Consider the following 57,671-nt stretch of genomic DNA (forward strand, 5'->3'; position numbering starts at 1 on the left):
GATTACAATCAAGGATAAAGATAAGTAATGCATTTTTTGCCCTTTTAGAGGTGGGAGTGCAAGTTTACAGTGACACCTATTTGTACTTAGCTAATCTAAATTTTATATTTAGGTCGAGTAGCTCTAGATGCTCACTACGTAAATAGTTTTCATCAATATTTGCAGTTCCTGCAGGAGGCATTGGGATTGAATAATAAGGTATGTCAGCTGTATATTTACAATTAACTACATCGTGCCTGATGGACGTGGCATCCTCCAAAAAGATAAAAATAAATCAAAGCCAGCAAAGGTGTAATAAACTTAAAACAACACTTATAGCCAAGGCAAAAAAATACCTTACTCAAAATTGAGAAAGGTATATAAAAGTATCAAAGGGACTTTAATTAGGTTTATAAGCAGTTAGTTTTGCGCAATATGTAACTGTCCAAACGTAAATACCTTAAACAAATAAAAAGTATTGATCAGCACCAAGCTCATATTTGAAATAACACTTGAAGACATCAAATCCAAACTAAAAGATAAAAACAGCAGCATACAGGCACTAATCGCCGCGACTCTTAATACAGTCTGCTGGTTTATAAAAAAGGCACCCAATCCTAGGGCCAATAGAGAAATGTTTAAAAGCCAATCTAGCTCGTTCAGCATGGTTTTGTCAGTATTCTAGTGTTGAAAAAAGGAGCGCCATTATGGTGAACTTTTGCACACCTTTCAAGCAAGTAATTTTATCTGCTTCGGATTAGTTTTATTAATCAGTTTTTTAGTTTTCAGTGTGGTAAAAAAAACATATTGATGGCTGGTATTGCATTTTTTAAAGCTATTTGGTGTTGATAGTTTATGGCATAAGTAAAGCGTTTCGTATCTCAAACTGGCCAATAGTTTTAAAGTACTTATTATCTAAAGCCTTTGTGTAAGCAAGAAGTCGAGTCAATATATGCTACCGATCACTATGTCTAATTTCATAGGTTGTTGGTGTGGTTTTTTTGTTTGATAATACATTAATATAATTAGTGCAGGCCTTTGCTACTTGCTGGATTTTTATTTTCTTAGGCCTAAAGCAAATCTGGTCTTTTAAGCATAGCTCTTTATAATGGCTTATAAATTTAATTAAATAAGTTCTTATAATAAACACAGTGGCTCAGGCTGTCATATAATAACTTAAACCTAGTTCATAGCCTATGGGGATCATGCATGAATACACAGCTTTCAATTTTAATAGTGGATGATGTAGGCACCGTGCGCAGCTTTTTAAATCAAACTTTGATGCATTTAGGAATTGAAAATGTAAAAGAGGCGTCAACAGCGGCGCAATGTATCAGCGCATGTCAAACAAGTGACTACAATATAATATTTCTTGATATTGAGTTACCCGACGGTGACGGCAAAGAGTTAATAGCTCAGCTTAGCGAAATTAACCCACAGGCAAATGTGGTCATGGTGTCTGCTCACTCGGGTGTTGAGAATGTTAGGGATGCGATTGATAAAGGCGCAAAAGGGTTTGTGGTAAAGCCTTTCTCACCAAAGAAAATAGCGGCTATTTTGAAGAAGTTTTACCCCGAATTAGATATAGCTTAATTAATAGCATGTTCTTAAAAGTATGATCATGATAGAGGATTAAATTACTCACTAACTGCGATAAAAGTATTTATATAAAACAACGATACTTCAAAGTTTCTTCCTTATAACCAAGAGCTATTTACTTATCGCGATAACAGATCAGTAATTCAAGGCAATTGGTATAACGAAGGCTTTAAATTTTAAGTAAAAAAAACCGGCCTAAGCCGGTTTTTTATATGCATTCAAAAACAAATTATAGTGCTTTAATTTTAGCAGCTAAACGGCTCTTATGACGAGCAGCTTTGTTTTTGTGAATTAGACCCTTAGTTGCATAACGGTCTAAAATAGGTGTTGCAGCAGCAAATGCTTGCTGTGCAGTTTCTTTGTCGCCAGCTTCAATAGCAGAAACTACTTTTTTAAAGTATGTACGCATCATTGAACGACGGCTTGCGTTGTGCTGACGGCTTTTTTCGCTAGTGATAGCGCGTTTTTTTGCAGACTTGATGTTAGCCAAGGTTTGCTCCTAACAATCTTAAAATAAGCTTAATTTAAAGGCCGTGGAATATGCCTTTTTTTATCATGAATGTCAATAAAATTTTGACATTTCAAGAAAAACTGCTCCTTATAACGAACATCAATTTGCCGCTTTAGCAGTTAATATCAGGATTATAACAAAGCATAGCCACCCAGCCTAGTGCTTTAAAGCGATTTATAAAAAAGACTGTGGCATAATTGTGACTCTTAGTTGTTTTTAAAGCAGGTTTAGTGTGGCAAAAGGGTTATTTCGTTCGGGTATGATTGTCAGTGCAATGACGATGATATCGCGGATTTTAGGGTTGGTACGTGATGCTGTTGTGGCTAATTTGTTGGGGGCAAGTGCTGCTGCCGATGTGTTTTTATTTGCCAATCGGATCCCTAATTTCTTACGCCGTTTATTTGCAGAAGGTGCATTTGCACAGGCTTTTGTGCCGGTTTTATCTGATATAAAAGAGCAGCAAGGCGATGATAAAGTGCGTTTTTTTGTAGCGCAAGCTGCGGGCACGCTTGGCACTATTTTACTTCTAGTGACAATTTTTGGTGTAGTCGCTTCGCCCGTTATTGCCGCCTTATTTGGTACTGGGTGGTTTATTGATTGGTGGCAAGGGGGGCCTGATGCTGACAAGTTTGAACTGGCAAGCTCCTTACTAAAATTCACTTTCCCCTATTTGTTTTTTGTAAGTCTAGTGGCGCTAAGTGGTGCTGTTATGAATGTTTATAATCGCTTTGCCGTGGCAGCATTTACGCCAGTTCTTTTAAATATTTCTATTATTCTCTGCGCTATTTTTTTACATGATAAGTTTTCGGTTGGTGCTTACTCACTTGCTATCGGGGTGTTTGTCGGTGGGGTAGTGCAGTTATTATTTCAACTACCCTTTCTATATCGCGCGAAAATGCTCGCTCCACCGCGCTGGGGTTGGCAAGACGAGAATGTGAAAAAAGTACGTAAATTAATGTTGCCGGCGCTATTTGGGGTCTCTATTAGTCAAATTAATTTATTGCTTGATACGGTTATTGCTTCGTTATTGATGACAGGTTCTATTGCTTGGCTCTATTACTCTGACCGACTTATTGAATTTCCACTGGGACTATTTGGTATTGGTATTGCCACGGTTATTTTACCGTCGCTATCTAAATTACATAGCAGTAAAAAAGGTAGTGATTTTCAAGACACACTCGATTGGGGGGTGCGCTTTGTGATATTTTTAGGCATTCCCGCTATGGTGGGATTAATGGTTATTAGCCCACTTATCATTACTGTTTTATTTGACCATGGTGCATTTAGTAGTGATGAAATTGATCATGTTAAAGCGGTAAGTTTTGGTGTGATGGCGTATTCGGTAGGGTTAGTAAGTTTTATGCTAATTAAAGTATTAGCCCCCGGTTTTTACTCACGCCAAGATACAAAAACGCCTGTAAAAATAGGTGTTATTACTTTAGTGCTGAATATGGTTTTTAATATTATACTAGCGCCGTTTATTGGTTATTTAGGGCTTGCGCTTGCTACCTCTATGTCGGCTAGTTGCAATGCATTCTTATTATATCGACAGCTTAAAAAAGAGCAGGTGTATCAATTTTCTAGCATGAGTGGCTGGTTTACGCTTAAGTGCATTGCAGCAAGTATTGTTATGGGGGCTAGTGTACTTTACCTGAACAGCTATTATGCATGGCAAACATGGCATTTTACACAGCAGCTATTACTGCTAGGTGCATTGCTATTAATTGCTGGATTTATGTACTTCTTAACCTTGTTTATATTGGGCGTGCGATTAAATACCATAAAAAACGTTGCAACTACTGAACTAAACTAAAAAAGGGACACTAAAACCACGGCAACGACACTCGCATCTTGGGGTGGTTTGGGTATATAATCGGCGGTTCTGTAACCTCGGTTTTATTATCGAGCTAATGATGGGTTACTTTCAGCATACTTGCTGGCAAAGGCAAAAGGTCATATGGAGTTAATTAGGGGTATTCATAACATTCGGGCTCAGCATTATGGCTGCGTGTTAACTATTGGTAATTTTGATGGCGTACACTTAGGGCATGAAGCAGTGCTAAAGGGGCTGCTTCATGATGCGAAAAAATATAATTTGCCCAGTACGGTAATGTTATTTGAACCTCAACCGCAAGAGTTTTTTGCTAAAGGTAACGCACCTGCGCGCTTAACACGATTGCGCGATAAGTTGGTATTACTTGCCAGGCTTGGTATCGAACGGGTTATTTGTATTAGTTTTAATCAACAATTTGCTAATATGCAAGCTGAGCAGTTTGTTGAGCAAGTGTTGAACTCTAAACTAGGAGTTAAAGCCCTGACAGTTGGTGACGACTTTCGTTTTGGTAAACGTCGTCAAGGGGATTTTTCTCTGCTCAGTGAAATGGGCCAACAAGTGAATATGGATGTAAAAAGCACTGCCAGTTTTCGCCAATTAAATGATAGAGTAAGCAGTACGTTTATTCGTGAGGCTTTGGCAAAAGGTCAACTAGCTCAGGCAAAAGCGATGCTTGGTCATGACTACGCTATTTCTGGGCGAGTCATCCATGGATGGGAGCGAGGCAGAGAGCTAGGGTTTAGAACCGCAAATATCGCTTTAAAACGTCAGGTCTGCCCTGTGAATGGGGTGTTTGCAGTTCGTGCTACGATTTCAGGACAACAGGTTTATGGGGTTGCCAATATTGGTAACAAGCCCACATTTAATGGGACACGCGCTCTATTAGAAGTACACTTATTTAATTTTGCGCAAGATATTTACGGACAATTTATGCACGTGGAGTTGATTGAAAAACTTCGCGATGAGAAAAAATTCGAGACATTAACACAATTGACGGCACAAATTGCAATTGACGTTGCAGCCGCAAAACAGTGTTTTGGTTTAAATTAGGTAGCCGATACGGAAACTAGGATTAATGAGCGACTACAAACATACTTTGAATTTACCGGAAACCATGTTTCCAATGCGCGGCAATTTGGCACAACGTGAACCTAAAATGCTAAAAGCATGGTATGAAGACGACCTGTATGGTCAAATCCGCAGCGCTAAAAAGGGTAAAAAAACCTTCATTTTGCATGACGGCCCTCCGTATGCAAATGGTGATATCCACTTAGGTCACTCAGTTAATAAAATTCTTAAAGATATTATTGTTAAATCAAAAACCTTATCTGATTTTGATGCACCTTACATTCCTGGTTGGGATTGTCACGGTTTGCCAATTGAATTAATGGTTGAGAAAAAAGTGGGTAAACCAGGCGTTAAAGTCACGGCCAGCGAGTTTCGTGAAAAGTGCCGTGCTTTCGCAAAAAAGCAAGTTGAAGGTCAAAAAGTTGATTTTAAACGCCTAGGTGTTTTTGCTGATTGGGAAAAGCCTTATCTAACTATGAACTTTGATTTTGAAGCTAACGCGATTCGTGTGCTTGGCCGTATTATCAAAAAAGGTCATTTGCACAAAGGTGCTAAGCCGGTGCATTGGTGTACAGATTGTGGCTCAGCACTCGCTGAAGCTGAAGTTGAGTACCAAGATAAGCAATCACCAGCAATTGATGTGCGTTTTGTATTTGACGAGCAACAAGCTGTTGTTAATGCGTTTGATTTAAAAGCAGACCACGAAGGTACGGGGACTGTAAGCACCGCCATCTGGACAACCACTCCGTGGACATTACCTGCTAACCGTGCTGTAGCAGTGCATGCTGATCTAGAATACGCACTTGTACAAATTGAAGATGAAGGCGTACAGCAGCGTTTAATTTTAGGCTCAGAACTTGTAAAAGATGCGGTTGATCGCTTTGGCTTTAAGCATTACCACGTATTAGGGTATGTTAAAGGCGCAGCACTAGAAAACCTTCAATTAGCGCATCCGTTTTATGATTTTAGTGTGCCAATGATTGTGGCTGATCATGTAACAACTGATTCAGGTACGGGGATTGTTCATACTGCACCTGGTCATGGTCAGGAAGATTTCGTGGCTGGTTTAAACTATGGTTTAGAAGTCGCCAACCCGGTTGGCGCAAATGGTGTGTACTTACCTGATACTGAGCTTTTTGCTGGCCAACACGTGTTTAAAGCTAATGCGAGTGTTGTTGATGTGCTTAACGAACGCGGTGCTCTGCTGCATCATCATGCGCTTAATCATAGTTACCCGCATTGTTGGCGTCATAAAACACCGATAATTTTCCGTGCTACGCCGCAGTGGTTCATAAGTATGGATCAGGCTAATTTACGCCAAGATTCATTAGCCGAAATTAAAAACACTCAATGGTTACCAGAGTGGGGCGAAAGCCGTATTGCGAATATGGTTGAAGGCCGCCCTGATTGGTGTATTTCACGACAGCGTACTTGGGGTGTGCCAATCACCTTATTTGTAGATAAAGACACCGGTACTCTACATCCAAATACCCAAGAGCTTATTGAGCAAGCAGCCCAGCTTGTTGAAAAGTCAGGTATTCAAGCTTGGTATGACTTAGAGCCGGCGACATTGCTGGGTGATGACGCTGAGCAATATATGAAAGTGCAAGATACTTTAGATGTATGGTTTGACTCAGGTGTAACTCATGCATGTGTTGTGGATGCTCGCGAAGAACTTAATGGCCCGGCTGATTTATACCTAGAAGGGTCAGATCAGCATCGTGGTTGGTTTATGTCATCAATGATGACCTCGGTCGCTATTAATGGCCATGCACCGTACCGCCAAGTGTTAACACATGGTTTTACGGTTGATGAAAATGGCCGCAAGATGTCAAAATCATTGGGTAATGTTATTTCACCACAAAATGTGATGAATAAACTAGGTGCTGATATTTTACGTTTATGGGTGGCATCAACAGATTATACCGCTGAGATGACGGTGTCTGACGAAATATTTAAACGCTCTGCAGATCGTTACCGCCGTATTCGTAACACCAGCCGTTACTTATTGGCTAACTTAAGTGGCTTTGACCCAAAAACAGATCAAGTAGCGATCGACGATATGGTTGAGCTAGATCGTTGGATTGTTGGCCGCGCGGCACAATTACAAGAAGAAATTGTAGCTGCTTATGATAACTATCAAATGTTACATGTAACGCAAAAGCTTATGAATTTCTGTACCGGTGAACTTGGTTCGTTCTATTTGGATGTTATTAAAGACCGTCAATATACAGCTAAAAGTGATAGCCATGCACGTCGTTCGTGTCAAACTGCGCTTTACCATATTGCTGAAGCAATGACGCGTTGGATGGCACCAATCATGAGCTTTACCGCACAAGAAATTTGGCAAGCATTACCAGGTGAACGTGATGATTACGTATTTACTTCTGTTTGGTATGAAGGCTTAAAAGCGACTAGCCATGGTAAATTTAGTAACGAAGATTGGCTAACCATTCTAAGTGTTCGTGATGAAGTAAACCGTGTACTTGAAGCTGCGCGTAAAGAAGAAGTACTGGGCGCAACGTTACAAGCGAATGTAAAGCTTTATGCAAGTGAGGAGCTTACTGAAAAGCTTGCTGCATTAGGCGATGAGCTTCGCTTTGTGTTATTAACATCAACAGTAAGTGTTGCAGCAGTCACAAGCCAACCAGCTGATACTCAAACCACAGAAATCGAAGGGCTGTATATTTCAGTTGCGGCAACGGACGCACCAAAATGTGAACGTTGTTGGCATTACTGTGATGATGTGGGGAGTAATCCAGAACACCCTGAAATTTGCGGTCGTTGTGTTAATAATGTTGATGGTGAAGGCGAACAGCGTCAATTCGCTTAGGAGTATTTAGTGAGCAAACTAACCCAAAAAAGTGGTTTAGTGTGGCTGTGGTTAAGTCTACTACTATTGGTAGTGGACTTTGCGAGCAAAACTCTGGTTGTAAGCACTATGGATTTGCGCCAGTCTATTGATATATTGCCATTTTTCAATTTTACTTATGTGCATAATTATGGCGCTGCCTTTAGCTTTTTAAGTGATGCAGGAGGGTGGCAGCGTTGGTTTTTAAGTTTAATTGCGGTATCAATCAGTGTGTTACTTATTTGGTGGTTAAAGCGTTTACCCGCCTCAAATAAGGTTTTGTGTGGTGCTTACGCTTTAGTGCTTGCTGGTGCTATTGGTAACTTATACGACCGTATTACTTATGGTTATGTTATCGACTTTATACATGTTTATTATGATAACTGGCACTTTCCTGCATTTAACATCGCTGATAGCGCAATTTGTATAGGCGCAGCACTTTTATTATTTGATGCCTTTACCGGCGAAAGCCCTAAGGAGCAAAAAACATGAGCCAAACAGTAATTGCTGAAAACTCAGAAGTTATTTTTCATTTTTCAATTAAGTTGTCTGATGGCTCTGCCGCAGACTCTACGAAAGTGCACAATAAGCCAGCTAAACTCATCATGGGCGATGGTAGCTTAACGGCTAACTTTGAGAAGTGTTTAATGGGTTTAAGTGCAGGTGAAGATAAATCTTTTGAACTTGAACCTGAAGATGCCTTTGGGCAGCCCAACCCTGACAACATTTATTATGTTGAACGCAGTAAGTTTGGTACAGATACCCCCGCGGAAGTTGGTAATATTATTGCTTTTACTCAACCTGACGGTACTGAATTACCCGGGCTGGTACGTGAAGTACAAGGGGATTCGGTAACGATTGATTTCAATCATCCTTTAGCTGGTCAGCGTTTAACGTTTGAAGTTGAAATAATTGAGGTTCGGGGTTAATGGATATTTTATTAGCAAACCCACGTGGCTTTTGTGCTGGCGTTGATCGCGCTATTAGTATTGTTGAACGTGCACTCGATATTTTTGAAAAGCCAATTTATGTACGCCATGAAGTCGTGCATAATCGCTATGTGGTTGATGGCTTAAAAAACCGTGGTGCAGTATTTGTTGAAGAACTTGATCAGATACCTGACGACAGCATTGTTATTTTTAGTGCGCATGGCGTATCACAAGCGGTGCGCAGTGAAGCAAAACGTCGTGCGCTTAAAATATTTGATGCGACTTGCCCACTGGTCACAAAAGTGCATATGGAAGTCACTCGCGCTAGCCGTAAGGGCATTGAGTGTATTTTAATTGGTCACCAAGGACACCCTGAAGTTGAGGGAACTATGGGGCAGTATGATAATAACGATGGCGGCATTTATTTAGTCGAAACCCCTGAGGATGTTGCTAATCTTAATGTTAAAAATTCAGAGAATTTATTCTACTGTAGCCAAACCACTTTATCGGTTGATGACACCGCTGATGTTATTGATGCGCTGCGCAGCAAGTTTCCAGCTATAGATGGCCCACGCAAAGATGATATTTGTTATGCCACGCAAAACCGCCAAGATGCGGTACGTGATCTTGCTGACAAAGTCGATGTACTGCTTGTAGTGGGAGCTAAAAATAGCTCTAACTCAAATCGATTGCGTGAACTTGCTGATAAAATGGGCACCACCGCTTATTTAATTGATGATGCCACTAATGTGCAAGACGAGTGGTTTGCAGGTCTTAAATCCGTTGGGGTAACTGCAGGAGCTTCTGCACCTGAGGTGTTAGTACAGCAAGTGATCAACCGCTTAGAAGAACTCGGCGGTACACAGGTTATTGAAAACCCAGGTAAAGAAGAAGATATTGTTTTTGCAGTACCTATTGAACTACGCTAAGTAGTACAGAACACTTTAATAGGAGAGCTGAATGAGCACTTTGCCTCGCCACGATGCATTGCTTTTTACAGCTCTTTTTAATGAGCGGGGGGTATTAGCTACCTTAGTTGTTACTCAAGTTATTGCTATTGTTTTGGCATTTGCACCCAATATAGAGGGGGATGCTTGGCTTAGTCTTGGTGTAATGAGCCTTTTTTTACACTTAACTGTTTTATTTAGCACGTCTTCTTTGTATATTTTTAGTGGGGTTTTACAAAAACAAACTCATCTTATTCAGCTTTTTTACTTTTTTACTTTTTTTACAGTAAGTACCAGTATATTTAGTGTACTATTCTCTCATTTTGCTTTTGGTATAGAAAGCAATAAACAACTCATCTATTTTGTACTTCGCAATTGTATAATTGTGTTTTTACTTGCTGCATTATTCGTACAGTTTCTACTTATTCATTTTGAAAAAGAGCAGCAAACAAAAGCGCTATCACGTGCTGAGCTTGACGCATTACAAGCACGTATTCGGCCTCACTTTTTATATAACAGCTTAAATACAGCAGCTGAGCTATCCCACCAAGATGCAAATGCAGCAGAGCAAGCAATTTTGGCCTTAGCGGCTTTATCACAAGCGGCAATGCGTTCAGGACAGAGTGTGCCACTTGAAAGTGAGATAATACTTAGTAAACAGTATGTCGAGCTTGAAACGTGGCGTTTTGGTAATCGTTTAAAAGTAGATTGGCAAATACCAAATGAGTTACCCGTACTGGCAATACCTTGTTTAACACTTCAGCCTTTAATTGAAAATGCGGTTTGTCACGGCGTAGAAACGAGGGAGGCAGGCACTGTAATTAAAGTTGAACTACATGTTACAACGGGTTATTTAACCATTATTGTTTCAAACCCAATAACACCGATTAGCGCTAATTCTAATATAAGACCTAATAATGGCATGGCACTTGATAATATTCGTCAACGTTTAAATATTTATTATAATAATAAAGCGCAATTAAGCATTACAAATAAAAATGATGTGTTTAGAGTAAAAGTAGTGCTCCCTAAACAAATAGAGAGTGATCTATGAATGTTGTTATTATTGATGATGAACCTCTTGCAAGAGTGCGCTTAAAACGACTACTCGCAATTAATAAAGATATAACAGTACTCGGGGAGGCAAGTAACGGTAATGAAGCACTAAAGCTTATTGAAAAAGTGATACCTGATTTAGTTTTTTTAGATGTTGATATGCCGGGTATTAATGGTTTGGAGGTCGCAAAAGAGTTAAACAAATTACCGGTTCCACCCGCGATTATATTTATTACCGCGCACCCAGAGTATGCCTTAAATGCTATTCAATTAAATGCAGCGGGTTATTTGGTAAAGCCGATATCAGAACAATCATTACAAACAGTGCTTGAGCAAGTCGGGCGTATAAATAAAGCCCATGTACAAAAGCAACACGTTACTAAAATAAACTATCAACTTGCAGGAACACTCAAAAGCGTTGAGATAGAGTCTGTTTATTACTTCAATGCGAAAGAAAAGTACACGAAGATGGTATTCAAATCAGGAGAAGCTCTTATTGAGCAAAGCTTAAAACAGTTAGAGCTCTCGTATCCTGCTCTTGTTTTACGTATTCACCGTAATACCTTGGTAATTAAAAGTAAAATTATAGCACTGCACTCTCAAGGTAATGGGAATCATGTTATTGAACTGCAAGGTTGTAATGAGCTATTAGCGGTTAGTCGACGCGAGCTAAAAACGGTTAAAAATACGCTTTAAATATTATTAACCAGTACTTTATTAACCGTTTATCAACAAATATAGCCGTTTGTCGTAGTCTTGCTTGAATCTAGATTTTAATTGCATAAACTTATAATTAGGTAATTTTTATTTGGTTTATATATGCAATCACATCACTTTAAATTGCAAAAAGGCTTTACTTTAATTGAAGTACTTATTGCATTTATTATCCTCAGTTTTGGTCTGCTAGGTGCCGTTGCTTTGCAAGCAAAAGCTAAACAAGCAAGTTTTGATTCTATGCAGCGCGCTGCTGCTGTTGCACTTGGAAATGACATTATCCAACGTATTCGTGCTAATGATACGCCTAAGTTGGGTACACTTTATAAAAAAGACTTTACTAGTAAGACACCTATAAGCTCATCAACAACATGTTTTGGCAGCTCATGTACTGCAGAACAAATTGCTTTACTTGATCTTGAACAGTGGAAACGAGCAATACGTGCCCGTGACAACACGGGTTCCCTCGATGATGCAAGTGTATGTATAAATCCTGTTGCAGTAGCTGGTTCAGGTGGTAAAGCTTTTAATATTGAAGTCATTGTTTCATGGCAGGGCCGACAAGAATTTACAGCAAATGCAGCCACGACAAGCACTACTTGTGGAACAGCCGATAAAAAACGCCGTTTAGTGGTTTTAACCAGTTATATATATGTGAGGAGCTAACATGAAGCAAAAAGGATTTACGCTTGTAGAAGCTATGATTTCACTATTTATTGGTGGTTTAATTCTCGGTGGCGTTATGTTCACTTTTATTAGTATGAAAGTAACCACAAAAGACACGATGACCATCGGTGAGCTCCAAGAGTCAGGGCGTTTAGCTATAAATATTATGCAGCGTGATATTGAGCAAGTTGGTTTTTGGGGAACTTATTACGATGACTCGTTCACCTCAGTAAATACAACCGTTTCTGCAACGACGATTACAGGTGATTGCTCTGAGGGGACTAATAACGGCAGCTTTCCCGATTTAACCAGTAGTAGTAATTTTCGTACTATTTATGCGAAAACGACTGCTAGTAAAGATAACCTAAATTGCATAAACGACGGCATTATTCCTGAGAATAATAAAAAGACCGATATTCTTCAGCTCAAGTTTTTACAAGGTGATCCTCAATATGATGCTATTACAGGTACTAATACCACTAGCGATAAAATAAATTATTTTATCGCAGAACAAGAACAAGCACGTTTTGTAACCGGTAAACATACCCCAACAAATATCAACGTAACTATTTGGCCATATAGTCATCATGTTTATTATATTAAAGAAGAAAAATATTTAGTAAATAATAAAGAAATAAAAGTCCCTGCATTAAGAAGAAAACGATTAGTAAATGGAAAAATGACCTCTGAAACGATAATGGAAGGGGTCGAAAATATGCGTTTTTTGTTTGGATTAGACACGAATAGCGACAGTCGAGTTGATACTTATAAAAGCGCCAGCACAATTACTGCTGCTGAATGGGAAAACCGCAAAGCTATATTAACGGTGCAAGTTTTTCTATTAATCCGTGCACTTCAACCAGACCCTGGGATTGAACTTAAAAACCAAAAATATATTTTAGGTGAGGGAGCTGCAAAGCGAGAGTTAAATTTTAATGATAACTATAGAAGAACTGTTTTTACAACAACTATTCGTTTAAGTAACGTTGGGGGAAACCTATGGAAAATTTAAAGTTACTACCAAGTAAACAACGAGGTGTCGTGTTAATTGTAGCATTGATCATGGTTGTTGCCGTAACCGGTATTGCAGTTACACTGATGAGTAGTAGTACCATTGATATTAAAATTACCAATGCCGCACAAGAGCGAGAAGTCGCTGAAAATCAATTGCTTGGCGAAGTGCAAAGAGTGATTGCGTCAGAAGCTAAAGAAGGTGCTGATAGTAACTTTTTTCTTACTCCAGATGAGACCGCTACAGATTCGGGTAAGCTTGATAGTGATGGTAATAAAATAATTATACCAGAGAAGGACATTACAGAGCCTGGGCACGAAATGAAAAGCATAATGACGAATTTAAATCGAGGTTCGCTAGAGCTTAACTGCCCTCGTAGTTATAGTTTTACAGCGGGTGTTTCATGCAACATGGTCCAAGTATCTACTACTATAGAATATGGCTCTAAAAGCAAGCACCAATTAACTATAGTAACAGGTATAGCTCAAGAGATGGCGAGTATAGGTAAGGGGATTTAATAATGAAACTCATGTTGAAAAATATATTCGCTTTAATCTTAGGTTGTGTCATTGCGTTACCTGTTATCGCAGAAGATATAGAGCTTTATGTAAATGAAAATATAGAACTTGATGAAAAGCCGCGTGTTTTATTGATTTTTGATACCTCGGGAAGTATGGCTTACTCATCAAGTACTGGTAGTGAAAGCTGTTATGGCTCATGTATTAGTCGTCTTGAAGCTGCTCAGTCAGCTATGAGTCAAGTAGTTGAGGTTAATAAAGACTCTATAGATTTTGGCTTAATGCGTTTTAATAGCCTTGATGGTGGTTATGTTTTAAATGGTATTGGCAGTTCTTCAGAGTCTATAAAAACATCAATAAGTAACCTTCCTGCTAGTGGTGGTACTCCATTGACTGAAACACTTTGGGAAGCTTATTTATATATAACAGGGAAAAGTGTGCACTATGGTGAGCAAGTTAGTGAATCAAATAGGGATAGTAGTGTTGAAAATAAAACCTTTATTCGTAGGGAATGCCAACAGTGGGGATTGCTCAGTTGTTGGAAGTGGAAAAATGTATATAGCCACACTTACATATCCCCTTTTACGGATAGCCTAGCTGAAGCTAAACGCTGTGATAACTCAGTAAATATAATTTATATGACTGATGGAGACCCATCTTCGGGAAGTGATAATGAGAGAGATTATGACATTAGCGTTGAGCATAATAAGTATTTTGGTAGTTATTTAACTAACGGTGATCGCTATTATAATAACATGCTGCATCAGCTTGCTAAAGTTATTCATGGAACAGGCGACACTATTGTTGATTTGTATCCATCTACTCCCGATATTAATGAAACAGGGCGTCTATATACCATCGGCTTTGGTTCTGGCATGACTGAAAAAGGTCAAAACTTATTAAAACTAGCATCTACGTTGGGTGGAGGGAAAAATATACCTGCAACAACTCCTGAAAAGTTAACGGAAGCTTTAAATCAAGCTGTTTCAGATATTAGAAGTGAAAACAGTACATTTACCTCCCCATCTTTTGCAAGTAACAATGTTGATCAAACACGTAGTGGCGATGCTATCTATCTTGCCATGTTTTTTCCTGATAAAAGTACACGCTGGCGTGGTAATTTAAAAAAATTAAAAGTGTCTGGCAATACTATTATAGATGCTAAAAATAATACCGCACTTGATGATGATGGTTTAATAAATACAGATGCGGCTACATTTTGGGACAAAGATAAGGCAGCCGATGGGAACTCAGTGAAAAGTGGTGGTGTGAATGCTGCTCTTTCAAATAGAACCGAATCACGGAATATTTTTACGGATGCAAATACCGACGGACGAATTAGCTTTGACTTTGATGCCCTTAAAGAAGCGTATGATAGTGAACAGAATATTGCTAAGGCTTTTAATGTCGATAAGTCGGAAGTTAAAGAGATAATTAATTGGGCTCGCGGTGTAGACGTTGATAATGAGAATTCATCGTCATCTGTTCGCAATGATATTTTTGGCGACCCATTGCATTCAAAACCCGTTGCTATCGATTATGGTAATGGCGATATACGCATCTTAATTGGTACAAATGCGGGTTTTTTACATATGTTTAAAGACGATAATGTTAATAATGAAGTAGATGAAAGTTGGGCATTTATACCCTCTGCACTTTTTAATATTCTTAAACCACTTCGAGATGAAGACTCGGGTAAAAAGTATGGTATGGATGGGCCAATAAGTGTGTACTCCAAAAATGAAAGCCTCATTAGCGATGATGGCGATAGTGTAAATGATGGAATTGTTGATGCTAGTAAAGGGGATGAAGTGTGGGCTTTCGCTGGAATGCGACGTGGTGGTAATAACTATTATAGTTTAAATATCACTGATCCTGACTCTCCCAAATTAAAATGGACAATACAAGGAGGTGAGGGTGAATTTACTAAGCTTGCTCAAACGTGGTCGAAGCCACAAGTTGCATTTATAAAAGCGTTTGGCGATAAACCAGTACTTGTTTTCGGCGGTGGTTACGATACTAATAAAGATAATAGCTCTGAAGCTGACTCTGTAGGTAATAATGTATATATAGTGGATGCAGATTCAGGCACTAAGCTTTGGTCATTATTGGATAACGACAGCTTTGAAGGTAAACATAGTATTGCTGCAGGTGTTACATTATTGGATTCTGATTATGACGGCTACATTGATAGAATATATGCAGCAGATACAGGCGGTAATATTTGGCGCATTGATATGCCTAGTGATGATAAAAGTGAATTTAGTTACTATAAATTGGCTGAGCTAGGTGTTGGGGCTGATAGGCGCTTTTTTTATAAGCCGTTAGTAGCTCGGACTATGTTTAGCAAAGTGACAATAGAAGGGGAAGTGACCACACGGTTAGACACCCCGTATGATGCCATTGTTATTGGTAGTGGTAAAAGAACAAGCCCTAATGACGCAGAAACTTCAGATCAATTGTTTATGATACGAGACGAAAATACAGTCACAGAGTCATTTACAGGTAAAGAGCCTGAGGCTATTAAACCAGCTGACTTAATGAGCATGAATGATGACCCATTTGGTAATGCGTTGAGTAACAAAACTGGCTTTATTGAACAAGAAGCAAAGTTGGGAGGAGAGTTTAAAGGGTGGCGTTACAGTTTGGCAGCAGGAGAAAAGTCATTAGCTGCTGCAACCGTTGTCGGTGGTGTTGCTTATTTTACATCTTTCACACCTGCTTCCGAGTCATCAACTAAAAACCAATGCTCGCTCAGTGGCGGCGGCGGCTCGCTTTATGCTTTTCATTTACATTATGGTACTAAAGTTTATGATGACTTAAAGTTTGCAACTAGTACAGAAGTACCCGATACACCGCAGCTTTATTTTGGCTCTACTTGTGCAGATAGCGATGGTAATGGAAAGTGCGATGATGATTCTTCAAAAGTACCTGAAAGCCAATTCTATTTAATTGGACCAGGCATCAAAAGTGATAGTGCTAAAAACCCACTGCAACCACTGGAAATTACAGGCCCAGGCTTGAATGTTGTTAATGGTAAAATCAAGCTTGTGAATGATGAGACGTCAGGGTTTGGCTTTAAAACTCGACAAACGTATATATATAAGCGCGAAGAAAATGATGAAAATATACAGAATGAAGACGATTAAGGCGGTTTAAATGATCAAAAAACAGCGTGGTTTTACCTTAATTGAATTGATGATAGCAGTTGCTATCGTCGGTATTTTAGCTGCAATAGCACTGCCTAATTATTCAGAGTATGTAAAGCGTGCCTCACGTGCAGAGGCTGCTGCAGCATTATTAGATGCTGCAAACAAAGAAGAGCAGTATTTTGTTGACAATAGGGAGTATACAGAGAAATTTACTGATTTAGGTTTACAAAGTAAAACCGAGAATAAACATTTTGAATTAACGATTAAAGTGACGAATAAAAATGCTTTTACAATCACTGCAAAACCTTTTGCAGGGCCGGTAAAAGGAGACGGTGATTGCACTGAGCTTTTCATAACTGATACAGGTCTTAAAGGTGCTAAAGGGGCAAAAACAAACGAAGGAAAGGATGTTGACTACTGCTGGGGTCGGTAGTTTTAATTACTCTTTTTGGCACTTATCAGTTGATTTAATACGAATTCTACCCGTTTGACTTATAGACAAAGCTAGCCCTTCGAGGCTGGCTTTGTTGTTTGGGCAATATATAAAAGTCCCATTTTGAAAGCCATTTAATGACCCATCAGGGCGAAAGGTTATTGCGTTTCGAGGGTATTCAAGGCTATCTGAACTGTGCACCTTTTCAAATGTACTTAAAAGCAGTTCGTCGTGCTCTAACGTTGTTGACTTATCGTGATCAATAAAAAGTGACATTTTTTTATCCCACTTACCCTCAGTGCATTGACCATTTTTTAGTGCGCATAGAGTAACATAAGTACTATTTTCAACAGCATATAAGCGACCGTAGTTGATATTTCTGTGCAGGAGATTAACATGATTTTCTAATCTGTTTTTAGCTAAAAAGTTAGGGTAAAACCACATTGATAGCTGACTAATAATGCTTACTATAACCAGAGCAACCATTAGTTCCAGAAGGGTAGCTCCATTGAGTTTTAGTATTGATAATTTCATCCTTGAAATCCTGAACTAACAATTTATTAATTCAGTCTAGTAAATGATAGCTATATGACAACTGTATTTTGTTTGTTTTTTAATCGCACGTGTTGTTGGTATCACCAACATAAAAAGCAGTCCCTGATACTGATACGCTCAATGCTTTATTATTATCATTACTTGTGCAATAAATAAAACCGGTAAAACCACTAATGCTGGCTAAGCTTGTTGTGATACGACCGCTGGTGTTAAAGCGAAGGCTGCTATCACCAGAAAAACTTATTTTGTCATTAGAGGGTGAGTTCGACATTACACGTAGTAGGCTGTCGCCTGAGCTATCATAACGACCATTGCTATTAGCATCTATAAATAAAATAACGGTATTCGTTGAGTCTCACTTACTTTGACATGTTAGGTTGGTGTTGCTTGAAGCTGGGTTTGGCGCGGGGCATACAATTACAATCTCATCGGTACTTGCTGCTTGAGCTCGGGCATAAGAAATATTTCTTTTTAACTCTAATAAAAAGTTTTCGGCGCGGTTTTCCTCTAGCATGTCGCTGCTATTCCACAATGCTATAGTGGCGATAATACTGGCAATAGCTACAGTAACCATTAACTCTAGTATAGTGAACCCGTGTTGTTTTACTTTCATATACATCTTATTGACTACTCATTACCTTAGTATAGCTATTTTTATTAGCATAATCATAGCATGGCAGATTGTTTTATCACCGTAATACAATCACTTTGTTTGCTATGAGCCTTATGATTGTCTAAAATCGAGGCAACTGTAGCTTTAAAAAGTAATTAATATGAAAAAAATAGAAGCAATCATAAAACCATTTAAATTAGACGACGTTCGTGAAGCACTGTCAGATGTGGGCATCACAGGAATGACGGTCAGTGAAGTTAAAGGTTTTGGTCGTCAAAAAGGCCATACAGAATTATACCGTGGTGCGGAGTACATGGTTGATTTTTTACCTAAAGTTAAGCTTGATATCGTATTAGGTGACGAGGACGTAGAGCGTGCTATAGATGTGATAGTTAAAACCGCGCAAACAGGAAAAATTGGTGATGGTAAAATATTTGTCACAGAAGTTGAGCGTGTCGTGCGTATCCGTACAGCGGAAGAAGATGAAGATGCAATTTAAGTTGTTCTTTAAGTAATCAAGCACAAAAAAAAGGCGCTAACTTATTAAAGTAGCGCCTTTTTTGTGTTTATTTTTACTTACTTATTTCTTTTGTTGAGCTCTCGGGTGCTTTTAGCATGCTCACTTAGCTCTGATAGACCAAGCTTGTCGTAGCTCTTTTCCATCATAGCTAGGGCTTGATCTAGGTAGCTACTTTGTGAGTAATGCTCAACTACGTACTTACCACGGTTAGCGGCTGCTAGGTAGGCTTCGCGTTCGTAGTAATACTTAGCTACTTTTAACTCATAGCGCGCCATTTTATTAAGTAACCATACTAAACGTTTCTTTGCCTCTGGTGCGTACCCACTGTTAGGGAAGCGTTTTACCAGCGTTGATAAATCGGTAAACGCTACGCGGGTACGATTTGCATCGCGATCGGCTCTATCAACTCCAAAATATTCCTGAAAGGCATTTTTATCGGCTTTTATATTCACTAAACCGCGCATGTAGTACATGTAATCTAAGTCTTTGTGATTTGGGTTTAAGCGCAAAAAGCGGTCAATGGTTGCAAGTGCTCGTTCGGTATTACCTGCTTGGTAGTGAGCAAACACTAAATCCATTTGTACTTGCTTTGACATAGGGCCAAATGGGTAACGCGAATCAATAGCAGTTAATAGTTCAATAGCGCGGGCATAAAGACCTGAATCAAGAGTTTGTTTAGCGTCTTCATAAAGCGCTTGTGCGGATTTATTAGGAACACGTTGAATTTCTTCTTCCTCTGGTGCTGATGAGCAAGCACCTAAACCAAGTAATGAAATTGTAAAAACAAGGGCGAATGCACGTTTTCCTATTCTATTTATCATTTTATTTGTTACCTTCGATGTCTTCGGCTAGGCCAATAGGGTAAAACCGAGTAAACTATACATATTATATAATGCTTTTATTAAAAGCGATTCTAACCCAGTCGAGCACAGCTTGCACTGGTAAATTGGGTAAAGTTACTAATGTCAGAGCAAATTTCTCTACAAGCCGAGGTTCCAACTGAATTAGGCGGTAAACGTCTAGACCAAGTATTGGCACAATTGTTCCCGGATTATTCTCGTTCACGCATAAAAACATGGATTTTAGATGATAAAATCACCGTTAATGGCGAAATTTTCAACACTCCACGTGGAAAACTGTTTGGTGGTGAACAAGTTAATGTTGAAACCACCATCGAAGCACCGCGTGAATATGAAGCACAAGATATCAAACTAAACATCGTTTATGAAGACGATGATATTCTAGTGATCAATAAGCCAATGGGCTTAGTGGTGCATCCTGGTGCCGGAAATCCTGATGGTACTGTGCTTAATGCACTATTACATCATTTTCCTGAAATTATTAATGTGCCACGCGCAGGAATTGTACATCGCTTAGATAAAGATACTACCGGTTTAATGGTGGTTGCGAAAACGATTCCAGCACAAACGCATTTAGTAAACGCGTTGCAAAAGCGTGAAAATTTCACTCGTGAATACGAAGCTATTTGTAACGGCACGATGACTGCTGGCGGTATGGTTGAAAAGCCAATTGGGCGTCACCCTACACAGCGTACTCACATGGCCGTGCATGAGCAGGGTAAGCCCGCGATAACTCACTACCGTGTGGCCGAAAAGTTTCGTGCTCATACACGTTTACGTTTACGCCTAGAAACAGGACGGACTCACCAAATACGTGTTCACATGGCTTTTGTCAATCACCCATTAATTGGTGACCGCTCTTATGGCGGGCGTCCACGACCACCAAAAGGCGCAACGCCAGAATTATTTCAAATGTTACGTGATTTTACTCGCCAAGCATTGCACGCAGTTAAGTTAAGTATTGCTCACCCAATTACCGGTGAGATGATGACGTGGCAAGCCCCAATACCCGATGACATGGTTGCTATGACTCAGGCTCTACGTGAAGACACTAAAGCTAACCCTGATATTGAGCTTTAAAGAGCACTGTTACAGGTATGAACTTAACGCCCACATGGCCAGCTCCTCAGAATATTGGCGCGCTTAGTACAACACGTAAAGGTGGCGACTCACAGCCACCTTTTGCGAGTCTAAATTTAGGCTTACATGTGGGAGATAACCCAAACACAGTAAACAGTAATCGTGCAGTATTAACTGCGCAGTTGCCAGCACTTCCTGTTTGGTTAAATCAAGTGCACAGTGGTGATGTTATCAACGTCGACAAACATTTTGATAAAACTTGTCTGTACGATGCTGATGCGTTATTTACTCGTGTTAAAAATCAACCGCTTGCTATTATGACTGCTGATTGTTTACCTATTTTACTTGCTACGCGTTGTGGGTCTGAAATAGCGGCGATTCATGGTGGCTGGCGAGGGTTATCGGCGGGCATTATTAATAATACGCTTGCTCAATTTAGCGTTGAAAGAGCCGATATAATTGCCTGGCTAGGCCCTGCAATTGGTGCTGGGAATTTTGAAGTCGGTAGTGAAGTTAAAGCTATTTTTGAAGCTGAACATAGCAGCCATCAAGCAGCTTTTATAGCTGAGCCTAACGATAAGTTTTTGGCCGATATTTATAGCATTGCTAAACAGCAACTTAACTTACTAGGAGTTAAAGATGTTTTTGGTGGTGAATATTGTACGGTCAGTCAGTCTGAGTTATTTTTCTCTTATCGTCGAGATGGTCAAACAGGGCGGATGGCCTCTGTGATATGGCGTAAATAATCCTGGGCATGTTGACCTTTTAGGATTAAAACTTGTTTATTTAGGGACGGCTTAATCGCGACGCGAGATTTTATCCTAGTGGACTAAGTAAAAATAGGGCAAAGCTATCGCGTCCTGAGCTCGCCCCTTACCTGAATCAATGTAGGCACTAAAGAGTTAATCGTCCTTAGGTTCTGCTTTGTCTAACAAGCAAACTAACTGCTGCAAACTTAGCCTGGGAAGATAAGTAGACCTTAACCTTTTAGCAATTAATTTACAGCTTGTTACTTGATCAAATCGACAAACATACCCATTAATTAAACAATTAGTTTTTTTATTAGGTATCCACTCATGCGTTTAGATAGATTTACCAGTAAATTTCAATCTGCGCTTTCTGATGCGCAGTCGTTAGCTCTTGGTCGTGACCATCAATTTATTGAACCTGTGCATTTAATGTATTCGTTATTGCAGCAAAGTGGCTCAAGTGTTCGCGCACTTTTAGCGCAAGCAGGTATCAGTGCTGATGAACTTAACACCAAGTTATCTCAAGAAATCGAGAAAATTTCTAAAGTTGAAGGTGTTGGCGGTGACGTACAGCTATCAAACAATATGGTGTCTTTAATTAATTTATCTGATAAATATGCACAAAAGCGTAAAGATAAATATATTTCAAGCGAGCTTTTTGTCCTAGCTGCTTGTGAGGATAAAGGCCCATTGGGAAACATTTTTCGCGCCCTTAACTTAACGGTCACGAAGGTTGAAACTGCAATTAAAGCTATTCGGGGTGGTCAAAAGGTAGACGACCCAAATGCGGAAGAAACACGCCAAGCGCTTGAAAAATTTACAGTAGATTTAACCGAACGTGCTGAGCAAGGTAAGCTTGATCCGGTAATAGGGCGAGATGATGAAATTCGTCGTACCATCCAGGTACTACAGCGTCGCACTAAAAATAATCCAGTACTTATTGGTGAGCCTGGAGTAGGTAAAACCGCTATTGCTGAAGGGCTAGCGCAACGTATTATTAATGGCGAAGTGCCGGAAGGTTTAAAAAATAAACGTGTATTATCACTTGATTTAGGGGCGTTGTTAGCTGGTGCTAAGTATCGAGGGGAGTTTGAGGAGCGCTTAAAATCGGTGCTTAATGAGTTGGCAAAAGAAGAAGGCCAAGTTATTTTGTTTATTGATGAAATCCATACCATGGTCGGCGCAGGGAAAAGCGACGGCGCTATGGATGCGGGTAATATGTTAAAGCCTGCCCTTGCCCGTGGTGAGCTGCATTGTGTGGGGGCAACCACATTAGATGAGTATCGCAAGTATATAGAAAAAGATGCTGCTCTTGAGCGTCGTTTTCAAAAAGTATTAGTTGAAGAGCCTTCTGTTGAAGATACTATTGCCATACTACGCGGCTTAAAAGAGCGCTATGAATTACATCATTCTGTTGATATCACCGATCCAGCTATTGTTGCTGCGGCGCAGCTATCGCACCGTTATATTAGCGACCGTCAATTGCCCGATAAAGCCATTGATTTAATAGACGAGGCAGGCTCTTCTATTCGTTTACAAATTGATTCAAAACCTGAGTCACTTGATAAACTTGAGCGACGTATTATTCAGCTAAAACTCGAAGATAACGCCCTTGCCAAAGAAAAAGATGAAGCCAGTCAAAAGCGCCGCGCTGAAATGCAAGAGCTGATCACAGAGCTTGACGTTGAGTACCGTGAACTAGACGAAGTATGGAGTGCAGAAAAAGCATCACTTCAAGGTACACAAGTTATTAAAGGTGAGTTAGAGCAAGCACGCCTTGATTTGGATGTAGCTCGTCGTGCTAGTGATTTACAACGGATGTCTGAGTTGCAATATGGTCGTATTCCTGAGCTTGAGCGCAAACTTGAACTAGCTTCACAGGCTGAAGTGCAAGAAATGAGTTTACTTAAAAACCAAGTAGGTGAAGATGAAATAGCCGAAATTCTTTCGCGTTGGACAGGTATTCCGGTATCACGAATGCTGCAGGGTGAGCGCGAAAAATTATTGAAAATGGAAGGTGCATTGCACCAAAAAGTGATTGGTCAAGACGAAGCCGTGGTGGCTGTATCTAATGCAATACGTCGCTCGCGCGCAGGACTTGCCGATCCTAATCGTCCGATTGGCTCGTTTTTGTTTTTAGGGCCAACGGGAGTGGGAAAAACCGAGCTTACGAAAGCATTAGCAAATTATATGTTTGATACCGAGAGCGCCATGGTGCGTATCGATATGTCAGAGTTTATGGAAAAGCATTCGGTGGCCCGTCTTATGGGGGCACCTCCGGGATATGTGGGCTATGAAGAGGGCGGTTATTTAACCGAAGCGGTTCGTCGTCGTCCTTATAGCGTTATTTTGCTCGACGAAATTGAAAAAGCACACCCTGATGTATTTAATATTTTATTGCAAGTACTTGATGATGGCCGCTTAACCGATGGTCAAGGCCGCACTGTTGATTTTAAAAATACGGTGATCATTATGACCTCAAATCTAGGTTCTGATATTATTCAGGATCAAGCCGGTAGTAATGATTACGACACGTTAAAAGAAAAAGTGATGGGGGTGTTAGTCAGTGAGTTTAGACCAGAGTTTATTAACCGTATTGATGAAACCGTTGTGTTTCACCCACTTGCTAATGAGCATATTAAAGAAATAGCCGATATTCAGCTAGAAAAACTTCGAGAGCGCTTAACTGAGAAAGGTTACTTGCTAGAGGTGACCGATGCAGCCCTTGAACGCATTGCTGCTAGCGGTTTTGATCCCGTTTATGGGGCAAGGCCATTAAAGCGGGGTATTCAACAAACGATTGAAAACCCACTCGCGCAAAAACTATTAGGGGGCGAATATATCCCTGGTGCAACAATTACTATTGATAGTGATGAAAGCGGACTGGTGTTTACTTCGCGCTAATTTATAACCGTTATTTAAAAGGCCAGCAACGTTGCTGGCCTTTTTAGTTGTATTGTAAAAGTGATAAGGTCCACGGTTTGATCACCCTGCAACTTTCCCCAAACTTTAATCGTCAACATTAAGTCATTCACTTTGCGCGAATTTTCAACAAGTTCTGCGGCTTCTTTGGCAACATTGAAGCTTAAGTTTTGTTTAAGTTTTCATCACTGTGGTATTTAATACGACTTAAGTTGTCGCCAATATCACTGCTTAGAATTTGTTTTTGTTGTAGAGGGGTTGTGCTCGGTTTTTTAAATCAGCAGAAGTTTTTGTTTTGACCGATTAATAACCAACCAATTGACTATGTTCAAATATTGCAGTAATAAAGGCATTAACCTAATAATCGCGGTCATCTTTATAGCGGTTTTTTTATCATGCCGAGCAAAGAGTGGCCGGCTTTTAGCTTTTCCTACAATTCTTTAAATGTTGCTTTTGGCCTATCTGGGCGGGGCACAAGATTATGATTTTTACCGACTAGATCATCTAGACTATAACCAACCACAGTGAAAAAATCTTTGTTTTTATAAGTGACGACACCATGTAAATCGGTGGTTGAGACTAACTCTTGATGCTTTTAAAAAACACAACCGCTGACCGACAATGGTTTAGCCAAGACGCATTGGTAGCCCTCAATTTTATGCTTTAGTATTATTTATTGAGTATAAAGTTGGTACTTTAGTAAATAAAGTAGCTCTCGCTGAGTATAGGTTATTTGTGCTGCAAAATTGATTTTTTATGTTCTAGAACAATCGTTTTGAATTTGAACTCGGGATTTAGCTGTCTACTTTCACCAAGTAAATGATAATAAAACAATGACACAAAGCAATTGTATATTACTAACTTCAATGGCAAGATTAATTATCAACACTGTATTTTTGTTAAGTAAGTATTTTATAGGCTAAAAGCTACGATCTTAACAAGTTAGTATTGAGTATTATCAATTTGCCCCCATACAGTAAGGATTAAGCCACGTGGCTCGAGGAAGCATTTTTTGACAACACATGATTTAACTAAAGCGCTTGACGCATTAGGCCAACAACAATATCAACATGCTATTAAAGGTATTAAACGTGGTATTGAACGCGAAGCATTAAGAATTCAGCCAAGTGGCGCTATTTCAGGAAAAGAACACCCGAAAGGTGTTGGATGTGCATTAACCAATGGCCACATTACCACTGATTTTTCAGAGTCGTTACTTGAATTTATAACTCCTGTAAGTACTTCAGCCAAAGAGACGCTTAGTCAACTTGAAGATCTACAAAAGTTTACTCTTGAACATATGGGTGATGAGTTGCTGTGGCCAATTAGTATGCCTTGTTTTATTGAACATCAAGACGATATTGTGCTGGCGCAATTTGGTGATTCAAATATTGGTCAAATGAAAACGCTATATCGTAAAGGGCTTAAAAATCGCTATGGCAGTATGATGCAAGCGATAGCAGGCGTACATTTTAATATTTCATTCCCTGATTCGTTTTGGCAGGCACTACAAGAAATCAAAAGTGATACTAGCGAGTTGCAAAGCTTTATCTCTCAAGGTTATCTAGGGTTACTTCGAAATTTTAAGCGTGAGTTATGGTTAATTAGTTATTTGTTTGGTGCATCACCCGCATTATGCGGCTCTTTTTTACAAGGACGTGCTACAGACTTACCGTTTAAAAAGTTAGGTAAAGGCACGTTATACCTTGAAACGGGTACGGCGCTGCGTTTAGGTGATTTAGGCTATACTAATAGTGCACAGTCATCACTTAAAGTAATGTATAACTCGTTAGATGAATATGTTGCGGGGCTAAAAAGCGCTATTAATACCCCGTCTGATATTTATGGTCAACTAGATGATTATAAACACAGTGAGCCTAAGCAGCTTAATAAAAAAATCCTACAAATCGAAAATGAGTTTTACTCACCGATCCGCCCTAAACGCAATGCAAAAAATGGTGAAACACCCACAAATGCGCTGCTTCGCGGTGGAATTGAGTACATTGAAATTCGTGCGTTAGATGTAAACCCATTTAGTGAGACAGGTATTGATATTGAGCAAATTCACTTTTTAGATGTGTTTTTGACTTATTGTCTACTTAAAGAGTCGCCGGAAATGGGATGGGACTCTCAAAGTCGCAGCACTGAAAATTTAGATACTGTGGTGAACCAAGGCCGTGAGGCGGGTGTTATGCTTAATCGTTCTGGTGAAAGTGTTAGTTTGCAATCTTGGGGCCAAGATATTTTCAGCCAGCTAAGGCTAGTTGCTACTTTTATGGATAAAGCATACGGTGTTGATACTTACTCAAGCACTATTGAAGGTATGAGCGATTGGATAAATTCTCCAAGTCTAACTTATTCTGGGCGCTATGTGAGTGAGCTTAAAGAATCTGGAATTGATAACGGTCACTTTGCCTTAGCGCTTGCTGAGCGTTACAAAGAAAGCCATTTTAAGCGTCCATATAATGTTTACTCTAAGCAATATTTGACAGAGCAAGCACGCCAGTCCGAAATTGACGAACAAGCTGTTAAAGCTGCAGACACGCAAACATTTACAGCATTTTTAGACGCTTACTTTAAAGCTGTTTAAGATGAGCAATAAAATGACTAACTTTTTTCTTTAGGCATAAAAAAACGCAGCCAAGTCGGCTGCGTAAATATTTTTCAGGGATGAAACAATGCTATACTACTGCATTCATAAAATAAGACCTCCCCATTTTGAAAAAGTTCAGTGAGATTCAAAGAAAATGAAAAAAACTTTAACTATTTTATCGCTGGTGGTTGTTTTATCTGGTTGCGCTACGCCCCCACCCAAGCAACCTCATGATTTATGTAAAATTTTTGAAGAAAAAAGTGATTGGTATTATGATGCCAGAGATGCACAAGATAAATGGGGTTCACCTAAACATGTACTAATGAGTATGATGTACCAAGAAAGCTCATTTAGGCACGATGCAGCACCACCTATGGAATATTTTTTGTGGATCATTCCAATTGGTCGAGCCAGCGACGCCTATGGTTACTCACAAGCTAAAACACCTACTTGGTCTGATTATATCCGTGAAACTGGCAATAATGGCGCTGACCGTGATGATTTTGATGATGCTATCGACTTTATGGCATGGTTTGTTTATAAAACCCATAAAGTAAATGGTATTTCAAAGTGGGATGCTTATACACAATATCTTAATTATCACGAAGGATGGAGTGGTTATAAACGCGGTACTTATCGCAATAAAAAATGGCTAATGAGTGTCGCTAATAAAGTGAAGCATCGAGCTAGCCGCTATGGCGCTCAGCTAAAAACTTGTGAAGACGAACTAGATAAAAACTGGTTTGAACGTTTGTTTAGCTGATTTTAAATGTTAGAAGTTTAACGAGCCCGCATCGCGGGTTTGTTTGTTTCTAGTGGGATGGCTTTTATGCTCGTGTATTGCTTATTAAGCTATTACCTCCTTATAAACTGGTGATGTTTTCTTTATCAAAGGTGATGCAATATAACTGACTAATATAAGCACGCGTATAGTCTAGAGATAATAAAGTAGACTATGTTTAAGGCATTCTAGGGTTATATTATTTAGGGTATGATTTGGGGTATGTAAGGTCGGAACTTCCCCACACCAGTGGTAATTAAAGAGCAGCGGGCGCTGCTCTTTTGTTATTTTTTATTCATGTTTTTTCGTTTTTGGCTGAATACGTACCAGCTTTATCATGTTTTCTTTTACTTCAACAACTTCTATTGGGTAACCTGCGATACGTAAGCTTAAGTTGGCATCAGGAATGTTTTCCAAATATTCAACAATTAAACCACTGAGTGTTTTAGGGCCATCAAGTGGAAATTCCCAATTCATTTCTTTGTTTAGATCGCGGACATTAGCACCGCCATCGACTAAGAATGAACCATCTTCTTGAGTGGTTACTTCTTCGCTTGGAGTACGAGTTTGAGTGGTAGTAAAATCACCCACGACTTCTTCGAGTATATCTTCAAGGGTTACTAAACCTTGGATGTCGCCATATTCATCTACTACAAGCCCTATACGTTCTTTAGATTGCTGGAATTTAAAAAGTTGGGTGTTTAGTGAGGTTCCTTCAGGAATAAAGTAAATCTCACGTACTGCACGCAGTAGTGATGGTTTATCAAATTGTTCTTTCGTCAGTAAGCGTAGCGCATCACGAGAGTGAATAAAGCCAACGGCGTCGTCAATTTGGTCACGATATAAAAGTACGCGGGTATGTTGAGCGTGAGTTAATTGTTTACTGATAAACTTCCAATCATCGTTGATGTCAATCGCTACAATCTCATTTCGTGGGATCATAATGTCTTCAACGGTGACTTGTTCTAAATCTAAAATAGAGGTTAGCATGCTTTGGTGACGCGCAGGAATTAGCGCACCTGACTCATTGAGTACAGTCTTCAGCTCTTCTTTACTCATGCTGTGCTCATCTATTTGTTCTGCGCTAATACCAAATAACCTGAGTATGCCGTTGGTCATCCAGTTAGTAACAACTACAAATGGAAACATTATTTTCAGTAAGCCTTTGAGGATTACTGAGCTTGGAAAGGCAACTTTTTCAGGGTAGAGGGCTGCTAATGTTTTTGGGGTAACTTCTGCAAATATAAGCACCACTAAAGTAAGTGCACCCGTTGCAATGGCAATACCTAAATCGCCATATAAACGAATACCTATAATTGTCGCGACTTGTGCGGCGGCGATATTAACTAAGTTATTACCGATTAGGATAAGACCAATGAGTCTGTCAGGGCGGCTAAGTAATTTATCAACTCGTTTTGCAGCGCGGTGGTTTTCTTTAGCAAGGTGACGCAAACGAATTCTGTTGATTGACATAATGCCTGTTTCAGAACCTGAAAAGTATGCCGAACAAAGTATGAGTATTCCTAAAATTACAAATAAAACACTCGTAGATATGCTATCCAAAGGGGATCCTTATTTATTTAACCAAGGTGTATTAAGCGGTAGAGTCGTGGCCGAGTCAAGTTAAAACTTATTCAGTATTACTTCTTGAACAAAACGACTGCCAAAATACGCCAGTGTTAGAATAAATGCAGCTACCATTATGGTGATCACCACCGGTTTGCCACGCCAGCCTAGTTTTAAATGGCCAATCGCAACTGTGGTGAAAATAATCCAAGCAACGATTGAAAGAATCGTTTTATGGATGAACTCTTGCGTAAACATGCCTTCTAAAAATACAAAACCAGAGAGCAGCGCTAAAGAGAGTAGTAGTGTGCCGATATTTAATAGTTGATAAAGTTGGCGTTCAACCACCATTAGAGGTGGTAAATGGCTATGTACGATGGCTAAATCTTTACGCTTTAAGCGTTTATCAATAAAGTAAAATTGCACTGCGTATAAAGTCGCGATGATCAACACACAAAATGCCAATAGCGATAACGATATATGCACAACTAAACCGATTTCAACATCAATACTTTGTAGTAAAATATGGTGTGGAATAAACAAACTAGCAAAAGTTAGTAAGGCCGCAAAACCATATACAACAGGTAGTAATAAGGTGGCGGGGAATCTTAGTGAAACGGTGGTTACGCATAGCACAATAACCCAGCAGGTAAGTAATGATACATTAGCAATACTTAAATCTTGCCCATCAGCGCGAAATACCGAATTAACTAAAAGCAACATATGCGCCAAAATAGCAATGGTGCTTAAAATAACCGTTAATTTTTGGCTTGGGCCTTGTTTATGAAAAAGCCGCGATAAAACATGTGTTGTTGCTAACACATAAAATAAACAAGCAATAATCGTTAAACTAATAATTAGCATAGTGCTTTGGTCGCTCACGTTGAGTCAAAAAAATCCCTGTCGTATTGCCCTTATTGTATTTTATAGCAAGGCAAATGCATAGAGTTTGTAAAAAGAAACTCAAACAGCGCATTTGAGTACTGTATTGTCTGCTGTTATTTACGTTATACTGCTAATAATTTAATTTTTATACTGCTAATAGGTGTGGTTATTTTTTATAGATAATCTTATATAGCTTGCGCCTTGGCATAACTCGTTTATCGGAACTTTTACATGTTTGAGAATCTCCAAGAACGCTTAGGTAAAACCTTAAAAAATATTAGCGGCCGCGGACGCCTAACTGAAGATAATATTAAAGATACACTGCGTGAAGTGCGCATGGCCTTTTTAGAAGCCGATGTAGCTTTACCTGTTGTTCGTGATTTTGTTAAGCAAGTTAAAGAACGTGCCGTCGGTATTGAAGTAACCAAAAGCTTAAGCCCAGGACAAGTGTTTATTAAAATTGTCCGTGAAGAACTTGAAAAAGCCATGGGTGAGGCTAATGAAGAACTTAGCTTAAACGCGCAACCGCCAGCAGTGGTAATGATGGCGGGTCTACAAGGTGCGGGTAAAACTACCAGTGTGGGTAAGCTGGCTAAGTTTTTAAAAGAACGAAAAAAGAAATCAGTACTGGTAGTCAGTGCCGATGTTTACCGTCCTGCGGCAATTAAGCAGCTTGAAACCTTAGCAACCGAAGTTGACGTAGAGTTTTTCCCAAGTGATATTTCGCAAAAGCCGGTGGATATTGCCACTGCTGCAATTAGCCATGCGAAAAAGAAATTTATTGATGTTGTTCTAGTTGATACCGCAGGTCGTTTACATGTTGATAATGACATGATGGACGAGATTAAAGACCTGCACAGTGCTATCAATCCAATCGAAACCTTATTTGTGGTTGATGCCATGACAGGTCAAGATGCGGCAAATACAGCTAAAGCATTTGATGAAGCATTACCGCTCAGTGGTGTAATTTTAACTAAAACTGACGGTGACGCCCGCGGTGGCGCAGCTTTATCTATACGCCATATTACAGGTAAGCCAATTAAATTTATGGGGGTTGGCGAGCGCACTGATGCACTTGAACCTTTCCACCCTGACCGTATTGCCTCACGTATTTTAGGTATGGGTGATGTACTTTCATTGATCGAAGAAGTTGAAATGAAAGTAGATAAAGATAAAGCTGCTAAAGTGGCTGAAAAAGTATTTAAAGGTAATGGTTTTACCCTTGATGATTTTGCTGAGCAGTTAAAGCAGATGAAGAATATGGGCGGTATGATGTCTATGCTTGATAAAATGCCGGGCATGTCAAATTTACCCGATGCAGTAAAAGGCCAAATGGGCGATAAGACATTTATTCAAATGGAAGCCATCATCAGCTCAATGACATTAAAAGAACGTACGCGCCCTGAAATTATTAAAGGCTCACGTAAAAAGCGCATAGCGGCAGGCTCTGGTACCCAAGTGCAAGAGATAAACAAGTTGCTTAAACAGTTTACGCAAATGCAAAAAATGATGAAAAAAATGAAAGGTAAGGGCGGCATGATGAAAATGATGCGCGGAATGAAAGGCGCTTTACCACCGGGTATGATGGGTGGCGGCGGGCCAAAATTCTAGTTTGTGGTTTAATTTGCTCATTTATTTTTCTGGTTAGTTAAAGAAAGAGGTTAAAGGCCTCTTTTTTTATAGATAAATTATGTGCTCAATGAGCTGTAAACTCTGATTTAAAGCGTAGATCATAGTTTAATCAACTAAACTCCCATTTTCAGTCACTTCTTACTTGCATTGTTGCTAAAAACTCGTACAATTCCCCAGCTTCCCATTCTGGGGAGTAAATCTTATTAATGAAAACAGTCAATCTATTTAGAGGACGGTATGGTAACTATTCGTTTGCAACGTGGTGGCGCTAAAAAACGCCCTTTCTATCAAATTGTGGTTGCGGATAGCCGTTTCTCGCGTGACGGTCGCTTCATCGAGAAAGTAGGCTTTTTTAACCCAATTGCTAGTGGTCAAGAAGAAAAAGTACGTTTAGATTTACCTCGTGTTGAACACTGGGTAAGTCAAGGCGCAGCTCTTTCAGATCGCGTAAGTAAGTTAGTAAAAGACGCTCGTAAAGCGGCTTAATAGGCGTAAGTGTAACCATGAGTCAAGAGAACACCTCATCAATAATTGTCGTAGGAAAGCTCGGTGCCCCGTATGGTATAAAGGGCTGGCTTAAGGTACATTCATTTACTGATGATCCCCAAGGGATCTTCGATTTCAGCCCGTGGTTGATAGGGCAGCAAGGTAAATGGCAGACCTTAGAAGTGGTCGACTGGCGTCGACATAATAAGGGCTTTATCGCTAAAATTGCGCAAGTAAACGATAGAGACGAAGCTGTGGCTTATACCCACGCAGAAATTTCTGTTGATGCTGCACAATTACCAGAACTCCCGAAAGGTGAGTTTTATTGGCGAGATCTCATCGGCATGTCGGTTGTAACTGATAAAGGTTATAACTTAGGCACAGTTGATGACCTGATGGAGACAGGCTCAAATGACGTATTGGTTGTGAAAGCAAATAATAAAGATGCATTTGGGCAAGCTGAGCGTTTAATTCCTTTTTTAACTGATTCAGTTATTAAAGAGGTTAAGCATGATGCAAGAGAAATTACCGTAGACTGGGAGCCTGGCTTTTAATGAGCCAAACAAGTTCGTTGTGGGTTGGGGTGATAAGCCTTTTCCCGGACATGTTTGACGCTATTACTAACCAAGGCGTTACTGGTCGCGCAGTGAAAAATGGATTAATTGATTTTAACTGCTGGAATCCTCGGGACTATGCTACTGATAAGCACAGAACCGTAGATGACCGTCCTTACGGGGGTGGGCCGGGTATGTTAATGATGGTTGAACCATTGAAACAAGCCATTGTTGAAGCCAAGCAGGCTGCAGGCGATGGTGCTAAAGTAATTTATATGTCCCCACAAGGGCGCAAATTAGATCAGCAAGGAGCAAGCGAACTCGCAAACTCTAAAAATCTGATTTTAATTGCCGGTCGATATGAAGGTATAGATGAGAGAATAATAGAATCATATGTTGACGAAGAATGGTCAATTGGTGATTTTATTTTGAGTGGCGGTGAACTACCAGCCATGACATTAATTGACGCAGTAGCGCGATTAGTGCCGGGTGTATTAGGTCATAACCAATCAGCAGAGCAAGATTCATTTTCGGATGGCTTGCTAGATTGTCCTCACTATACACGGCCAGAAACATTGGACGACAAACAGGTGCCTGCTGTATTACTCAGTGGAAACCACCAAGAGATAGCTAAATGGCGGCTTAAGCAGTCATTAGGTAGAACTTGGCTACGCCGTCCTGACTTGTTGCATAACCTAGCTCTGACTGAGGAGCAAGCGGTATTACTCGCGCAATTTCAGCAAGAGTACCAACAAGCTTGTGGCTAGAAGACAGTTACACCTAGGAAAGTGAGAAACATAATGGCAAAAGTAAACCAAAATATTATTAAAGCGCTTGAAGAAGAGCAGCTTAAAACAGACGTACCAGCATTCGGTGCTGGTGATACTGTAGTAGTACAAGTAAAAGTAAAAGAAGGTGCTAAAGAGCGTCTACAGGCCTTTGAAGGTGTTGTAATCGCTAAGCGTAATCGTGGTCTTCACTCAGCATTCACAGTTCGTAAAATCTCGAGCGGTGAAGGTGTTGAGCGTGTATTCCAAACGCACAGCCCTCTTATTGATAGCGTTAAAGTTAAGCGTCGCGGTGCGGTTCGTCGTGCTAAGCTTTACTATCTACGTGAGCGTTCTGGTAAATCTGCACGTATTAGAGAAAAACTTAACTAATACGCGCTGTTTATCAACGCAGATAAAACGGGTTGCATTCTTCGGGATGCAGCCCGTTTTGGTTTTAAAAGACCAAAATTTAAAGATAAAATGAAAGACCAAAGATGTAAGATGTTAAAATTAAACATCTAAAAATAATAAACGTTAAGGTTAAAATAACAGTTTTATTGTTTGTATATGCATATACAGTACGTTACAGCACAAAACTACAACGTCTGAGTTTATACCTATGAGTGTGTTGTAAATATTCATGTGTTTAAACTGGAGTGAAATTATCATTACTAAGGTTAGTTAAGCATTTTAGTGCGCAGACCTAACGTATTACTATTGTTGTTAAGTTTTACTGAATTAAAATAGACTACGGCTTGAGCTTGGGTTCGTATTACCAAACTAAAGAGAAAAATTCCTAACAAATAGCATTAAAGCTACGTTTAATGAAAGATCCTTCCATCATTTTATATGCAAAATTTTCTAAAACTCAACTAAGCTAGCCATAGCCTCTAATACTAAATCTAGATAAAATGAACTCAGGGTTATCTTAAATGCTTTTCACAACCACAGTATAATAATTAGCTAAAGAGTTACTATGCTTAAAAGTAAGGGTGAAATTTGGTTAGGTGAACGAATTAAGTGAAGATGTCATAAGAGAATAGTTTGCTTTTTAGGGTCTCTAAGAGTCAAGGAATAAGCTATCTAATTCACTTGTGTGGGCATCAGTTGGCGTCTCGATAGGCTCGCGGTAAGAGTGCTTGTTACTCTCTCACCGCTCTAAGCCTTAGCTTAGTGAGCCTGAGTGCACAACATTAATGATGTGTAGTTATATAAGGCAGCAATTTACTCAGATTTGTAAACATGCAGACCTTGTTGTGGGTAAGGAGTCGTAATACCTTCTTTATCGAAAGCTTTTTTCACCTTTTCTTGCATATCCCAGTAGTACGGCCATAAATCATCGGTTGCAACCCAAGGGCGGAACATCAAATTAACAGAGTGATCACCAATACCGGCAACACAGATTCTTGGCTCTGGATCTTTTAAAGAACGTTCATCTTCATCACATAAACGTTGAAGAATAGCCTTCGCTTTATCTATATCGTCGTTATAATGAATCGCAAAAGTCATATCGCAACGACGGTTATCGTAAATACTAACATTCACTAAAGTAGCATTAGAAAGGCTACCGTTTGGAATAACAATGCGGCGGTTGTCGAAAGTATCCACTACAGTGTATAAAATCTGGATTTCGATCACAGCGCCCAAAAAGCCTTGGGCTTCAATAGTATCGCCAACTTTGAAAGGCTTGAAGATCAGTAGTAACACACCACCGGCGAAGTTGGCTAAACTTCCTTGCAGTGCAAAACCTATTGCGAGGCCTGCAGCACCAATCACGGCAATAAACGACGTGGTTTCAATACCTACCATTGAAGCAACCGAAATAAGCAACATGATTTTTATTACTGCGCTAATTAAGCCACATAAAAATTTGTTTAGCGTTGGATCTTTTTTGCCTAGCTTGCTGTCTAAAACGTTAACAAAGCGATTGATCAGCCATAAACCAACCACTAAAGTAATAATAGCGAGCACCAACTTAGGGGCATAAGTCATAATTAGCGATATGGCTTTGTCTATTAATTGCGAGGGATCTACATCTGTTCCTAAAATTTCTTCCATTATATGGCACCTATTTACTTTAGTTACTATTTGAATAGTATAAGGATAAACGTGAAAGCACTGCTATGCAACTAGCTCAGGCGTTTGGGCTTGGATGAACGGGACAAATGATTGCCAAAAAACTGTATCATTGAGTCTAACTTTAGAGTGCGGTTGTACTGGAAAGCTTAGTTTTGTGTTGAACAGCAAAAAAGTTAAAGTAAATCCACAATATAATTAAAGTACTTGAAGATTAGCAGCTAAAAGAAGATGTATGTTTTTCGGTGTTAATAGTAAAATAAGTTACGAAAGAGCGTCTATAGACCTTTATAGGTATTGAGCATGTATTCCAAGTGATTGACTACCGATGTGAGTAGGCTTATTAACGCAGATAGAACGGATTGCAGTCTCAGGTTGTAGCTCATTTTGATTTTTTTAGGGAAAGTAAAATTAGCGAATTTCCCGTTTTTTAATAAAATTGATATCATTCACGCATAGCTTCTTATCCCTTTCAAAAGTGACATAAATTAAATGGCAGAGATTACGGTAGTGACCCATAACGGTAACTTTCACGCAGATGATGTATTTAGTATTGCAGCACTGAAGATTATTATTCCTACTTTTAAACTTATTCGCACCCGCGATGAAGAACAAATAGAGGCCGCAGATATCGTGATTGACGTAGGTGGTATCTATGATGCAGATAAAGGCCGTTTTGATCACCACCAACGCGGCGGAGCTGGGGCAAGAGAAAATGGAACTCCTTATTCATCATTTGGTTTAATTTGGCGAAAGTATGGTCTTGAAATATGCGAAGGTAGTCAAGACGTGGCTAACGCTGTTGATGATGGTTTAGTTTCGACTATTGATGCTATTGACTGTGGTTATGTTGACGGAGTTCCGACAGGCATTAGCTTGAGCCAAACGATCTCGATGTTTAACCCAACATGGCAAGAAGAAAGTAATTTTGATCGCTGTTTTCATGAAGCAGTGGCTTTTGCATCGCGAGTTTTATCACGTTTTATAGCCTCAGCAAGTGGCGGGTTGAATGCCAAAGAAATTGTCGCTAAAGCAATTGAAAGTGCTGAAGATCCAAGGCTGATTATACTTGAACAGTATACGCCATGGAAAAAAACAGTACACGATTTATCCCGTGAAGCACTTTATATGATCTACCCTTCCCATTCTGGTAAATGGATCATCCAAACCGTTCCTGTAGAGCCAGGCTCATTTGAAGATAGAAAATCATTACCAGAAGCGTGGGCTGGCTTATCAGGCGACGAATTTAAAGCTGTGACTGAAATTGACGATGCGATGTTTTGTCATAACGGGCGTTTTATAGCAGGCAGTGAAACTTTTCAAAGTATTATGAAAATGGCCTCAATCGCTCTGCAAAAATAACTATAGCTGTTTTAATGATTAAATTTGCATAAAGGCCCAAGATTTTCTTGGGCCTTTAATTTTTCTCTAAACCTTTTATCACCTCGTTGATCCTGTTAATATCATTTGTATTATAAGGTTTACTTTTTTGTAATTAATACTTTACGATTTTGCATTTTTTAAAGGTGGTAGTGACGTGGCGACAATAAATGATTTATCCGTATTAAGGCGAGGCATAGATGAGTGTGATGCTGAGTTAGTCGCATTGCTTGCAAAGCGTAATGCTATTACAGGACAAATTGGTGCCATAAAACAGCAGATCGGTGCGCCACTGCATGCCCCAGACCGAGAAGCTGATTTACTATCAGCAAGGCGCCAAGAGGCAATTAATCAGGGGGTTAACCCTGAGTTAGTTGAAGATATATTGCGTCGTATGATGCGTGAAGCATATCAAAATCAGCAATCCAAACTTGCCTGTAAAGCACCTAAGTTATCGCCAGTTGTGATCGTCGGTGGGCAAGGCGCTATGGGTCAACTATTTGCTAATCAGTTTCGGCGTTCGGGTTATGAAGTTAAAGTGCTAGATAAAGACCAGCAGCATCAAGCCGCTGATATTTTAAAGGGCGCAAAGCTAGTAATGATAAGCGTGCCTATTAATGCGCTTGAAAGCGTTGCTAAAGCGTTACCATCGCTTGATGATGATTGTTTGTTAGTTGATATTACTTCAGTAAAGCAAGCGCCTTTAAATGTGTTAAAGGAAGTACATAGCGGTGCAGTGGTCGGTTTACATCCGATGTTTGGCCCTGATATTTCGCACTGGGTTAAACAAACAGTCGTTGTGTGTGAAGGGCGTAAGCCAGAAGCTGCCCAAGGTTTACTTGAGCAGCTACAAGTATGGGGGTGCCAACTCGTTGAGCTTGGTGCGAAAAAACACGACGAAGCAATGCAAATTATTCAGGTGATGCGCCATTTAACCACTTTTGTGTATGGACAATTCTTAGCAAAGCAAGGCCATACACTTGAAGAGTTACGTAGCTGTTCATCACCTATTTATCAGTTAGAGTTAATGATGGTTGGGCGCTTATTTGCCCAATCACCAGAGCTTTATTCAGATATTATGCTCGCGCAATTTGATAATGTAGAAGAATTACTAGCTCAGTATCAAGATACCTTTGCACAAACCCTTGAGAAACTTAAAGCAGGAGATAAAGACGCGTTAATGAGCGCTTTCGCCGATGCAAAAGAGTATTTCTCCGATTCAACCGCGCATTTTTTAACGCAAAGCCGCAGTTTGTTAAATAAAGCCAATGATTCGAAAGTGTTGGGTTAAGCGTGTTAAATAAATACAAAAAAAGGGCCTTTGTGGCCCTTTTTGATTATCTGGTTTTGTTATTCGCTTTCTACACTAACCGCTTGCAAAGACTCACTTTGGTAGCAACCTAGCACGCGTACATACTGGGTGTGTTCTTTTAATTGCTCTAGAGCTTGTTTTACATCGTTATCAACGAGGTTCGCTTCTAAATCAACATAAAACACTTCTTCCCACGGGTTGCCTGGTACGGGGCGAGATTCAAGCTTCACCAAGTTAATATTGTGCTGCTTAAAAACCATTAAGGCATCGGCTAATGAGCCCGCTTGTTGTTTGGTGGCCATAATTAAGCTGGTTTTAGTTGGAATTTGCTTTGATACATGTAAAGGTTTGCGCGCTACAACAATAAAGCGACTATGGTTTTCTTGTTGGTTAGCAAGTCCTGTTTTAATCACTTCTAAGCCCACATGTTTTCCCGCTTGTGCTGAGCCAATAGCAGCGCTGTTAGGAACCTTAAGTGCTGATTGCAGCGCACTTGAGGTTGAATCGCAGGTTTCGTGTTGAATATCACCTAAGCCTTGTAAAAAACGGCTACATTGAGCGAATGGCTGCGGGTGAGCAAAAATTTTGCTAATTTGACTCAGCTCTGTTTCTGGGCTTGTTAGTAAGCAGTGCTCAACACTATGAGTTACTTCACCTACAATCGATACTTGTGCATGCTGTAAAAGGTCAAAAACCTCATTGATACTACCAGAGCTAGTGTTTTCAATCGGTAAAAGACCAAAATCTGCTTGGCCATTTTCAACTTTGCCGGTAATCTGTTCAAAATTAGCACAGCCCATTTCAACTAGCTTGCCAGGGCGGCGACTAAAATATTTATGACAAGCAAGTTGACTATAGGTACCTTGACCACCTAAGTAGGCAACGCGGTGGGTTTCGTTTATTGCTTCAGGGTTAAGATTTTTTTGCAGCATCGCCTGCTGATTAAGAACAGAGTCTTCTAAAATAGTTTGAAATACATTATTAACGTAATAGGCATCTAAACCAAGAGATTTGCCATAGCCTATAAGTTTCTCTAGTAATGCTTGCTCGCGTGCTTCATCGCGTATGGGTTTATTGTTACTTATTTTATATTCCACCACACCGTGACTGATTCGTCGGCGTTTAGCCAGTAATACCAACAGATCCGAATCAATCTCATTGATATCATGCCTAAGTGAATTAAGTACATCATTTGTCATTTTGGGCTCCTCACTCCAAAAGTTACCTATGCAGTTCATGCTTAGATAATAAAAACAAAAAAGCCTCCCAATTGGGAGGCTTTGCTATTCGGTTGATTTACTCTCGCAAACAGATAAGCCTCTTCTATAGAAAGAAGCTAAAAAAAGAAAAATCGTGGCGAGATATAATTATGTTCATGTTGCTAATGTATGAATACTGGCTTGTAAAGTCAACACTCGATCTGGGCAAAGGGATAAATTATTTTAATTAATTAGCTTTTTCATCAATATTTACAAAAAATTTATAATTATAAATGTGGATCGGGTATATTTCATGTCGTAGATTCAAATAATAAAAATTATCAATAATTAAGGTTGAGCTGTGATCTATCGACGTTTGCCATCGCGTTTTGGTTTTAATTCGCTGAGTATTAAACTCTCACTACCTGCATTATTTGAAAAGCTTGATAGATGAGCGAATAAAAACAGTCAATTATTTAGTTGGTTTTAAAGTCGTTAGTATAACGATAAAAGTGCGCGGGCTTATGAAGTGACTCGCAATAGTAGGGCGCTCGAACTACAAGAGCTCGCTGCACCGCGCTTTGTTATTGTAAGGTGTAATTGCTAACGGGAAAAAATATTATCCGCCTGCAATTTTGACCCTAAATTTTAACCCTTCGAGAATATTTTTAAGTTTATCCCGGTCATCGCCTTGAACTTCAATAACACCGTCTTTAACTGCGCCGCCTTGACCCATTTTGCTTTTGATGGTTTTAGCGAGTTTTTTTAAATCGTGTTGCTCGTTATCAATACCGACTACCAACATTACGCCTTTACCTTTACGGCCTTTAGTTTGACGCTCAATACGCAAAAAGCCATCTTTAAAGACTTTACCGGCAATCGGCTCAGCTTGCTTAGGATGCTGAATGCGCCCTGTTTCTGTGGAATAAACAAGGTTACTGTCGCTCATAATAAACCTGCGCTTAAATTAAAAAGAAAAAGTATGCTCAAATGATAACAAATTTTTGTTTATGTGTTTTTATTTTTGGTTTATCACTGGCAAGCAGTTATATTTAATGAATTAGGGAAAGAAAATATTCTTATGGGGACAAGTGATGAGTTTGAATAAAAGTGCGTCGGCAGATGCACCACATTAACAATTCAAATAAAGGGCAAGCTTGACTTTAGCTTAGTGCAACCTTTTCGCCAAGCCTATGCCGATATAGGCGATAAAATTGACAGGATTATCGTTGATCTTCGCGAAACGGACTATATGGATAGCTCTGCACTTGGGATGCTTCTGAATATGAAAAAACCTTAGGCGATTCTGTGGATAGTATTCGTATTAGCAATTGTCAGCCGCAGTTAAAAAAATACTTCAGATCTCTCGCTTTGACAAAAAGTTTGATATTGATTGATAAGCCCAGTACTGATTTAGTCGCTCAAGTTACCCGGTTTGCTCATGGCTGTGAGCAACAAGATGATTTAAGTTTAATGCTTTTAAATTGCCTGCCAGTTGTTGCGCCGGAAAAGGAACGTCAAAGTTACTCGCCACTACCTTTTAATTTTTCTCTTAGGTTAAACTCAAAACAAATAAAAAACCCGATCCGGTGCTTGAGATGACCAATGTTATTTCTAGAGTGAGTGGTTTAAAAGCGCATCGTACAAACCTATTTTGACTGGTCTCAGAAGCATATATCAACGCCCTTGATCACGGTGTGCTTGGCCTCGATTCAGAGGTAAAGAATCGCGATGATGGCTTTATTTTTTTATTATAAACAATGTGAAGCCGAATTAGCCAAATTCAATGATGCTTTGACTATTTTAGATATACATTACTGCCGCGAAAATTATTGTGCCTATTTTATTATACGCGATTCAGGTAATGGCTGTGCTGCACAGAGTAGGAATCAAAAAGCAATAGCTCGAAGCATGGTCGAGGTGTGTCTTTATTAGCTGAGGTTGCACACCAAGTCACTTATAGCGCAGCAGGTAATCAGGTTGAAATGTGTTATAGGTTAATCCTATAGTAGTCGAACGCTTTTTTGCATGATATGATTCAAATACACTTTAGATGTTTGGATGGCTAGATGGTTTCTTCATATTTATCACTCGCGGAGTTAGATGTATCAGAAGAGTTGGTTAATAACACTCTTGCAAAGCTTGATGCTCATTTAGCAAAAGAAAGTGCCAGCGATGTGCGTTGGCAGTATCAAATACCAGAGCTTGGCGAGGGCGGAGCATGCAGTTTGTTTGGCAATTTACAGGATGAGCCTTTCTTACTCACTGACTATTTACTACAAGATAAATCAACAACCTTAAAGCTTGAAAAGCTAAAAAGTATTGTTGATTATGTGGTAGCAGAAACAAACATAGATTGGTTTGGTATTTACCAAGAAACAGCAACCGACCAAGGCCCGCAATTATTAAAACTGGCTTATTATGGTGCGCCAAGTCGACCTCTTTTTCCATTAACAGAAGCTTTCGCAAAAATCAGCAACAATGTACACGTTGCGCTGACTGGCAAAGGGCGCATTATTAATGATGTACCTGCGTATCTTAGTAAAGGTGGTGAGTATTATACTTGCGACCCTAAAGTAAAAGCAGAAACCTGCATTCCTTTATTTAATGCTCAACAACAGTGTGTTGGTATTGTTGATGGGGAAGCATTTACAGTAAACTTTTTTGATAAGCCGAAGTTAGCATTATTAATTGCAGCATGTATTAGAATACCTCAATTTTTGGTATAAATAACACTAGTAAAAAAACGCCGTTTCTATGCTAAGCTAAGCGTTATATAACCCCTAACCCTAAATAATAAGAGATAGCCAATGTTCTCAGAATTAAAAGCATTACCAACAGACCCTATTCTTGGCCTTATGGCGGCCTACAAGCAAGATACTAACCCAAATAAGATTGATTTAGGGGTGGGTGTTTATAAAGACGAGCAGGGTAATACACCAGTTTTAAAAGCAGTGAAAAAGGCCGAAGCGTTTCGTTTAGAAAACGAAACCAGCAAAGCGTATATTGGTCTTGCTGGTAATTTAGATTACTGCCAAAAAATGGAAAACCTTTTACTAGGTGAGCACCAAGCATTGCTCGCAAATCGAGTGCGTACAGCGCAAGCGCCAGGCGGTACTGGTGCACTGCGTGTTGCTGCTGAATTTATTATGCGTTGCAAACCTAAAGCAACTATATGGGTAACAACCCCAACATGGGCGAATCATATTAGCCTATTTGAAGCGGCTGGTTTAACCGTTAAGGAATACCCATACTACGACTACGAAAATAAAGATTTGTTGTTTGATGACATGATCAATACCCTTAAAAAGGTGCCTAAAGGCGATGTGGTATTACTACATGCGTGTTGCCATAACCCAAGCGGTATGGATTTAAATGAAACCCAGTGGAACACTGTTTCTGAGCTTGCTAAAGAAGTTGGTTTTACCCCTTTAGTTGATATCGCTTATCAAGGTTTTGGTTCAAGCTTAGAAGAAGATGCGCAAGGTTTGCGTACTTTAGCTAATGCGGTTGAAGAGCTTATTATTTGTTCTTCATGCTCTAAAAACTTTGGTCTTTACCGTGAGCGTGTTGGTGCATGTTCAATCATCGCAAAAGATGCTGCTACTGCTGATATTTCAAACTCAGTGTTATTGAGCGTTGTGCGTAGTATTTACTCTATGCCGCCAGCTCACGGCGCAGACATTGTAAATACTATTTTAAGCAGCACCGAGCTTACGCAAATGTGGCACAGTGAACTTGATGAAATGCGTAACCGTATTAATGGCCTACGTACATTGATAAAAGACACGCTCGCAGCCAAAGACATCGCTCAGGATTTCTCGTTCATTGACCGTCAACACGGGATGTTTTCATTCCTAGGCATAGATAAAGCGCAAATCGAGCGTTTGCAAAAAGAATACGGTATTTATATCGTTGGTTCTAGCCGCGTTAACGTAGCAGGTATTAGCCAAGCTAATATTGAATACTTTGCTAATGCGGTTGCTGACGTTTGTAAATAATCTAGCTAGATTAAAAAAGCCCGCTTTTCAGTTTATGAAAGCGGGCTTTTTGTATGCGTATGCAAATTTAATACAAATAAGTATTAAAAAGCATCAGTTTAGTGCAGCCAACGAATGGCATCAGTGATGCGGTTGTTATAGTTATCAATCGGCGCACCTAAACTGGCTATTAGTATAGTGTCTGCTTGTGTTCCTCGATTGATATTACCTGCAAAGCGCTCATCGCTAAAGTCATCGTTGCCGATACCAAAAGACTGATGTTCTGAAGGTACAATAAATACAGTCATCGGGCCAAATTCTGATTCAAAAACTAAGTGCAGGCCTCTTTCGCCTTTAAAATCGCAAAACATAAGGTAAGTGACCTTACCGGGTAGTTCATCTAAATGGCCGCCTAAAAGAGCGAATTTTTCATTCACTGATTGCAAGCTAATAGGCTCTTTTTTTTCAAGAGAAAAAATCTCGTGATAAACGTGAGCAAGTGCATGCTCTGATACCGTATGAGATGTATTATGTTGCTGCGAGCTCAGAAAAAATGCTCCAACAGTAACAATCAACGAGGCTGCCATAGCTAATTGGATACGGCCTTTTTTAAAGCGTTTTTTAGCATTAACCACATTGTCTTTTGTACTTTGCTTTATATGCTCATTGCTGTTATTTTTAGACTCTTCTGCTTGCTGTTCGGAGCTATTGTTGGCCGTATTAGCTATAACTCGCTCAGCAAGACCTTGCGGCACATCAACATCAAGTGCTGCATTTAATTGCTCATCAAATGTTTGCATATCATCAACAAATTTTTGTTGCTCAGGGTGCTGCTCAGCAAACGCTATAAGCTCCTTTTCTGTGCTGTTTGGCTGTGCAATAACCCGGCGACGAAACTCAAGCTCATCCATTACTTCGATGCTCCTTGTATTTTTTCATCATTACGGCTTAGTGCCTCTTTAAGTTGGCTTCTAGCACGGTATAAACGTGTCATTACCGTGTTTTTATTTAAATCTAATATGTCAGCTATTTCCTCACCAGAGCAACCCATCACCACTTGAAGTAATAGCGGCTCCCGGTATTCATCAGCTAATTTAGCTATTTGGCGTTGAATAACGGTTTGCTCCATTTCATCATCAAGTGTGCTGCTTCGTTCATCAACTAAAGTGTCATTTTCAACGTCGCTGTAATCAAACTGCTTGCGCTCGAAGCGGCGAGCATTTTCACGGCGTAAAATAGTTAACAACCAAGGTTTCGCTGCTTTTTGATCTAGTAACGAATCTAAAGATCGCCAAGCACGTAAAAACGTTTCCTGTACGAGATCTTCAGCAATGTTTGGATCGCGGCATAGCCAATAAGCAAAGCGATACAACTCATTATGATAAATATGAACAAGCTTTTCATAACGGGTTTGCTTCTCTGCCGTATCAATTAAGACCGGACTATCGGATTTTTTATTTCCCAGCATAAGTATATTTTTTTATTTATTTTAAGGAGTTTTCTGCTTTAGTGCTAGGAAAACCCTATACACTAACGCCCTCAATTATAAAGTCCCTTTAATACAGCTTGTTGCGAATTTATTTTGTTTTTTTGCTGATTTTCTAAAATAGTAACGATCAGCGTAAGATCAACATCAGTATTACTTGAACTATAGAGCTCTGCACGCAGGTTGGCAATTTGCGAAGTGAGTTGCTCATTATCTATTTGTTGCGCCAATGAGTCTATCGCATTATTTGATTGTTTTGTATATTGTTGAGCATAGTGGGTTAATTCAGTATGAAAAGCACTTAAATCATTACTTTTACACAGCTTTTTAAGTGTCTCTAATGACGCTAAATTGCCTTTGATAGGCTGTGCAGTGCTTTTTTCAGTGACACTTGAGTGTTTTTTACTCTGCCACCATAATATTAAAGTGGTGAGCCATAATAAATAGCCAAGAATTGAGGCAATAATTAACCATAAAGGAGGGCGTGTTTGCGTTTTTGTATGAACAGCCGGTGCTGATGCTGTAGGTGGCGTTTCAATAGAGTCATGTTGTGCGCTTATAGGTTTACTTATAGCTGCTTGCGTACTACCTGTGACGGTAATAGTACGAGCAGGCAAGGTTGCATAATTGACACGGTTAATTTTAGTATTAAACCAAGGTACTTTTATTTCAGGGAGCGTATACGTACCAGGTTTTTGTGGCAGCAGGGCGTAAGAAGCCACTTGCTTTGAAATAACACGATTGTCGCGAACTAAGTGGCTAGTTTCTTGATTATCAGGATAGCTACGAATGCCGTTTATTTTAGGTAAGTTTATCTCAGGTAATTGCTCTTTAGTGACGCCTAGTGCTGTGAGTGTAATAGTACGAGTGATGGGAGTGCCTACATCTACACTGTCATCTTTTGGCTGATACTGCTCATCAATGTTAACCAACTCGCTTGGCAACCAAGCGCCTTGGTAATCACTTGGAATAGGTTTTATTTCAATATCAACATTATCGCCAAGTGCTGAGACTTCCATTTGACGGTAATTTTGTCTTATACGTCCTTGAAATTCAGGGGCTTTGAGGGTGAATTGCCCGCTTTTTTGCGGCTGCACTAAGTATTCACGGGTGATCACTAAATAGCGTTTGCCATTAACAAGTTCATAGCCTTCTTGTTGCTTACCTATCTGACGTAGTTGAGCATCAGGCATACTTGGGTTGCTTAAGTTACCATCAAGCAATTCTTTAGCTAAATATAGCTTAACGGTATAAAGGCCTGCTTCTTGAACATAAAGTGACTCACTTGAAATCGAAGATTGAATAAATATGTCGTTATCTTGGTCAACGTCTTTACTGCGCTCTGTTACTTTGAGCTCGATTGGGTCAGAGCTTACCCCAGCAATTGTAAAGGCAGGAATAGTATAATTATTAGCGCTGCGGGTCATCAGCTTTACTGACCACGTAGTTTGTTTGGATATACTGCCATTAATTATATTGGTACTTGTGCTAACACTGGTTGGCCCAACAACAAAATCTTTCAACAGTGCTGAGGTGTCAGGTTTTTCGGCTTTAATAGTGTCATCAGCGGTAATATTAAGTATGAAAAACTCTCCTGCGAGCACGGGATTTTTATCCACGCTTGCTTGTAGTTGAGTTAGCGCCCAAAGGGGCGTCGCCGTGATCAGCAATAAACAGCATAATAATCGCATTACCATGATTTCTCGACTCCTTGGGGACGACGTTGGTTGTTTCTTTTTTGAGCTTCTAATTGCATTTTATTGCGTAATAAAATGGCCGGATCATCAGGAACTTGACGCAGTAGCTGATTAAGCTGCTGGGCTTTTTCTTTTTCTTCGTTGGTGAGCTCAGCAGTCTGTGCTTGCATTGCTTGTTGCTCTGTATTTTTTTCTGCTTCACTTTGCTGCTCTGCACTTACTTCTTGTGGTTCAGGCGAGCTATTCGAAGGAGGCTCTGTTTGTTTTGCTTTATTTTTTTTATCTGCTTGTGACTCAGACGGCTCAGGCTCAGCTTGCATATCAGGATTATTTTTTTCATCACTTTGAGGTTTTGAAGGTTCACCATTTTGTTGCTGGTTTTTCTCGTCTTGTTGGCTTTGTTGTGATTTGTCCTGTTCAGATTGTTGCTTACTTTGATCTGAATTATCATCATTTTTTTGTGATTGATCACCTTGCTGGTTTGGTTGCTGCTCGCCATCTTCTTTTTGTTGTTGCTCGTCTTTATTTTTCTCTTGCTGTTCCTCTTGCTGCTTGAGTTGCTCGACCAGTGCTTGATTGTCTTTCGCTTCAGTAAAGTCTGGGTCGAGCTTCAGGGCTTGGTTATAAGCACTAAGGGCTTCATCCAGTTTTCCTGCTTTTGCAAGCGCGTTGCCGGTATTATAAAAACCGGTTGCGCTGCTATCTTGGCTAAACTGTTCGATAGCGGCATCATAACTACCTTGTTTATAAAGCGCAGCTCCTTTTAATTGCTTTGTGTTTGCGTTACTTGCAGCCTGTTCATAGTCACCTTGTTGATAAGCATCTAAGGCGCGTTGCTCTTGATTTTTAAATAAATTTGTTAGCTCATTTGCATAAGCATGCTGATTAGGTAAAAAGCTAAATAATAAAAAAGCACCTAAAAATGCTGCGCGTCTAAATAGCCACACGGCCAATGGCAGCAGGATAATTAAACCATAAACACCCGCATCTATACGCCATAAAACCTGACTTTGCTTTTCACTTTTGAGTGTTTGTGCATTTGCGCTTGGAGCAAATGTGGCTATATCACGGTCATTTGGTTGATACATGGTAAATTTTCCACCGCTGTTACTCGCTAGACTTTGTAAGCGTGCTTGATTAAGTTTAGGTACTACAATTTGCCCATAACTGTCTTTTAAAAAACCACCATCAGGGAGCTTAATAGGCGCACCTTGTTCAGTACCGACACCATAAATATTTAAACGATATTTAGAGTTAGCCGTAAATTGGCTTATATCGGCTTGTTCACTTTGCTCGATACCATCGGTTATTAAAATAATATCGCCATCATTGTAACCGGCTTGTGTTAATAGCTCTTGCCCTAAATCAAGCCCCGCGAGTATGTTTGAGCCTTTATCGGGCATTATTTCTGGGCTGAGACTCGGAATTAAGTTCTTAAGGGTTGCGGCATCGTTAGTTAGCGGTGAAATTGTATAAGCTGAGCCCGCATAAGCCACCAGTGCCGTGTCGCCTTCTTTAAATAGTTCAATCATATCAAGCGCTTTATAACGCGCTTGCATAAGGCGGTTAGGTGTTATGTCGGTGCTATACATAGACAGAGACATATCCATGACAATCACGCGAGCATTTTTACTTTGAAAAACGGGCACTCGTTTTTCTTCAAAACTGGGGCCTGCAGAAAATATAACCGCCAGTAGGCAAAATAACGCAACTAGCGATAAAGGCTGCTTAGCTTGTTTCGGGCTTTCGTCTATTACAAATTGTGCTAGATGAGGGGCAATCAGGTTGAGTTGCTTTGCTTTTTTATTTTTTAACAATAGTACGCTAAACAATAAGGCAACTGGGAGTAGCAACCACAATAATTCGGGACGGATAAATGTAAAGTCCAGCATTTATGTCTCCTGAGGATAAGCACGTAAGGTGCTAACTAAAAAACGACCCATTATAAGCGCTAGTGCGATTAATAGCGGAACATAAAAAAGGGAGCTCTGTGGACGAAAAGTTTGCTCATCAGCACTGATCGGTTCTAGCTTATCGAGCTCTTGATAAATTTGCTGTAAACCGGCTACATCTTTTGCACGAAAATACAAACCATTGGTTTGTTGAGCAATACGTTGTAGTAGGCTTTCATCTAAATTGCCACCACTCATACCGCCCATATTAAAGTAGCTAAAGCCACGAGGGTTATCTGAGCCTACGCCAATCGTATACACTTTAATGCCTTCTTCACGGGCCAGCAGTAATGCTTGTTCAGGGGGGAGATTACCGGCGGTATTTTGGCCATCGGTTAATAGCACTACAATGCGGTTACTTTTATCTTTATTTGCAAAGCGTTTAACCGATAAACCTAACGCATCACCAATTGCAGTAGCTCGACCAACCAAGCCTATTTGTGTTTCACTAAGCATTTGGCTGACGGTTTTAACATCTCGCGTTAGCGGTGTCTGTAAAAATGCGGTATCACCAAATAAAATAAGTCCTAAGCGGTCGCCTTGGCGCTGTTCTATAAAGTCACTAAGCACCGCTTTTACCATTGTTAAGCGGTCTACATATTGTCCTTGATAAGCCATGTCCTGCTCAGTCATTGAGCCTGATAAATCAACTGCGAGCATAATATCTCGACCTTCGTTCGGCAAAGTCATAGGTTCATCTAGCCAGGTGGGGTTGGCAATTGCACAAACTAGCAGTACCCAAATTAGCCATTCAAGCCAGTTTATTCGTCGGGGTTGAGCGGGCACTCTACTTGTTGCTAAATTATGATTAGCGAAGCTTGGAATGCGCAACCGTGTTTCGCTGTTAGCTTTTTGTGGTTTTAAAAAGCGCAACAACCAAGGTAAAGGAAGTAATAAAAATAGCCATGGCCAACTAAACTCAAACATTCAGTGGCTCCTTTAATTTAAACTGTTTAATGGCTAAACGAAACTTATCACACAATTTGGCAGATTCATTGCCAGCCTGATAGAGGCTAAGTAACTCCCGCTCAGTAAATTCTATGTCACTCAAGGCTTTAAGCGTTTGGCACCATTTTTGTGTCTCACTAGATGCTGCTTGCGGGTTATAATAATGCAGTACTAAGCGTTTAATTAAAACATGTAATTGCTGAGGATCGTTACCTAATTGTTGGCTAAGCTCAACGGCGTGACGCTTCGCTTTAATAAACTGCGAGCGCTTATATAAATAGTAACCAAGGCCAATAATAGCCATCAGTATTAAAACGATGAGCGCCCACCAAGCAGGGGCAAGTGGCCACCAGTGAACTTGATTTGGTGCTATGACATCATGTAAGCCATCTAACGGCGAGGTTTGCATGTTATTTTCTCACAAGTTGTTGCTCAAGAGGCGTAGCAGCATTAAATGAAATTAGATTAAGGCCCGATTTAGTGAGTCTTTGCAAGCGCTGACTAAAAGCTTGCTCTGCGTTGTTAGCAAAGCTATCGCGGAAGCGTTTATCCATCAATGGCAAAGTTAAATCTTGACCATTAGCACTGACCGTTACTGTTTGATTAAATGCGGGTAGTTGGTGCTCAAATGGGTCACTGATATGACATCCAATGAGTTCGCAGTGGCGGCTAAGTATTTCAAGTTGTTTAAAGCTGGCATCATCAAGCGTACTGAAATCTGAAACTAAATAAACTAAGCTGCCGGGTTTTGCTAAATGATTCAAACGTTTTAAGTTTTCACTTAAATGATTGGGTGCTTGTTGATCTATTTGCTGCAATGCTTGTTGGTGGCTGTCGCACATATTATGGCAAAGTTTAAGTACTGCTTTTTCACGGGCAGATGGTTTTAGTTCGAGATGACTATGTTGATTAAACACCAAGCCGCCAATTCTATCGCCGCGCTGACAGGCAGACCATGCAACTAATGCACTAATATGAGCTGCTTGCACCGACTTTAGTAACAGCTTTGAGCCAAACAACATCGAGTTAGAAAAGTCAGTAAAAACAAATACCGGACGTTCTTTTTCTTCTTGAAATAACTTAGTGTGGGTTTCACCTGTGCGAGCGGTTACACGCCAATCAATTGAACGTATATCATCACCTTGCTGATAATGGCGTACTTCCGAAAACTCCATGCCACGGCCTTTATGCGGAGCAAGATATTGACCTGTAAGTCTATTTTTTATTTTCGCTTTAGGTGCAAGCTCAAGAAGCCGTGCCTTAGCTTTGTAGTAAAGCAGCTCTTTAAGCGCTAAGTTAACGCCATGGCTGTGGCTTGTTTCAAGCCATGCTTGGTTCGACAATTGGTTCGACATAATTTACGGAACAGCGACAAGTTCAAGTATATGGCTGATCACTTGATCTTTAGTAACACCATCGGCTTGGGCTTCGTAGCTTAAAATAATACGGTGGCGTAATACATTATGCAGTACCGCCTGAATATCATCAGGTGCTACAAAGTCACGGCCGTGCAACCAAGCATTAGCGCGTGCGCATTTATCAAGGGCAATAGTTGCACGGGGGCTAGCACCGTACTCAATCCAGCGACCTAGTTGCTCATCAAGCTCAGCTCCCTCACGGGTAGCGATGATCAACTGCACCAAATATTGCTCTAGCGGTTCGGCTAAATATAGCTCTAAAATGGCTTTACGCGCGGCAAATAGGTCTGCTTGGCTGATTTTCTGTTCGGGTACTTCATGTTGCTTAATCGCTTCACCACGAGTTAAGCGTAAAATATCGCGTTCATGTTCGGCGCCAGGGTAACCTATACTTAAATGTAGTAAAAAACGGTCTAATTGGGCTTCTGGTAGCGGATAAGTGCCTTCTTGCTCAAGTGGGTTTTGAGTGGCCATCACCATAAATAGATCAGATAATGGGTAAGTATTTTTACCTACCGTTACTTGGCGTTCAGCCATGGCTTCTAACAATGCTGATTGTACTTTTGCTGGAGCACGATTTATTTCATCGGCTAAAATTAGGTTATGAAACAGTGGGCCTTTCTCAAATACGAACTCACTGGTTTGCTGGCGGTAAATATCAGTACCCGTAACATCCGCAGGGAGTAAGTCCGGGGTAAACTGCACGCGTTGAAAAGAACCTTCAACCCCTTTTGCTAAGGCATTAACTGCGCGAGTTTTAGCAAGCCCCGGTGGGCCTTCTACTAATAAGTGACCATCGGCTAAGATAGCAATAAGTAGCGCCTGAGTTAACTCTGGCTGGCCAATGATTTGGCTGTCTAAATAGGTTTTTAGTTGTGAAAATGCGTTAGCTGCCATAATAAAAATATTGTCCTCGTCAGCAAGGTTTTTTTAAGCTTTATAAGTTATTGGGATTATTGTTCCAAAACACAAGTCTTAGACTGCAATTTACAAAATAGTTCGTTATTTTTTAACGATTTTTCTAAGATACACGATTATTAACGAATGAGGTAAAGAGATAGCGGTTATTTTTGTAAATTTGCTTAAAAAAGTCTATGGTTTATAACTAATTTCAGTTTCACTATTGGCATTAGTGTACAGGTTGTTTAGAATCGGAAAAAACAAACAGGTCAGACCTGTCAGTGGGAGAGCATAAATGTCTGAGCAAAACATACTTAAAACAGCAAAGGGTGATCGTATTGCCATAGTAAGTGGTTTACGTACACCGTTTGCTAAACAAGCTACTGCATTTCACCACGTACCAGCCTTGGATATGGGTAAATTAGTGGTTAATGAAATGCTTGAGCGATTAAACTTTGATAAATCAGAAATAGATCAATTAGTATTTGGACAAGTAGTACAAATGCCAGAAGCGCCAAACATTGCCCGTGAAATAGTACTTGGCACTGGTATGCCAGCATCAGTTGATGCATATTCGGTATCGCGCGCCTGTGCAACGAGCTTTCAAGCTATTGCTAATGTTGCTGAGTCAATTATGGCAGGTTCTATACAAGTAGGTGTCGCCGGTGGTGCTGATTCTTCATCGGTATTACCCATTGGTGTCAGTAAAAAATTAGCAGGTAGCTTAGTTGATTTAAATAAAGCGCGTACTTTTGGCCAACGTCTAAAAATATTTTCAAAGTTACGTTTAAAAGATTTAATGCCAGTACCGCCCGCGGTTGCGGAATACTCAACGGGTCTTTCAATGGGGCAAACTGCTGAGCAAATGGCAAAAACTCATAATATTAGTCGTGAAGATCAAGATGCACTTGCGCATCGCTCACATTCACTTGCAAGCCAAGCGTGGGACGATGGGAAATTGAAAGATGAAGTGATGACTGCGCATGTTCCGCCGTATAAAAGTTTTATTGAACAAGACAATAACATTCGCACTAACTCAACTGTAGAAGGCTACGCTAAATTAAAACCAGCTTTTGACCGTCAACACGGCTCAGTAACAGCGGCTAATTCAACGCCACTTACTGATGGCGCAGCAGCCGTACTTATGATGAGTGAAAGTAAAGCTAAAGCCTTAGGTTATAATATTTTAGGCTATGTGCGCAGCTTTGCATTTTCAGCAATTGGTGTACATGAAGATATGCTAATGGGGCCTGCCCATTCAACGCCGGTTGCCCTTGATAGAGCGGGTATCACGTTAGCTGACTTAGATTTAATTGAAATGCACGAAGCGTTTGCAGCACAGACTTTAGCTAATATGAAAATGTTTGCCTCTGATAAGTTTGCCCAAGAAAAATTAGGGCGTAGCAAAGCGATTGGTGAAATTAACATGGATAAGTTTAACGTAATGGGCGGCTCGCTTGCTTATGGTCACCCATTTGCCGCAACGGGCGCACGACTTATCACCCAAAGTTTAAATGAACTTAATCGCCGTGGTGGTGGCTTAGCGTTAACGACAGCATGCGCCGCAGGCGGATTAGGTGCAGCCTTTGTATTGGAGAGTGCGTAATGACAGGTTCAGTATTTAGTTTAGAAGTTGATGATAAATCAATCGCGGTCGTAACCATTGATGTGGCGGGTGAGAAAATGAATACCCTGCGCGACACCTTTGCCGAAGATTTAAATGCCTTACTTGATGATGCACAAAAGCAGTCAGTTAAAGGTATGGTATTTATTAGTGGTAAAAGCGATAACTTTATTGCCGGCGCCGACGTAAAAATGCTCGATAGTGTGCAAAAGCATGAAGATGCCTTAGCCATCAGCGAGCTTTGCCATCGTGCCTTTTTTGATATGAAGAAACTCCCTTTCACTACGGTTAGTGCTATTCATGGTGCGGCGCTTGGTGGTGGGTTAGAGTTTGCTCTGGCATGTGATTATCGTGTATGTACTGATAGCGATATCACTAAACTTGGCTTTCCAGAAGTGCAACTTGGTTTGTTACCTGGCGGCGGCGGAACTCAACGTTTACCTAAATTAGTGGGCTTACAAAAAGCCTTAGAGTGGATGCTAACCGGTAAACAAGTGCGTGCAAAACAAGCTAAAAAGTCAGGACTTGTTGATGACAGTGTACCGCACAGTGTATTACTTGATGTGGCAAAAGAGTTTGCCTTAAAAGGTAAAGCAACAGAAGCTAAGCCAAAGCTTGACCGCATTAGCCAATTACTTGAGTCAAATCCGTTTGGCCGAAATATCATTTTCAAAAAAGCACAAGAAAATGTGCTGAAAAAAACGGGCGGTCACTACCCTGCGCCACAAGCTATAATTAAAGCAGTGCGTGCTAGTGTTGAGCTTGACCAGCTTAAAGCCTATAAAACTGAGGCAGAAGGTTTTGCTAGCCTTGTAATGAGTGATGAGTCTAAAGCGCTACGTGGTATTTTCTTTGCAACCACTGAAATGAAAAAGGAATGGCGTAGTGACGATGCACCCGCAATTACTAAAGCGGCTGTTTTAGGTGGTGGCTTAATGGGCGCTGGTATTGCCCATGTTAGTGCAGTAAAAGCTGATATGCCGGTGCGTATTAAAGATGTAGCAGAGCAGGGCATTAGTAATGCCATGAATTACAGCTACAAAATTTTAGATAAAAAACAAAAACGTCGTATTTTGTCTAAAGCGGAATTACAGCAAACGATGAGTAAAATCACCGGCACTACAGACTATAGTGGTTTTAAACATGTTGATATTGCTATTGAAGCCGTATTTGAAGACTTAGGCTTAAAGCAAGGCATGGTGGCAGATATAGAGCGCGAATGCCAAGCGAATACCATTTTTGCCAGTAATACTTCGTCGCTGCCGATTGCGCAAATTGCCGCCGAGGCTGCACGACCTGAAAATGTGATTGGTTTACATTATTTCTCACCTGTTGAGAAGATGCCGTTGGTGGAAATTATTCCACATCAAGGTACTTCAAAAGAGACTATTTCACGAGTCGTTAACTTTGCTCGTAAGCAAGGCAAAACACCGATAGTCGTTAAAGATATGGCTGGTTTTTACGTTAACCGCATTTTAGCGCCATATGTTAACGAAGCAGCTAATTTAATGCTTGCAGGTGAACCTATCGAGAAAATAGACCAAGCATTAGTCGAGTTTGGTTTTCCGGTCGGACCATTAGCACTATTAGATGAAGTGGGTATCGATATTGGCTCTAAGATTGCGCCTATCCTTGAAACAGAATTGGGTGAACGTTTCAAAGCGCCAGATGCTTTCTCACATTTAATTGATGCTAAACGCTTAGGACGTAAGACTGGTCGTGGTTTTTATCTTTATGATAAAAAGGACAAAAAAGTTGACGAGTCAGTTTATGAGTTACTAGGAGTAAGCCCTGCGCCGCGCTTAAATAAAAGTGAAATCGCCAAACGTTGTGTGGCACAAATGCTAAATGAAGCCGTGCGTAGTTTAGATGATGGAATTATTTCAAGCCCACGTGACGGCGATATCGGCGCGATATTTGGCATTGGTTTCCCACCATTTTTAGGCGGCCCATTTAGTTATATGGATAAGCAAGGTAGCAAAAAGGTTTGCTCAGAAATGGCCACCTTGGCTAATACAAAACCAATCTTTGCCCCCTGTGAAACACTTAAAAACATGGCCGATTCTGGTGCTAGCTTTTATCAAGCTGAGGAGCAAAGTGCACTTGTTGATGCTGCAAAAGCGACTGTCGTTGAGCAAGAAACTGAGGATACGAAGGGACCTGAAGAACAAACAGGTAATACGCAGGCAGTTGATGAAAGTGTTAAAGAAATAGATAACCAATCGACCGATAAAAAATAGTGTATTAACGTGAACTTATTGTGAAGTGTAAGCTTTAAGTTTATCTGGTAAATAAAAAAGCCTGGAATCGATTAGATTTCAGGCTTTTTTTATTTAATAAGCGTAATTACATATGAACTTCAATCGCTTTACGGTCTTTTTCAGGCATATTAGCCACCACTAAAGAAAACGAATTATCAATCATGCGCTCAATTTCACCTGTTGGTATTGTACCGTCAAGAATAACAGTATTCCATAGCCGTTTATTCATATGATAGCCAGGTATTACAGAGGGGAAAATATCTCGCAAAGATTGGGCTTCATCAGGGTCACATTTTAAATTCATCCACCAAATGAGGTTACCGTCTTCATCAGTTTGATCTTCATGACCGGTTGACAAGGTGGCAAACATTTTATGATTTACTTTGTATACATCGACCTCTTGACCAAATGGTTTAGTGACCATAACCAGTGGCTTTTTTGTTAAATATTCATGTGCTATGTATTGATCCATGAGCTATTCCTTGCAGTCATTGTAGATACGCTAAAGATAGCAGCTTTTTTGTCATTTCGTTACTAAGAATCGATGAATACGCAAAATCTATTAGATCAAACAATCAATCAACTAAACAGTTAATTTATATTGAAGAAAGTTCAGTTCATGGTATGTTTCTATCGGTTAAATAAACTACAGGAATACACTAATGCCAAAGGCAAGTGAAGTTAAAAAAGGTACTGCTATTGAGTTTAATAACCGCGTATTAGTGGTTAAAGATATTGTACGTTCAGTACCGCAAGGTCGTGCAGGGGGCAGTTTATATCGTATGCGTTTATATGATGTAGTCACTGGCAGTAAAGTTGATGAAACGTTTAAAGATAGTGACCCGCTTAAGTTAGCTGATTTAATACGTCGTGAGTCAACTTTTTCGTACATTGATGGTGAAGAATATGTATTTATGGATAATGAAGACTATACGCCATATAACCTCAATAAAGACGCGATAAGCGAAGAGATTTTATTCGTTAATGAAGAAACTCAAGGTATGCATGTTATTGTAATTGATGGTGCGTCAGTAGGGATCGATTTACCTTCAAGCGTAGAGTTGGTGGTTGAAGAGACAGACCCTTCAATTAAAGGAGCTTCAGCCAGCGCGCGTTCAAAACCAGCACGTTTATCAACAGGACTAAGCATCCAGGTACCTGAGCATATCTCAACCGGTGACCGCATTCGTATCAATACCGCAGAGCAAAAATTTATGGGTCGCGCTTAAAAGTAAATGCAGTGGCACGGTTACACTTATGGTGGGCAGCGTTTGGTTGGTCACCTTTTTATTGTTAGAAAAGAAGTTAAAAGAATATTCTATTCTTAAACTCTATCGTTAAAGTGTTATAGTAAGCACAATTACGTAATTATTCGATACACTTTAAATATATACATACTTTATATATCGATTTGTATTAACGCGATATAACTATAATTTTTAGTAGGTTTAATGATTGGCCACGGACTAGAAAATAAACACTATGTTAATTTACCTGAAGGGGTCGAAATTGCGATTACCCCAGTAGGGCTCGTAGCACGCAGCTATGCTTATATGATTGATTTTACTATACGTAGTATCATAATCATTGTCTTATCGCTTAT

General features: G+C 39.9%; 52 protein-coding genes and 3 pseudogenes (1 of these 55 running past the window's edge). 35 read left to right on the plus strand and 20 right to left on the minus strand.

The genetic code is table 11. From position 1 onward, the window contains the following. Positions 1-399 precede the first annotated feature (399 nt). Positions 400-645, minus strand: a complete 246-nt coding sequence (locus tag ACT3RM_RS01645) for a hypothetical protein (RefSeq protein WP_441834239.1) — start codon at positions 643-645, stop codon at positions 400-402. Between the two features lie 543 nt (positions 646-1,188). Here ACT3RM_RS01645 and ACT3RM_RS01650 point away from each other — a divergent pair. Then, entirely contained in the window at positions 1,189-1,572 is a 384-nt protein-coding gene (locus ACT3RM_RS01650) for a response regulator (RefSeq protein WP_441834240.1), read from the plus strand. A gap of 235 nt (positions 1,573-1,807) precedes the next feature. Here the strand turns inward: ACT3RM_RS01650 and rpsT are convergent, their stop codons facing one another. Beyond that, positions 1,808-2,068, minus strand: coding sequence for a 30S ribosomal protein S20 (rpsT, locus tag ACT3RM_RS01655; RefSeq protein WP_441834241.1), 261 nt, complete (start codon positions 2,066-2,068; stop codon positions 1,808-1,810). A 295-nt stretch (positions 2,069-2,363) separates the two neighbouring features. Here rpsT and murJ point away from each other — a divergent pair, with 295 nt between their 5' ends. The 13 genes from murJ (at position 2,364) to ACT3RM_RS01720 (ending at position 17,269) form a co-directional block, all read left to right on the plus strand. Further along, on the plus strand, positions 2,364-3,902 hold the full coding sequence (gene murJ, locus ACT3RM_RS01660) for a murein biosynthesis integral membrane protein MurJ (RefSeq protein ID WP_441994725.1): 1,539 nt from the start codon (positions 2,364-2,366) through the stop codon (positions 3,900-3,902). Between the two features lie 144 nt (positions 3,903-4,046). After that, entirely contained in the window at positions 4,047-4,973 is a 927-nt protein-coding gene (ribF, locus tag ACT3RM_RS01665) for a bifunctional riboflavin kinase/FAD synthetase (RefSeq protein WP_441834242.1), read from the plus strand. 25 nt (positions 4,974-4,998) lie between these two features. Continuing rightward, positions 4,999-7,824, plus strand: a complete 2,826-nt coding sequence (ileS, locus tag ACT3RM_RS01670; protein WP_441994723.1) for an isoleucine--tRNA ligase — start codon at positions 4,999-5,001, stop codon at positions 7,822-7,824. A 9-nt stretch (positions 7,825-7,833) separates the two neighbouring features. Further along, positions 7,834-8,334, plus strand: a complete 501-nt coding sequence (gene lspA, locus ACT3RM_RS01675; protein ID WP_441834244.1) for a signal peptidase II — start codon at positions 7,834-7,836, stop codon at positions 8,332-8,334. Further along, positions 8,331-8,771: an FKBP-type peptidyl-prolyl cis-trans isomerase gene (gene fkpB, locus ACT3RM_RS01680; RefSeq protein WP_441834245.1), complete on the plus strand. Its 441-nt coding sequence runs from the start codon at positions 8,331-8,333 to the stop codon at positions 8,769-8,771. Before lspA ends, fkpB begins: the two co-directional genes overlap by 4 nt. Beyond that, complete coding sequence (ispH, locus tag ACT3RM_RS01685; RefSeq protein WP_441834246.1) at positions 8,771-9,700, plus strand: 4-hydroxy-3-methylbut-2-enyl diphosphate reductase; 930 nt, start codon at positions 8,771-8,773, stop codon at positions 9,698-9,700. The genes fkpB and ispH overlap by 1 nt, the downstream gene beginning before the upstream one ends. A gap of 31 nt (positions 9,701-9,731) precedes the next feature. Beyond that, entirely contained in the window at positions 9,732-10,772 is a 1,041-nt protein-coding gene (locus ACT3RM_RS01690; RefSeq protein WP_441994722.1) for a sensor histidine kinase, read from the plus strand. Continuing rightward, positions 10,769-11,470, plus strand: a complete 702-nt coding sequence (locus tag ACT3RM_RS01695; protein WP_441834248.1) for a LytR/AlgR family response regulator transcription factor — start codon at positions 10,769-10,771, stop codon at positions 11,468-11,470. The genes ACT3RM_RS01690 and ACT3RM_RS01695 overlap by 4 nt, the downstream gene beginning before the upstream one ends. Before the next feature lie 123 nt (positions 11,471-11,593). Then, complete coding sequence (gene pilV, locus ACT3RM_RS01700; protein ID WP_441834249.1) at positions 11,594-12,154, plus strand: type IV pilus modification protein PilV; 561 nt, start codon at positions 11,594-11,596, stop codon at positions 12,152-12,154. A gap of 1 nt (position 12,155) precedes the next feature. Then, the gene (locus tag ACT3RM_RS01705) at positions 12,156-13,166 is read left to right on the plus strand and encodes a PilW family protein (RefSeq protein WP_441834250.1); all 1,011 of its coding nucleotides are present in this window, start codon (positions 12,156-12,158) and stop codon (positions 13,164-13,166) included. Continuing rightward, complete coding sequence (locus ACT3RM_RS01710; protein ID WP_441834251.1) at positions 13,154-13,684, plus strand: pilus assembly PilX family protein; 531 nt, start codon at positions 13,154-13,156, stop codon at positions 13,682-13,684. The genes ACT3RM_RS01705 and ACT3RM_RS01710 overlap by 13 nt, the downstream gene beginning before the upstream one ends. 2 nt (positions 13,685-13,686) lie before the next feature. Further along, the gene (locus ACT3RM_RS01715) at positions 13,687-16,833 is read left to right on the plus strand and encodes a PilC/PilY family type IV pilus protein (protein WP_441993478.1); all 3,147 of its coding nucleotides are present in this window, start codon (positions 13,687-13,689) and stop codon (positions 16,831-16,833) included. Positions 16,834-16,843: 10 nt separating this feature from the next. Next, on the plus strand, positions 16,844-17,269 hold the full coding sequence (locus tag ACT3RM_RS01720; protein WP_441834253.1) for a type IV pilin protein: 426 nt from the start codon (positions 16,844-16,846) through the stop codon (positions 17,267-17,269). A gap of 6 nt (positions 17,270-17,275) precedes the next feature. Here the strand turns inward: ACT3RM_RS01720 and ACT3RM_RS01725 are convergent, their stop codons facing one another. Beyond that, the gene (locus tag ACT3RM_RS01725) at positions 17,276-17,803 is read right to left on the minus strand and encodes a GspH/FimT family pseudopilin (protein ID WP_441834254.1); all 528 of its coding nucleotides are present in this window, start codon (positions 17,801-17,803) and stop codon (positions 17,276-17,278) included. 79 nt (positions 17,804-17,882) lie between these two features. Then, positions 17,883-18,437, minus strand: a pseudogene (locus ACT3RM_RS01730) (GspH/FimT family pseudopilin). Positions 18,438-18,597: 160 nt separating this feature from the next. Between ACT3RM_RS01730 and ACT3RM_RS01735 the strand changes: the two are divergent. After that, entirely contained in the window at positions 18,598-18,936 is a 339-nt protein-coding gene (locus ACT3RM_RS01735; RefSeq protein WP_008114445.1) for a P-II family nitrogen regulator, read from the plus strand. Between the two features lie 77 nt (positions 18,937-19,013). Here the strand turns inward: ACT3RM_RS01735 and ACT3RM_RS01740 are convergent, their stop codons facing one another. Beyond that, positions 19,014-19,778, minus strand: coding sequence for an outer membrane protein assembly factor BamD (locus ACT3RM_RS01740; protein ID WP_441834255.1), 765 nt, complete (start codon positions 19,776-19,778; stop codon positions 19,014-19,016). Between the two features lie 141 nt (positions 19,779-19,919). Between ACT3RM_RS01740 and rluD the strand changes: the two genes are divergently transcribed. The 3 genes from rluD (at position 19,920) to clpB (ending at position 24,550) form a co-directional block, all read left to right on the plus strand. Continuing rightward, positions 19,920-20,897 carry a 23S rRNA pseudouridine(1911/1915/1917) synthase RluD gene (gene rluD / locus ACT3RM_RS01745; RefSeq protein ID WP_441834256.1) on the plus strand — a complete coding sequence of 326 codons (978 nt, stop codon included), beginning with the start codon at positions 19,920-19,922 and terminating at the stop codon, positions 20,895-20,897. A gap of 17 nt (positions 20,898-20,914) precedes the next feature. Next, the gene (gene pgeF / locus ACT3RM_RS01750; protein WP_441834257.1) at positions 20,915-21,643 is read left to right on the plus strand and encodes a peptidoglycan editing factor PgeF; all 729 of its coding nucleotides are present in this window, start codon (positions 20,915-20,917) and stop codon (positions 21,641-21,643) included. Positions 21,644-21,973: 330 nt separating this feature from the next. Next, positions 21,974-24,550, plus strand: coding sequence for an ATP-dependent chaperone ClpB (gene clpB / locus ACT3RM_RS01755; RefSeq protein ID WP_441834258.1), 2,577 nt, complete (start codon positions 21,974-21,976; stop codon positions 24,548-24,550). A gap of 261 nt (positions 24,551-24,811) precedes the next feature. On the opposite strand, the pseudogene ACT3RM_RS01760 reads toward clpB, so the two are convergent. Beyond that, a pseudogene (locus ACT3RM_RS01760) lies at positions 24,812-25,157 on the minus strand (PAS domain S-box protein); the annotation flags it as partial. 423 nt (positions 25,158-25,580) lie between these two features. Here ACT3RM_RS01760 and gshA point away from each other — a divergent pair. Together gshA and ACT3RM_RS01770 are read left to right on the plus strand one after the other, a co-directional pair. Continuing rightward, positions 25,581-27,158: a glutamate--cysteine ligase gene (gshA, locus tag ACT3RM_RS01765; protein WP_441994721.1), complete on the plus strand. Its 1,578-nt coding sequence runs from the start codon at positions 25,581-25,583 to the stop codon at positions 27,156-27,158. Between the two features lie 157 nt (positions 27,159-27,315). Next, positions 27,316-27,924, plus strand: coding sequence for a transglycosylase SLT domain-containing protein (locus tag ACT3RM_RS01770; RefSeq protein ID WP_441834260.1), 609 nt, complete (start codon positions 27,316-27,318; stop codon positions 27,922-27,924). A gap of 309 nt (positions 27,925-28,233) precedes the next feature. Here the strand turns inward: ACT3RM_RS01770 and ACT3RM_RS01775 are convergent, their stop codons facing one another. Beyond that, on the minus strand, positions 28,234-29,472 hold the full coding sequence (locus ACT3RM_RS01775; protein WP_441994724.1) for an HlyC/CorC family transporter: 1,239 nt from the start codon (positions 29,470-29,472) through the stop codon (positions 28,234-28,236). On the opposite strand from ACT3RM_RS01775, the gene ACT3RM_RS01780 reads away from it, so the two are divergent. Beyond that, positions 29,417-29,569 (plus strand): hypothetical protein, encoded by a 153-nt coding sequence (locus tag ACT3RM_RS01780; RefSeq protein WP_441834269.1) that lies wholly within the window; start codon positions 29,417-29,419, stop codon positions 29,567-29,569. The two genes, ACT3RM_RS01775 and ACT3RM_RS01780, sit on opposite strands and share 56 nt — an antisense overlap. Here ACT3RM_RS01780 and ACT3RM_RS01785 read toward each other — a convergent pair. Continuing rightward, positions 29,566-30,372: a cytochrome C assembly family protein gene (locus ACT3RM_RS01785; protein WP_441834261.1), complete on the minus strand. Its 807-nt coding sequence runs from the start codon at positions 30,370-30,372 to the stop codon at positions 29,566-29,568. The two genes, ACT3RM_RS01780 and ACT3RM_RS01785, sit on opposite strands and share 4 nt — an antisense overlap. A 252-nt stretch (positions 30,373-30,624) precedes the next feature. On the opposite strand from ACT3RM_RS01785, the gene ffh reads away from it, so the two are divergent. The 5 genes from ffh (at position 30,625) to rplS (ending at position 34,225) form a co-directional block, all read left to right on the plus strand. Further along, positions 30,625-32,004 carry a signal recognition particle protein gene (gene ffh / locus ACT3RM_RS01790; RefSeq protein ID WP_441834262.1) on the plus strand — a complete coding sequence of 460 codons (1,380 nt, stop codon included), beginning with the start codon at positions 30,625-30,627 and terminating at the stop codon, positions 32,002-32,004. A 258-nt stretch (positions 32,005-32,262) separates the two neighbouring features. Then, complete coding sequence (gene rpsP / locus ACT3RM_RS01795; protein WP_441834263.1) at positions 32,263-32,511, plus strand: 30S ribosomal protein S16; 249 nt, start codon at positions 32,263-32,265, stop codon at positions 32,509-32,511. A gap of 17 nt (positions 32,512-32,528) precedes the next feature. Further along, a complete protein-coding gene (gene rimM, locus ACT3RM_RS01800; RefSeq protein ID WP_441994720.1) occupies positions 32,529-33,065 on the plus strand; it encodes a ribosome maturation factor RimM in 537 nt (178 codons plus the stop codon). Continuing rightward, positions 33,065-33,832, plus strand: coding sequence for a tRNA (guanosine(37)-N1)-methyltransferase TrmD (gene trmD / locus ACT3RM_RS01805; RefSeq protein ID WP_441995846.1), 768 nt, complete (start codon positions 33,065-33,067; stop codon positions 33,830-33,832). The genes rimM and trmD overlap by 1 nt, the downstream gene beginning before the upstream one ends. Positions 33,833-33,865: 33 nt before the next feature. Further along, on the plus strand, positions 33,866-34,225 hold the full coding sequence (gene rplS, locus ACT3RM_RS01810) for a 50S ribosomal protein L19 (protein WP_441834266.1): 360 nt from the start codon (positions 33,866-33,868) through the stop codon (positions 34,223-34,225). An 834-nt stretch (positions 34,226-35,059) separates the two neighbouring features. Here the strand turns inward: rplS and ACT3RM_RS01815 are convergent. Continuing rightward, a complete protein-coding gene (locus ACT3RM_RS01815; protein ID WP_441834659.1) occupies positions 35,060-35,893 on the minus strand; it encodes a mechanosensitive ion channel family protein in 834 nt (277 codons plus the stop codon). 510 nt (positions 35,894-36,403) lie between these two features. Here ACT3RM_RS01815 and ACT3RM_RS01820 point away from each other — a divergent pair. Both ACT3RM_RS01820 and tyrA read left to right on the plus strand, forming a co-directional pair. Then, positions 36,404-37,273 (plus strand): MYG1 family protein, encoded by an 870-nt coding sequence (locus ACT3RM_RS01820; RefSeq protein ID WP_441834658.1) that lies wholly within the window; start codon positions 36,404-36,406, stop codon positions 37,271-37,273. 175 nt (positions 37,274-37,448) lie between these two features. Further along, positions 37,449-38,582 carry a bifunctional chorismate mutase/prephenate dehydrogenase gene (gene tyrA / locus ACT3RM_RS01825; protein ID WP_441994727.1) on the plus strand — a complete coding sequence of 378 codons (1,134 nt, stop codon included), beginning with the start codon at positions 37,449-37,451 and terminating at the stop codon, positions 38,580-38,582. Positions 38,583-38,641: 59 nt separating this feature from the next. Here the strand turns inward: tyrA and ACT3RM_RS01830 are convergent, their stop codons facing one another. Further along, positions 38,642-39,802 (minus strand): chorismate mutase, encoded by a 1,161-nt coding sequence (locus tag ACT3RM_RS01830; protein WP_441994726.1) that lies wholly within the window; start codon positions 39,800-39,802, stop codon positions 38,642-38,644. Between the two features lie 619 nt (positions 39,803-40,421). Further along, entirely contained in the window at positions 40,422-40,751 is a 330-nt protein-coding gene (locus tag ACT3RM_RS01835) for a stress response translation initiation inhibitor YciH (protein ID WP_441834655.1), read from the minus strand. Positions 40,752-40,896: 145 nt separating this feature from the next. On the opposite strand from ACT3RM_RS01835, the pseudogene ACT3RM_RS01840 reads away from it, so the two are divergent. The 3 genes and pseudogenes from ACT3RM_RS01840 (at position 40,897) to ACT3RM_RS01850 (ending at position 43,803) form a co-directional block, all read left to right on the plus strand. Continuing rightward, positions 40,897-41,199: pseudogene (locus ACT3RM_RS01840) on the plus strand (STAS domain-containing protein). 672 nt (positions 41,200-41,871) lie between these two features. Then, positions 41,872-42,531 (plus strand): GAF domain-containing protein, encoded by a 660-nt coding sequence (locus tag ACT3RM_RS01845; protein ID WP_441834654.1) that lies wholly within the window; start codon positions 41,872-41,874, stop codon positions 42,529-42,531. An 81-nt stretch (positions 42,532-42,612) separates the two neighbouring features. After that, a complete protein-coding gene (locus tag ACT3RM_RS01850) occupies positions 42,613-43,803 on the plus strand; it encodes an amino acid aminotransferase (RefSeq protein WP_441834653.1) in 1,191 nt (396 codons plus the stop codon). 98 nt (positions 43,804-43,901) lie between these two features. Here ACT3RM_RS01850 and ACT3RM_RS01855 read toward each other — a convergent pair whose 3' ends face one another. The 8 genes from ACT3RM_RS01855 to ACT3RM_RS01890 all read right to left on the minus strand — a co-directional run bounded on the left by ACT3RM_RS01855 (position 43,902) and on the right by ACT3RM_RS01890 (position 52,180). After that, positions 43,902-44,693 carry a DUF3379 family protein gene (locus ACT3RM_RS01855; protein WP_441834652.1) on the minus strand — a complete coding sequence of 264 codons (792 nt, stop codon included), beginning with the start codon at positions 44,691-44,693 and terminating at the stop codon, positions 43,902-43,904. Beyond that, entirely contained in the window at positions 44,693-45,250 is a 558-nt protein-coding gene (locus tag ACT3RM_RS01860; RefSeq protein ID WP_441834651.1) for a sigma-70 family RNA polymerase sigma factor, read from the minus strand. The genes ACT3RM_RS01855 and ACT3RM_RS01860 overlap by 1 nt, the downstream gene beginning before the upstream one ends. Before the next feature lie 71 nt (positions 45,251-45,321). After that, positions 45,322-46,965 carry a BatD family protein gene (locus ACT3RM_RS01865; RefSeq protein ID WP_441834650.1) on the minus strand — a complete coding sequence of 548 codons (1,644 nt, stop codon included), beginning with the start codon at positions 46,963-46,965 and terminating at the stop codon, positions 45,322-45,324. Further along, positions 46,959-48,854: a VWA domain-containing protein gene (locus ACT3RM_RS01870; RefSeq protein WP_441994728.1), complete on the minus strand. Its 1,896-nt coding sequence runs from the start codon at positions 48,852-48,854 to the stop codon at positions 46,959-46,961. The genes ACT3RM_RS01865 and ACT3RM_RS01870 overlap by 7 nt, the downstream gene beginning before the upstream one ends. A gap of 3 nt (positions 48,855-48,857) precedes the next feature. Further along, positions 48,858-49,844, minus strand: a complete 987-nt coding sequence (locus ACT3RM_RS01875; protein ID WP_441834649.1) for a vWA domain-containing protein — start codon at positions 49,842-49,844, stop codon at positions 48,858-48,860. Further along, a complete protein-coding gene (locus ACT3RM_RS01880; protein WP_441834648.1) occupies positions 49,837-50,274 on the minus strand; it encodes a DUF4381 domain-containing protein in 438 nt (145 codons plus the stop codon). The genes ACT3RM_RS01875 and ACT3RM_RS01880 overlap by 8 nt, the downstream gene beginning before the upstream one ends. 1 nt (position 50,275) lies before the next feature. Then, positions 50,276-51,220: a DUF58 domain-containing protein gene (locus ACT3RM_RS01885; RefSeq protein ID WP_441834647.1), complete on the minus strand. Its 945-nt coding sequence runs from the start codon at positions 51,218-51,220 to the stop codon at positions 50,276-50,278. Positions 51,221-51,223: 3 nt separating this feature from the next. Then, positions 51,224-52,180, minus strand: coding sequence for an AAA family ATPase (locus ACT3RM_RS01890; RefSeq protein WP_441834646.1), 957 nt, complete (start codon positions 52,178-52,180; stop codon positions 51,224-51,226). A 298-nt stretch (positions 52,181-52,478) separates the two neighbouring features. Between ACT3RM_RS01890 and fadI the strand changes: the two genes are divergently transcribed. After that, positions 52,479-53,789 carry an acetyl-CoA C-acyltransferase FadI gene (gene fadI / locus ACT3RM_RS01895; RefSeq protein ID WP_441834645.1) on the plus strand — a complete coding sequence of 437 codons (1,311 nt, stop codon included), beginning with the start codon at positions 52,479-52,481 and terminating at the stop codon, positions 53,787-53,789. Further along, positions 53,789-56,047 (plus strand): fatty acid oxidation complex subunit alpha FadJ, encoded by a 2,259-nt coding sequence (gene fadJ, locus ACT3RM_RS01900; RefSeq protein WP_441834644.1) that lies wholly within the window; start codon positions 53,789-53,791, stop codon positions 56,045-56,047. Before fadI ends, fadJ begins: the two co-directional genes overlap by 1 nt. Before the next feature lie 106 nt (positions 56,048-56,153). Here fadJ and ACT3RM_RS01905 read toward each other — a convergent pair whose 3' ends face one another. After that, positions 56,154-56,540 (minus strand): MmcQ/YjbR family DNA-binding protein, encoded by a 387-nt coding sequence (locus ACT3RM_RS01905; protein WP_441834643.1) that lies wholly within the window; start codon positions 56,538-56,540, stop codon positions 56,154-56,156. Positions 56,541-56,730: 190 nt separating this feature from the next. Here ACT3RM_RS01905 and efpL point away from each other — a divergent pair, with 190 nt between their 5' ends. After that, positions 56,731-57,297 (plus strand): elongation factor P-like protein EfpL, encoded by a 567-nt coding sequence (efpL, locus tag ACT3RM_RS01910; RefSeq protein WP_441834642.1) that lies wholly within the window; start codon positions 56,731-56,733, stop codon positions 57,295-57,297. A 222-nt stretch (positions 57,298-57,519) separates the two neighbouring features. Then, positions 57,520-57,671, plus strand: partial view of an RDD family protein gene (locus tag ACT3RM_RS01915; RefSeq protein WP_441834641.1) — the beginning only. Its footprint extends 556 nt past the window's final position; 152 of the gene's 708 nt are visible here — the first part of the coding sequence; its start codon is at positions 57,520-57,522; its stop codon lies off the right edge, out of view.

The organism is Pseudoalteromonas sp. AOP7-A1-14 (genome assembly GCF_052376275.1).
GTDB lineage: Bacteria > Pseudomonadota > Gammaproteobacteria > Enterobacterales > Alteromonadaceae > Pseudoalteromonas.

What these genes read in the sequence shown, in the direction of transcription:
- ACT3RM_RS01645 (WP_441834239.1), bottom strand. Translation starts at nt 645, where the DNA reads ATGCTGAACGAGCTAGATTGGCTTTTAAACATTTCTCTATTGGCCCTA.
- ACT3RM_RS01650 (WP_441834240.1), top strand. Translation starts at nt 1,189, where the DNA reads ATGAATACACAGCTTTCAATTTTAATAGTGGATGATGTAGGCACCGTG.
- murJ (WP_441994725.1), top strand. Translation starts at nt 2,364, where the DNA reads ATGACGATGATATCGCGGATTTTAGGGTTGGTACGTGATGCTGTTGTG.
- ribF (WP_441834242.1), top strand. Translation starts at nt 4,047, where the DNA reads ATGGAGTTAATTAGGGGTATTCATAACATTCGGGCTCAGCATTATGGC.
- ileS (WP_441994723.1), top strand. Translation starts at nt 4,999, where the DNA reads ATGAGCGACTACAAACATACTTTGAATTTACCGGAAACCATGTTTCCA.
- fkpB (WP_441834245.1), top strand. Translation starts at nt 8,331, where the DNA reads ATGAGCCAAACAGTAATTGCTGAAAACTCAGAAGTTATTTTTCATTTT.
- ispH (WP_441834246.1), top strand. Translation starts at nt 8,771, where the DNA reads ATGGATATTTTATTAGCAAACCCACGTGGCTTTTGTGCTGGCGTTGAT.
- ACT3RM_RS01690 (WP_441994722.1), top strand. Translation starts at nt 9,732, where the DNA reads ATGAGCACTTTGCCTCGCCACGATGCATTGCTTTTTACAGCTCTTTTT.
- ACT3RM_RS01695 (WP_441834248.1), top strand. Translation starts at nt 10,769, where the DNA reads ATGAATGTTGTTATTATTGATGATGAACCTCTTGCAAGAGTGCGCTTA.
- pilV (WP_441834249.1), top strand. Translation starts at nt 11,594, where the DNA reads ATGCAATCACATCACTTTAAATTGCAAAAAGGCTTTACTTTAATTGAA.
- ACT3RM_RS01705 (WP_441834250.1), top strand. Translation starts at nt 12,156, where the DNA reads ATGAAGCAAAAAGGATTTACGCTTGTAGAAGCTATGATTTCACTATTT.
- ACT3RM_RS01710 (WP_441834251.1), top strand. Translation starts at nt 13,154, where the DNA reads ATGGAAAATTTAAAGTTACTACCAAGTAAACAACGAGGTGTCGTGTTA.
- ACT3RM_RS01715 (WP_441993478.1), top strand. Translation starts at nt 13,687, where the DNA reads ATGAAACTCATGTTGAAAAATATATTCGCTTTAATCTTAGGTTGTGTC.
- ACT3RM_RS01720 (WP_441834253.1), top strand. Translation starts at nt 16,844, where the DNA reads ATGATCAAAAAACAGCGTGGTTTTACCTTAATTGAATTGATGATAGCA.
- ACT3RM_RS01725 (WP_441834254.1), bottom strand. Translation starts at nt 17,803, where the DNA reads ATGAAATTATCAATACTAAAACTCAATGGAGCTACCCTTCTGGAACTA.
- ACT3RM_RS01735 (WP_008114445.1), top strand. Translation starts at nt 18,598, where the DNA reads ATGAAAAAAATAGAAGCAATCATAAAACCATTTAAATTAGACGACGTT.
- ACT3RM_RS01740 (WP_441834255.1), bottom strand. Translation starts at nt 19,778, where the DNA reads ATGATAAATAGAATAGGAAAACGTGCATTCGCCCTTGTTTTTACAATT.
- rluD (WP_441834256.1), top strand. Translation starts at nt 19,920, where the DNA reads ATGTCAGAGCAAATTTCTCTACAAGCCGAGGTTCCAACTGAATTAGGC.
- pgeF (WP_441834257.1), top strand. Translation starts at nt 20,915, where the DNA reads ATGAACTTAACGCCCACATGGCCAGCTCCTCAGAATATTGGCGCGCTT.
- clpB (WP_441834258.1), top strand. Translation starts at nt 21,974, where the DNA reads ATGCGTTTAGATAGATTTACCAGTAAATTTCAATCTGCGCTTTCTGAT.
- ACT3RM_RS01770 (WP_441834260.1), top strand. Translation starts at nt 27,316, where the DNA reads ATGAAAAAAACTTTAACTATTTTATCGCTGGTGGTTGTTTTATCTGGT.
- ACT3RM_RS01780 (WP_441834269.1), top strand. Translation starts at nt 29,417, where the DNA reads ATGCCTGTTTCAGAACCTGAAAAGTATGCCGAACAAAGTATGAGTATT.
- ACT3RM_RS01785 (WP_441834261.1), bottom strand. Translation starts at nt 30,372, where the DNA reads ATGCTAATTATTAGTTTAACGATTATTGCTTGTTTATTTTATGTGTTA.
- ffh (WP_441834262.1), top strand. Translation starts at nt 30,625, where the DNA reads ATGTTTGAGAATCTCCAAGAACGCTTAGGTAAAACCTTAAAAAATATT.
- rpsP (WP_441834263.1), top strand. Translation starts at nt 32,263, where the DNA reads ATGGTAACTATTCGTTTGCAACGTGGTGGCGCTAAAAAACGCCCTTTC.
- rimM (WP_441994720.1), top strand. Translation starts at nt 32,529, where the DNA reads ATGAGTCAAGAGAACACCTCATCAATAATTGTCGTAGGAAAGCTCGGT.
- trmD (WP_441995846.1), top strand. Translation starts at nt 33,065, where the DNA reads ATGAGCCAAACAAGTTCGTTGTGGGTTGGGGTGATAAGCCTTTTCCCG.
- rplS (WP_441834266.1), top strand. Translation starts at nt 33,866, where the DNA reads ATGGCAAAAGTAAACCAAAATATTATTAAAGCGCTTGAAGAAGAGCAG.
- ACT3RM_RS01815 (WP_441834659.1), bottom strand. Translation starts at nt 35,893, where the DNA reads ATGGAAGAAATTTTAGGAACAGATGTAGATCCCTCGCAATTAATAGAC.
- ACT3RM_RS01820 (WP_441834658.1), top strand. Translation starts at nt 36,404, where the DNA reads ATGGCAGAGATTACGGTAGTGACCCATAACGGTAACTTTCACGCAGAT.
- ACT3RM_RS01830 (WP_441994726.1), bottom strand. Translation starts at nt 39,802, where the DNA reads ATGACAAATGATGTACTTAATTCACTTAGGCATGATATCAATGAGATT.
- ACT3RM_RS01835 (WP_441834655.1), bottom strand. Translation starts at nt 40,751, where the DNA reads ATGAGCGACAGTAACCTTGTTTATTCCACAGAAACAGGGCGCATTCAG.
- ACT3RM_RS01845 (WP_441834654.1), top strand. Translation starts at nt 41,872, where the DNA reads ATGGTTTCTTCATATTTATCACTCGCGGAGTTAGATGTATCAGAAGAG.
- ACT3RM_RS01850 (WP_441834653.1), top strand. Translation starts at nt 42,613, where the DNA reads ATGTTCTCAGAATTAAAAGCATTACCAACAGACCCTATTCTTGGCCTT.
- ACT3RM_RS01855 (WP_441834652.1), bottom strand. Translation starts at nt 44,693, where the DNA reads ATGGATGAGCTTGAGTTTCGTCGCCGGGTTATTGCACAGCCAAACAGC.
- ACT3RM_RS01860 (WP_441834651.1), bottom strand. Translation starts at nt 45,250, where the DNA reads ATGCTGGGAAATAAAAAATCCGATAGTCCGGTCTTAATTGATACGGCA.
- ACT3RM_RS01865 (WP_441834650.1), bottom strand. Translation starts at nt 46,965, where the DNA reads ATGGTAATGCGATTATTATGCTGTTTATTGCTGATCACGGCGACGCCC.
- ACT3RM_RS01875 (WP_441834649.1), bottom strand. Translation starts at nt 49,844, where the DNA reads ATGTTTGAGTTTAGTTGGCCATGGCTATTTTTATTACTTCCTTTACCT.
- ACT3RM_RS01880 (WP_441834648.1), bottom strand. Translation starts at nt 50,274, where the DNA reads ATGCAAACCTCGCCGTTAGATGGCTTACATGATGTCATAGCACCAAAT.
- ACT3RM_RS01885 (WP_441834647.1), bottom strand. Translation starts at nt 51,220, where the DNA reads ATGTCGAACCAATTGTCGAACCAAGCATGGCTTGAAACAAGCCACAGC.
- ACT3RM_RS01890 (WP_441834646.1), bottom strand. Translation starts at nt 52,180, where the DNA reads ATGGCAGCTAACGCATTTTCACAACTAAAAACCTATTTAGACAGCCAA.
- fadI (WP_441834645.1), top strand. Translation starts at nt 52,479, where the DNA reads ATGTCTGAGCAAAACATACTTAAAACAGCAAAGGGTGATCGTATTGCC.
- fadJ (WP_441834644.1), top strand. Translation starts at nt 53,789, where the DNA reads ATGACAGGTTCAGTATTTAGTTTAGAAGTTGATGATAAATCAATCGCG.
- ACT3RM_RS01905 (WP_441834643.1), bottom strand. Translation starts at nt 56,540, where the DNA reads ATGGATCAATACATAGCACATGAATATTTAACAAAAAAGCCACTGGTT.
- efpL (WP_441834642.1), top strand. Translation starts at nt 56,731, where the DNA reads ATGCCAAAGGCAAGTGAAGTTAAAAAAGGTACTGCTATTGAGTTTAAT.